Origin of the sequence: Streptomyces sp. NPDC058457, from assembly GCF_042720695.1 — a bacterium.
In the GTDB taxonomy this organism is placed as follows: Bacteria; Actinomycetota; Actinomycetes; order Streptomycetales; family Streptomycetaceae; genus Streptomyces.
In genome coordinates this window covers 5,130-61,472 of the sequence record NZ_JBHXLU010000053.1, presented here as the reverse complement: position 1 = coordinate 61,472, position 56,343 = coordinate 5,130, and the positions used below count along the sequence as shown (strand labels likewise).

50 protein-coding genes and 1 pseudogene are annotated in these 56,343 nt (G+C 70.8%); 23 read left to right on the top strand and 28 right to left on the bottom strand.

Annotated elements, in window-relative coordinates; translation table 11 throughout:
- Positions 1-4: 4 nt before the first annotated feature.
- The 3 genes from ACFWPS_RS33300 to ACFWPS_RS33290 form a co-directional block, all read right to left on the bottom strand.
- Positions 5-1,321 carry an MFS transporter gene (locus tag ACFWPS_RS33300; RefSeq protein WP_383711891.1) on the bottom strand — a complete coding sequence of 439 codons (1,317 nt, stop codon included), beginning with the start codon at positions 1,319-1,321 and terminating at the stop codon, positions 5-7.
- Entirely contained in the window at positions 1,318-1,545 is a 228-nt protein-coding gene (locus ACFWPS_RS33295) for a hypothetical protein (protein ID WP_383711888.1), read from the bottom strand. Before ACFWPS_RS33295 ends, ACFWPS_RS33300 begins: the two co-directional genes overlap by 4 nt.
- 495 nt (positions 1,546-2,040) lie before the next feature.
- Entirely contained in the window at positions 2,041-3,669 is a 1,629-nt protein-coding gene (locus tag ACFWPS_RS33290) for a protein kinase (protein ID WP_383711886.1), read from the bottom strand.
- A 157-nt stretch (positions 3,670-3,826) separates the two neighbouring features.
- Here ACFWPS_RS33290 and ACFWPS_RS33285 point away from each other — a divergent pair, with 157 nt between their 5' ends.
- Positions 3,827-4,621 (top strand): FHA domain-containing protein, encoded by a 795-nt coding sequence (locus ACFWPS_RS33285; RefSeq protein ID WP_383711882.1) that lies wholly within the window; start codon positions 3,827-3,829, stop codon positions 4,619-4,621.
- 55 nt (positions 4,622-4,676) lie between these two features.
- On the opposite strand, the gene ACFWPS_RS33280 is transcribed toward ACFWPS_RS33285, so the two are convergent.
- The 3 genes from ACFWPS_RS33280 to ACFWPS_RS33270 form a co-directional block, all read right to left on the bottom strand.
- Complete coding sequence (locus ACFWPS_RS33280) at positions 4,677-4,934, bottom strand: hypothetical protein (RefSeq protein ID WP_383711879.1); 258 nt, start codon at positions 4,932-4,934, stop codon at positions 4,677-4,679.
- 35 nt (positions 4,935-4,969) lie between these two features.
- Positions 4,970-7,393: a hypothetical protein gene (locus ACFWPS_RS33275; RefSeq protein WP_383711877.1), complete on the bottom strand. Its 2,424-nt coding sequence runs from the start codon at positions 7,391-7,393 to the stop codon at positions 4,970-4,972.
- Positions 7,394-7,473: 80 nt separating this feature from the next.
- Complete coding sequence (locus ACFWPS_RS33270; RefSeq protein WP_383711874.1) at positions 7,474-8,208, bottom strand: Crp/Fnr family transcriptional regulator; 735 nt, start codon at positions 8,206-8,208, stop codon at positions 7,474-7,476.
- Positions 8,209-8,381: 173 nt separating this feature from the next.
- Between ACFWPS_RS33270 and ACFWPS_RS33265 the strand changes: the two genes are divergently transcribed.
- Genes ACFWPS_RS33265 through ACFWPS_RS33240 form a run of 6 tightly spaced genes read left to right on the top strand, consistent with a single transcriptional unit; the run spans position 8,382 to position 13,021 of the window.
- Positions 8,382-9,146: a hypothetical protein gene (locus tag ACFWPS_RS33265; protein WP_383711871.1), complete on the top strand. Its 765-nt coding sequence runs from the start codon at positions 8,382-8,384 to the stop codon at positions 9,144-9,146.
- 9 nt (positions 9,147-9,155) lie between these two features.
- Positions 9,156-9,602: a hypothetical protein gene (locus ACFWPS_RS33260; RefSeq protein WP_383711868.1), complete on the top strand. Its 447-nt coding sequence runs from the start codon at positions 9,156-9,158 to the stop codon at positions 9,600-9,602.
- Complete coding sequence (locus tag ACFWPS_RS33255) at positions 9,599-10,816, top strand: protein phosphatase 2C domain-containing protein (RefSeq protein WP_383711867.1); 1,218 nt, start codon at positions 9,599-9,601, stop codon at positions 10,814-10,816. Before ACFWPS_RS33260 ends, ACFWPS_RS33255 begins: the two co-directional genes overlap by 4 nt.
- On the top strand, positions 10,813-11,982 hold the full coding sequence (locus ACFWPS_RS33250; protein WP_383711864.1) for a hypothetical protein: 1,170 nt from the start codon (positions 10,813-10,815) through the stop codon (positions 11,980-11,982). The genes ACFWPS_RS33255 and ACFWPS_RS33250 overlap by 4 nt, the downstream gene beginning before the upstream one ends.
- Before the next feature lie 14 nt (positions 11,983-11,996).
- Entirely contained in the window at positions 11,997-12,647 is a 651-nt protein-coding gene (locus tag ACFWPS_RS33245) for a VWA domain-containing protein (protein ID WP_383711862.1), read from the top strand.
- Positions 12,647-13,021, top strand: coding sequence for a hypothetical protein (locus tag ACFWPS_RS33240; protein ID WP_383711860.1), 375 nt, complete (start codon positions 12,647-12,649; stop codon positions 13,019-13,021). Before ACFWPS_RS33245 ends, ACFWPS_RS33240 begins: the two co-directional genes overlap by 1 nt.
- 53 nt (positions 13,022-13,074) lie before the next feature.
- Here the strand turns inward: ACFWPS_RS33240 and ACFWPS_RS33235 are convergent, their stop codons facing one another.
- Positions 13,075-14,001, bottom strand: a complete 927-nt coding sequence (locus ACFWPS_RS33235; protein WP_383711857.1) for a PfkB family carbohydrate kinase — start codon at positions 13,999-14,001, stop codon at positions 13,075-13,077.
- 142 nt (positions 14,002-14,143) lie between these two features.
- On the opposite strand from ACFWPS_RS33235, the gene ACFWPS_RS33230 reads away from it, so the two are divergent.
- A complete protein-coding gene (locus tag ACFWPS_RS33230; RefSeq protein WP_383711854.1) occupies positions 14,144-15,187 on the top strand; it encodes a phosphatidylinositol-specific phospholipase C domain-containing protein in 1,044 nt (347 codons plus the stop codon).
- Positions 15,188-15,286: 99 nt separating this feature from the next.
- The gene (locus ACFWPS_RS33225) at positions 15,287-15,847 is read left to right on the top strand and encodes a glycoside hydrolase family 25 protein (RefSeq protein ID WP_383711851.1); all 561 of its coding nucleotides are present in this window, start codon (positions 15,287-15,289) and stop codon (positions 15,845-15,847) included.
- A 105-nt stretch (positions 15,848-15,952) separates the two neighbouring features.
- Here ACFWPS_RS33225 and ACFWPS_RS33220 read toward each other — a convergent pair whose 3' ends face one another.
- A complete protein-coding gene (locus tag ACFWPS_RS33220) occupies positions 15,953-16,651 on the bottom strand; it encodes an NADPH-dependent F420 reductase (RefSeq protein ID WP_383711849.1) in 699 nt (232 codons plus the stop codon).
- A 95-nt stretch (positions 16,652-16,746) separates the two neighbouring features.
- Positions 16,747-17,748 carry a zinc-dependent alcohol dehydrogenase family protein gene (locus ACFWPS_RS33215; RefSeq protein WP_383711846.1) on the bottom strand — a complete coding sequence of 334 codons (1,002 nt, stop codon included), beginning with the start codon at positions 17,746-17,748 and terminating at the stop codon, positions 16,747-16,749.
- A 90-nt stretch (positions 17,749-17,838) separates the two neighbouring features.
- Here ACFWPS_RS33215 and ACFWPS_RS33210 point away from each other — a divergent pair, with 90 nt between their 5' ends.
- A complete protein-coding gene (locus ACFWPS_RS33210) occupies positions 17,839-18,813 on the top strand; it encodes an AraC family transcriptional regulator (protein WP_383711843.1) in 975 nt (324 codons plus the stop codon).
- Positions 18,814-18,826: 13 nt separating this feature from the next.
- Positions 18,827-19,069, top strand: a pseudogene (locus ACFWPS_RS33205) (2-isopropylmalate synthase); the annotation flags it as partial.
- Positions 19,070-19,362: 293 nt separating this feature from the next.
- Here ACFWPS_RS33205 and ACFWPS_RS33200 read toward each other — a convergent pair.
- Together ACFWPS_RS33200 and ACFWPS_RS33195 are read right to left on the bottom strand one after the other, a co-directional pair.
- The gene (locus tag ACFWPS_RS33200; RefSeq protein ID WP_383711840.1) at positions 19,363-19,575 is read right to left on the bottom strand and encodes an EF-hand domain-containing protein; all 213 of its coding nucleotides are present in this window, start codon (positions 19,573-19,575) and stop codon (positions 19,363-19,365) included.
- Between the two features lie 47 nt (positions 19,576-19,622).
- On the bottom strand, positions 19,623-20,537 hold the full coding sequence (locus tag ACFWPS_RS33195; RefSeq protein ID WP_383711838.1) for a MerR family transcriptional regulator: 915 nt from the start codon (positions 20,535-20,537) through the stop codon (positions 19,623-19,625).
- A 68-nt stretch (positions 20,538-20,605) separates the two neighbouring features.
- On the opposite strand from ACFWPS_RS33195, the gene ACFWPS_RS33190 reads away from it, so the two are divergent.
- Complete coding sequence (locus ACFWPS_RS33190) at positions 20,606-21,238, top strand: GNAT family N-acetyltransferase (RefSeq protein ID WP_383711835.1); 633 nt, start codon at positions 20,606-20,608, stop codon at positions 21,236-21,238.
- Positions 21,239-21,241: 3 nt separating this feature from the next.
- Here ACFWPS_RS33190 and ACFWPS_RS33185 read toward each other — a convergent pair whose 3' ends face one another.
- From ACFWPS_RS33185 to ACFWPS_RS33155, 7 genes are all read right to left on the bottom strand, one after another.
- Entirely contained in the window at positions 21,242-21,850 is a 609-nt protein-coding gene (locus tag ACFWPS_RS33185; RefSeq protein WP_383711832.1) for an ADP-ribosyltransferase, read from the bottom strand.
- Positions 21,851-21,927: 77 nt separating this feature from the next.
- Entirely contained in the window at positions 21,928-23,118 is a 1,191-nt protein-coding gene (locus ACFWPS_RS33180; protein WP_383711829.1) for a hypothetical protein, read from the bottom strand.
- Positions 23,118-23,882: a polysaccharide deacetylase family protein gene (locus tag ACFWPS_RS33175; RefSeq protein ID WP_383711826.1), complete on the bottom strand. Its 765-nt coding sequence runs from the start codon at positions 23,880-23,882 to the stop codon at positions 23,118-23,120. Before ACFWPS_RS33175 ends, ACFWPS_RS33180 begins: the two co-directional genes overlap by 1 nt.
- A gap of 149 nt (positions 23,883-24,031) precedes the next feature.
- Positions 24,032-24,535: an ATP-binding protein gene (locus ACFWPS_RS33170; protein WP_217547724.1), complete on the bottom strand. Its 504-nt coding sequence runs from the start codon at positions 24,533-24,535 to the stop codon at positions 24,032-24,034.
- Between the two features lie 289 nt (positions 24,536-24,824).
- Positions 24,825-25,592, bottom strand: coding sequence for an enoyl-CoA hydratase/isomerase family protein (locus ACFWPS_RS33165; RefSeq protein ID WP_383711824.1), 768 nt, complete (start codon positions 25,590-25,592; stop codon positions 24,825-24,827).
- A 114-nt stretch (positions 25,593-25,706) separates the two neighbouring features.
- Positions 25,707-26,891 carry an Ig-like domain-containing protein gene (locus ACFWPS_RS33160; RefSeq protein WP_383711821.1) on the bottom strand — a complete coding sequence of 395 codons (1,185 nt, stop codon included), beginning with the start codon at positions 26,889-26,891 and terminating at the stop codon, positions 25,707-25,709.
- 211 nt (positions 26,892-27,102) lie between these two features.
- Positions 27,103-28,338 (bottom strand): Ig-like domain-containing protein, encoded by a 1,236-nt coding sequence (locus ACFWPS_RS33155; protein ID WP_383711819.1) that lies wholly within the window; start codon positions 28,336-28,338, stop codon positions 27,103-27,105.
- 245 nt (positions 28,339-28,583) lie between these two features.
- On the opposite strand from ACFWPS_RS33155, the gene glgX reads away from it, so the two are divergent.
- On the top strand, positions 28,584-30,833 hold the full coding sequence (gene glgX / locus ACFWPS_RS33150) for a glycogen debranching protein GlgX (protein WP_383711817.1): 2,250 nt from the start codon (positions 28,584-28,586) through the stop codon (positions 30,831-30,833).
- A 114-nt stretch (positions 30,834-30,947) separates the two neighbouring features.
- The gene (gene fxsT, locus ACFWPS_RS33145; protein ID WP_383711814.1) at positions 30,948-32,978 is read left to right on the top strand and encodes an FxSxx-COOH system tetratricopeptide repeat protein; all 2,031 of its coding nucleotides are present in this window, start codon (positions 30,948-30,950) and stop codon (positions 32,976-32,978) included.
- Between the two features lie 204 nt (positions 32,979-33,182).
- Here the strand turns inward: fxsT and ACFWPS_RS33140 are convergent, their stop codons facing one another.
- Positions 33,183-33,467, bottom strand: coding sequence for a hypothetical protein (locus tag ACFWPS_RS33140; RefSeq protein ID WP_383711812.1), 285 nt, complete (start codon positions 33,465-33,467; stop codon positions 33,183-33,185).
- A gap of 778 nt (positions 33,468-34,245) precedes the next feature.
- Between ACFWPS_RS33140 and ACFWPS_RS33135 the strand changes: the two genes are divergently transcribed.
- Both ACFWPS_RS33135 and ACFWPS_RS33130 read left to right on the top strand, forming a co-directional pair.
- The gene (locus tag ACFWPS_RS33135; protein WP_383711809.1) at positions 34,246-34,977 is read left to right on the top strand and encodes an XRE family transcriptional regulator; all 732 of its coding nucleotides are present in this window, start codon (positions 34,246-34,248) and stop codon (positions 34,975-34,977) included.
- A 598-nt stretch (positions 34,978-35,575) separates the two neighbouring features.
- Positions 35,576-35,818, top strand: coding sequence for a hypothetical protein (locus ACFWPS_RS33130; RefSeq protein WP_383711806.1), 243 nt, complete (start codon positions 35,576-35,578; stop codon positions 35,816-35,818).
- A 44-nt stretch (positions 35,819-35,862) separates the two neighbouring features.
- On the opposite strand, the gene ACFWPS_RS33125 is transcribed toward ACFWPS_RS33130, so the two are convergent.
- Together ACFWPS_RS33125 and ACFWPS_RS33120 are read right to left on the bottom strand one after the other, a co-directional pair.
- On the bottom strand, positions 35,863-36,234 hold the full coding sequence (locus ACFWPS_RS33125; RefSeq protein ID WP_383711804.1) for a hypothetical protein: 372 nt from the start codon (positions 36,232-36,234) through the stop codon (positions 35,863-35,865).
- A complete protein-coding gene (locus ACFWPS_RS33120; protein WP_383711801.1) occupies positions 36,231-36,494 on the bottom strand; it encodes a hypothetical protein in 264 nt (87 codons plus the stop codon). The genes ACFWPS_RS33125 and ACFWPS_RS33120 overlap by 4 nt, the downstream gene beginning before the upstream one ends.
- 379 nt (positions 36,495-36,873) lie before the next feature.
- On the opposite strand from ACFWPS_RS33120, the gene ACFWPS_RS33115 reads away from it, so the two are divergent.
- Genes ACFWPS_RS33115 through ACFWPS_RS33100 form a run of 4 tightly spaced genes read left to right on the top strand, consistent with a single transcriptional unit; the run spans position 36,874 to position 44,311 of the window.
- Positions 36,874-38,766, top strand: coding sequence for an ABC transporter ATP-binding protein (locus ACFWPS_RS33115; RefSeq protein WP_383711799.1), 1,893 nt, complete (start codon positions 36,874-36,876; stop codon positions 38,764-38,766).
- The gene (locus ACFWPS_RS33110; RefSeq protein ID WP_383711796.1) at positions 38,763-40,631 is read left to right on the top strand and encodes an ABC transporter ATP-binding protein; all 1,869 of its coding nucleotides are present in this window, start codon (positions 38,763-38,765) and stop codon (positions 40,629-40,631) included. The genes ACFWPS_RS33115 and ACFWPS_RS33110 overlap by 4 nt, the downstream gene beginning before the upstream one ends.
- Positions 40,632-40,661: 30 nt before the next feature.
- Entirely contained in the window at positions 40,662-42,554 is a 1,893-nt protein-coding gene (locus ACFWPS_RS33105) for an ABC transporter transmembrane domain-containing protein (RefSeq protein ID WP_383711793.1), read from the top strand.
- Complete coding sequence (locus tag ACFWPS_RS33100) at positions 42,551-44,311, top strand: ABC transporter ATP-binding protein (RefSeq protein ID WP_383711791.1); 1,761 nt, start codon at positions 42,551-42,553, stop codon at positions 44,309-44,311. The genes ACFWPS_RS33105 and ACFWPS_RS33100 overlap by 4 nt, the downstream gene beginning before the upstream one ends.
- 46 nt (positions 44,312-44,357) lie before the next feature.
- Here the strand turns inward: ACFWPS_RS33100 and ACFWPS_RS33095 are convergent, their stop codons facing one another.
- Both ACFWPS_RS33095 and ACFWPS_RS33090 read right to left on the bottom strand, forming a co-directional pair.
- Complete coding sequence (locus ACFWPS_RS33095; RefSeq protein ID WP_089098676.1) at positions 44,358-44,693, bottom strand: P-II family nitrogen regulator; 336 nt, start codon at positions 44,691-44,693, stop codon at positions 44,358-44,360.
- A 55-nt stretch (positions 44,694-44,748) separates the two neighbouring features.
- Positions 44,749-46,188 (bottom strand): ammonium transporter, encoded by a 1,440-nt coding sequence (locus ACFWPS_RS33090; protein ID WP_383711789.1) that lies wholly within the window; start codon positions 46,186-46,188, stop codon positions 44,749-44,751.
- Positions 46,189-46,645: 457 nt separating this feature from the next.
- On the opposite strand from ACFWPS_RS33090, the gene ACFWPS_RS33085 reads away from it, so the two are divergent.
- The 3 genes from ACFWPS_RS33085 to ACFWPS_RS33075 all read left to right on the top strand — a co-directional run bounded on the left by ACFWPS_RS33085 (position 46,646) and on the right by ACFWPS_RS33075 (position 51,174).
- Positions 46,646-48,691 (top strand): M4 family metallopeptidase, encoded by a 2,046-nt coding sequence (locus ACFWPS_RS33085; RefSeq protein WP_383711786.1) that lies wholly within the window; start codon positions 46,646-46,648, stop codon positions 48,689-48,691.
- A gap of 249 nt (positions 48,692-48,940) precedes the next feature.
- Complete coding sequence (locus ACFWPS_RS33080; RefSeq protein ID WP_383711783.1) at positions 48,941-50,587, top strand: M4 family metallopeptidase; 1,647 nt, start codon at positions 48,941-48,943, stop codon at positions 50,585-50,587.
- 71 nt (positions 50,588-50,658) lie between these two features.
- The gene (locus tag ACFWPS_RS33075; RefSeq protein WP_383711781.1) at positions 50,659-51,174 is read left to right on the top strand and encodes a DUF1990 domain-containing protein; all 516 of its coding nucleotides are present in this window, start codon (positions 50,659-50,661) and stop codon (positions 51,172-51,174) included.
- Positions 51,175-51,177: 3 nt separating this feature from the next.
- Here ACFWPS_RS33075 and ACFWPS_RS33070 read toward each other — a convergent pair whose 3' ends face one another.
- The 5 genes from ACFWPS_RS33070 to ACFWPS_RS33050 all read right to left on the bottom strand — a co-directional run bounded on the left by ACFWPS_RS33070 (position 51,178) and on the right by ACFWPS_RS33050 (position 56,195).
- The gene (locus ACFWPS_RS33070; protein WP_383711778.1) at positions 51,178-51,525 is read right to left on the bottom strand and encodes a DUF6086 family protein; all 348 of its coding nucleotides are present in this window, start codon (positions 51,523-51,525) and stop codon (positions 51,178-51,180) included.
- Between the two features lie 35 nt (positions 51,526-51,560).
- On the bottom strand, positions 51,561-52,052 hold the full coding sequence (locus ACFWPS_RS33065) for a SitI3 family protein (protein WP_383711775.1): 492 nt from the start codon (positions 52,050-52,052) through the stop codon (positions 51,561-51,563).
- A gap of 19 nt (positions 52,053-52,071) precedes the next feature.
- A complete protein-coding gene (locus ACFWPS_RS33060) occupies positions 52,072-52,920 on the bottom strand; it encodes a hypothetical protein (protein ID WP_383711772.1) in 849 nt (282 codons plus the stop codon).
- Positions 52,921-53,153: 233 nt separating this feature from the next.
- Positions 53,154-53,417 (bottom strand): hypothetical protein, encoded by a 264-nt coding sequence (locus tag ACFWPS_RS33055; RefSeq protein ID WP_383711769.1) that lies wholly within the window; start codon positions 53,415-53,417, stop codon positions 53,154-53,156.
- A 153-nt stretch (positions 53,418-53,570) separates the two neighbouring features.
- The gene (locus ACFWPS_RS33050; protein WP_383711766.1) at positions 53,571-56,195 is read right to left on the bottom strand and encodes a glycosyltransferase family 1 protein; all 2,625 of its coding nucleotides are present in this window, start codon (positions 56,193-56,195) and stop codon (positions 53,571-53,573) included.
- Positions 56,196-56,343: the final 148 nt, after the last annotated feature.

Below are 56,343 nucleotides of genomic sequence, written 5' to 3'. Positions count from 1 at the left end.
CCGGTCACTGGTGAGGCAGGGCCGCAGCCTCGCCGTCGGTGTTCGGCAGGAGTCCGGAGTCTGTTGCCTGCTGACGGGACGTCGGCAGGTCCCGGGACCTGCGGATCGGGGAGAAGAACAGGATCAGGGCGGCGAGTGGGATCCCCGCTGTGGTGATCGCCATGGCGGCGCGGACACCCAGCACGGTTCCGAGCGTGCCGCCGAGCAGCCCTCCGAGGGGAATCGTCCCGTAGCTGAGGAACGCCGTGCTCGCGGTGAGACGGCCGAGGAGCTCCGGAGGGCAATAGCGTTGCTGGAAGCCGGCCTTGATGACGTTGCCGGCCACGGCACCCGCAGCGACGCAGAAGCCGCCGGTCACGAAGAGCAGAATGCCGGCTCCGCCGACGGTCAACGGCATGAGCAGAGCCATCGCGGGAACTCCCAGTTCGAACACCAACGTGGCGCGGGCCGTGCCGATCCGGTCGGCGACCCGGCGGGCGGCAAAGGCCCCGGCCACGCCTCCCGCACTGGTGCCCGCGATGAGTGTCCCGACCAGCCCGGGGGTCAGACCGACGCTGCGGACCAGGAAGACCACCTGAATCGACTGGTATCCCATCAGGGCCAGGTTGGAAGCACCCCCGAAGAGTGTGAAGGCGCGGAACCAGGGATCGCCCGCAACCAGCCGCAGACCCTCGCGGACTTCGCTGACCAGTGCTTCGGGGCGGCGTTCGGCCCTGGTGACGCGCGGTTCACGGTGCCGGATGGCACTCAGGCACAGGAGTGAGACGAGGAAGGTCGCCGCGTTGGCGAACAGCCCGTTCACAGCTCCTGCCGCTTGCGCGATCAAACCGCCGGAGCCGAGCCCGGCAATCTGCGCGGCGGACGCGCTGCCGTGCAGTTTGGCGTTGCCCTCGGGCTGGTCGTCGGGGTCCAGGATGCTGGGCAGATAAGCGCTGTAGGCGGTCTGGAAGAACACGGCCGCCGTGCCCGCCAGCAGTGCGACCGCCAGCAGCAGCCCCATGCTCAGCCAGCCCCGCCATGCGATGACCGGGACACAGGCGAAAAGCACGAGGGAGACAGCAGCAGCGGTCAGCATGATCGGTCTGCGCCGCAGCCGGTCCACCCAGACACCGACTGGCAGACCGATGAGCAGCCAAGGAGCCCAGGTGGCGGAGGTCAGCAGGCCGACCTCGAACGTGCTGGCATTCAGGGTGGAGACGGCGATCAGCGGCATCGCCACCCCGGTGACGGCCGCGCCGTACTTGCCTGTGGTCTCACCGCACCACAGCAGTCGGAAATCGCGGTGGCGACGCAGGAGACCGCCGGGGGCATCCTGGCTCATGCGATCACCTGCTCCTTACGGGGAAAGGACTGGAGTTGCACGACGACAGGGAGCGCGCCCGGGCCGGGCTCGGCGTCCGGGGCAGGAGTGTGGCGAGCGACTACGGCCATCAGTTCCGCGTTGAGCGCCTTCAACTGGTCCGGTGTCAGCCGCAGGTCACACCAGTCCGAGACGGTGCCGGCGTTCCGCCATGTGTCGTCCCAGTCCTCGCCGACGTACGTCATGACACGGCTGAAGTACTGCTGGACCAGTTCATGCAGGTAGACCGCGAACGCGCCTCGGGTGTCAGGATCGTCACGGAAGCCGGCGGTGTTCAGTCCGACAGCGTAGGTTACAGCGCATCCTCTGCAGAGACTTCTCTGCAATATCGCGGCAGCGTGATGCGGTGCCTGCCGGCGGTGAGACCGTGCTCCGCGCGGCGAACCCCCTCCTACCGAAGGGAGCGGAAAACCGGCGGACGTCGTCAGCAAGGGGACCGGGCGCTTCCAGCGAAGCGGGCCGGGCGGGAGCGAGTGCGGTTCCAGGCCGCCGAGATGTTCGCGGTCGGCTCGGGGCCGCCGCAGGTCGCACGGGGGGGCGGGGGTCGACGAAGTCGGCCTGTGTCTGGCACAGCGGTGGACGCTCGCCCGGACGCGTTTCGTCGCCGGTGCGGTTGAAGGCATGAGGAGACGGCCCGGGGCGGTCCGGCGGTGAACACTTCGAGTGCTGAGGGGAGGGGCTCACTGCTTGACGGGGGTGTCGCCGTTCATGCCGAAACGGGCGGAGCACTGCTCGTCGGATCGGTCGCTCGCGTTCCAGACGCAGATCCACATCGTGTGGCCGACGTCCGAGACGAAACTCGTCTTGGCGGCGCCCCAGGAGGCTTGGAACGTGTACGCGATGCCGTCGTTGCGGTAGAGCTCGGCGCCGCAGCTCTGGTTCAGGGAGGTGTTGAGCACGCCCGCGAGCTCGCCGGAGCCGTTGTCGTCCAGCCAGGCGGAGCAGGCGGCGTCGTTGCCGACCCAGGAGGTGTCCGCCTCGGAGCCCTTGACCTGTGCCGGGTCGTCGCTGCCGTTGACACCGCTGATCGACGACGAGGTGAGATGTTCGGCGGGTGCGGAGGACGCGGCGGTCGCGACGGTGCCGGAGGGCGAACTCGTGCCGGACGCGCTCGGTGGGACGGCGGTGTCCGTGCCGGCCGGGACGTCCGGGGTCGGGCGCGCGGACCTGGCGGTGGGCGAGGCCGAACGGCTCGGGCTCGCGGAGGACTTGTGTGCCGTCCCGGCCGCGGACTCGACGGTGGCCGACGCGCTGCCGGACGGCTGCGCAACGCCCTTCCGCGGGGAATCGGACGGGGTGAGTACGAACGCTGCGACGGCGCCGATGATGATCACTGCGGCGGTCGAGAGCAGGAGCAGGCGTTTTCGTGAGTGGGTGGGTGACGCGGCGGACGGGGGCACGGTCCCGGGCTCCGGATCCGCAGCCGGGTCCGGCGGCGGGACGGTGTCCAGCTTGCCGACCGGCGTCGCGGCGAAGGCACGTCGCGAGGCGATGCGGGACATGACCTCGGAAGGCCAGGAGGGAGGCGGAACGGGCGGGTGCGCGCGGGCCGCCTCCGCCACCTCGCCGGCGGTGGGGCGGGCTCCGGGGCCGGTCGCGAGGCAGGACTCGACGACGACGGCGAGGCCGGCGTCCACGGCGCGCAGGGGCTCGACGTCGGGGACGACGCCGGGCGTGCGGCCCGAGGCCGCGAAGAGCAGGAGTGCCCCGAGCGAGTAGACGTCCGCGGGCGCGGCCACGTCCTCGTCCCCGGCCTGCTGTTCCGGTGCCGAGAATCCCTGCGTTCCGTAGCTGCCACCGCTCTTGGTGAGCCTCGCCTGGTCCGCGGCGCGCGCGATGCCGAAGTCGATGAGTTTCACACCGTCACGCACCAGCATGATGTTGCCGGGCTTGACGTCGCGGTGCGCGATCCCGCACGCGTGCACGGCCGACAGCTGGGCGGCTGCCTCGGCCAGCAGCAGCCACAGCGCCTCGGTGGGCAGCGGGCCGCGTAGCCGGACCGCCTCGTCCACGGTGAGTCCGGGTACGTACTCGGTGGCGAACCAGGGGCGTTCCGCCGTACCGTCGCTCGCCAGCACCCGCGGCCCGACCCCGGCCGGCACCCGGTAGAGGATGCCGACCTCGCGTTCGAAGCGCTCGCTGGAGACCAACCGTGACCGGACGCGTTTGACGGCGGCGTAGCCCTTGTCGGACACCCCGAGGTAGACCTCGCCCATGCCGCCGATGCCGAGCAGGCCGATGATGTTGAAGCTGCCGATCTCCTGCGGATCGTCCGGGCCGAGCGGTTCCGCGATCGTGCTATTCACCATCAGCAGTTCCCCGGCCGCTCGCGCTCACGGCGGGCAGGCTATCCAACAAGTCAGGGCCCTGCAATGCGAGTTGACAGCGGCCGTGCCCTATGTGCGGGAGGACCGGTCCTCGGGGTGCGCTCATACACTGACGCGATCCGAGCCGGAGGTATGCGATATGGCGTACGGAAATTTCCCACCCCAGATGCTGCCGCCGGGCAGCCCCTCCGACAGAGTGCCCTCGGCACCGCCGGGGACGATCTTCGTACTGGGCCCGGAGGGCGGGTACGCGGTGCCGCCGCGCCGGTACACGCTGCTGTTCGGGCGCGACCGCGAGGACGTGCATGTGCCGGTCGGTGTCGACGACCCGACCGTCAGCCGTCGGCACGGCGTGTTCACCTGCACGGGCACGGACGGCGACTGGTGGCTGCTCAACACCGGCAACCTGCCGGTCGAGCTGCCCGACGGCGTGCTGATGCTCACCGGCCACAAGCGGCTCATCGAGTCCGGGTACACCCCGCTGGTGATCAACTCGTCGAAGCGGCGTTCCCACCTGGTGGAGGTCCGCGTCGTGGACGAGGACGACCGGCACCCCCGCTCCACCAGCGGTGCGGAGACCGTGGATCCCGAGACGGTCTACGAACTCTCCCCGCAGGAGCGGCTGGTGCTCACCGCGCTCGCCCGGCGCTACCTGGAGGGCCACGACGCCTTCCCGCTCCCGCTGGCCTGGGAGGACACGGCCCGGCTGGTCAACGCTTCCCCCTACGCGACCAAGTCCTGGACCTACAAGTCGGTCGCCAACGCGGTCGAGGACGTGCGCGAACGGCTGCACCGCCGGGGCGTGCGCGGACTGCTGCGCGACGAGGTCGGCGAGCCGGTCGGCTCGACACTCAGCGTCAACCTGATCAGGGAACTGCTGAAGACGGCGACGCTGAGTGCTCAGGACCTGGAGTTGCTGGCCGCCAAGGACTGAGCGGACCGCAGGGTGCGTGCCCCGGCCGGTCGTCGGCCGGGGCACGCGGCGTTTCTCAGCGTTCTGCTTCCGCCTTACGCTCGGCTGCGGCGTTGTACGTGACGTGCATGGTGCCGTCCTGGACCGCGAAGACGGCTGCCTGGTCCTCCGCCGAGCTCTGCTGCCGCGGCTGCCTCTCCGTCTGCGTCTGCGTCTGCGTCTGCGTCTGCTCGGGCTGAAGCGTCGTGTTCGTCACGTGGTTGTCGTCACCGACGATGAAGGTGCCGGAGACGTCCCCGGTGTGGATGTCTCCGTGGGTGGATTCCGTGGGCATGGCCTGCCTTTCTTGGTCGGTCTCGGAGAGGAAGGTCATTCGCCGCAGTCGGTCTGCAGGCTGTCTGACGCCGAGTTCATCGCCAAGGCCTGACTCGACGGATCGACCTCGGAGTTGCTCGGATCGTTCTCGTACGACTGATACAGGCTCTCGAGCTGCTGAGTGGCGGTCAGCATGTCGCCGAGGTCTGATGCCACGTTGCCGTCCTGGGCTTGCGAGATGGCCCCCCGCAACGTGGACTCGACGGAATTCAGGTCGCTGATGACGGTGCCGACCTCGGAGAGCAACGTGCTGTCGTCGGGAACGGTGGACGTCTGACCCGAGTTGTAGGCGCCCATGTCCGTGTTGTACGAGTCGACCGCGTCGGACGCGATGGCGGCGTCGGTGCTGTACTGCTGGAGCTCCGACGACAGGTCGGGGATCACGGTCGCGCACACGGGATCGACGGTGGGCGAGGTGTCGCCGTAGGTGTCGCCGTAGGTGTCGCCGTAGGTGTCGTCGCTCGGGTCGGGCGTGCTGACGGAACTCGACGCGGCGGCCGGAGACGAATCCGGTTGATCGTCCGCGTAGACCATGGCCCCCACGCCCAGTACGGCCGCGAGGCCGATCGTGCAGGCGAGGGCGAGTGCCGATATTCCGCCCTTGCCGGCCGCCGCACCGGCGGCGGTGAGTGCCGTGTGGCCTGTGCTCGTCGCGGTCGCGGGGGCGCTCACGGCGTGCGTCGAGTGGGCAACGGAAGGGTGCGCCTGCGAGAGGTCGACCCGCTGGGGTATCGGTGCGGCCGGGTGTGCGGTGGTCACATGGGCGGTGACCTGCGACTGGGCGGAGGAATGGGACAGGTCGACCACCGGCCTCGTCCCGTGGACGGGCAAGGCCGTGTGCGCGGGCGCCGAGGTGGCGGACGTGGCGGCGGTCGGGTGTGTGAAGGCCTGCGTGTGGACCGCGCCGTGCGTCGGGGTGACCGGGTGGACCGGCGGTGTGGTGATCGGCGGGGCGGTGGCCGACGCCGCGTTGACGGCCTGGTGGGCCGCCGAATGCGCGTGCAGAGCGGTGAGTTCCCGCCAGAGCACCCCCGCCTCGAGCGCCAGGGCCGTCGTCTGCGCGGCCCGCCCGAGCGCTTTGCGGCGGTTGCGGGCCTCGCGCAGGAAGAAGTCCTCACCCTGCTTGTCTCCCGCCCTCTTCGCCGCCGCCCAGCCGACTCCGAGCAGGCTGCCCCACGCGTCGAACTGCCGGGACAGCGCCAGCTTCGGCGAGGCCGCACGGGCCAGCGCCGTGCCGAGCTGGGCGTGTCCGTTATGCTCCGCTCGCAACACCGCGACGTCCAGGGCCTGGAAGTGTGCCGCGACGTCGTCCGGGGTGGTGTCCCTCGCCTCGACCCACGCGGTGAGCGTCCGGCAGAGCCGATCGGCGGGAAACACCGTCCTCCGCGTGTTCAGCACGCACTCGGCGACGTCCGGCGGACAGCGGTAGCCGGTCTCCGAGGCGAGCAGCAGGCCGTGTCGCACCAGACCGCCGGCGAGCGCGTCGGTGTCCGACCGGCCGAGCAGATCATCGAGATGCCGGGCGGCCAACTCGGCACCGGACAGCGAGCCGAGCAGGTGCAGCAGGTCGCGCTCCTGCGGCCGGAGCCTGTTCAGCAGCGCGGGAAGCAGTTCGGGGAGATCGGCGATCCCCGGCAGGCCCTTGCCGGTCGCGGCCGACAGGGCGATGCGCCGCAGCCGGAGCGGGTTGCCGGCCACCGCGTCGCACAGCGCGCCCACGATCGGCGTCTCGTCGGGCCGCAGCGCGCGGGAGAGCAGCGCCTCCACCAGTTCCGCCGCCGCCGGGGCCGTCAGCCCTTCGAGGCGGATCGCGTGCACACCGTCGACCGCGGACCGCTGCTGCGAGGTGAAGACGAACGTGGACTGCTCGGCCATGTCGAAGAGCCGGCGCAGGTCCTTCTCGTCGAGTCCCGCGTCGTCCAGGTAGATCCGCAGTCGCAGGGTCTTCAGGTGCTCCTTCAGCACCTCCAGCGACGGCTTGTAGTTCGGTGCGTCGAAGCTGATGTCGAATATCGCCTGCGCGATGTCGTCGGCCGTACGTCCGCCGGCTTCGATGTAGGCCGCGCCTTCGGGCCCGTGCTCCGTCGTGCCCGCGAGGAGGCGCAGCAACGCACTCTTGCCGACCCCGGGCGCACCCCAGACCTGCACCAACTGACGTGTCTCGATCGCCTGTCGCAGTACGTGCACGTCCCGCGCACGTCCGATCAGCGGCTCGGCGGCGGACCGTGGCAGCTGGGAGATCCGCCGGCGCTTGACCGGATCCGGCAGCGGCCCCGGGTGCACGGTGACGGTCGCACCGTACTCGGCGGTGATCCTCACGTTGCTCACGGTGTTCTGGCTGCCTACGATCATCGTTCCGGACACGTCGCCGGCCCGGATCCCCTCGGCGGCGTCCGGAGCACCGCTGTTCTCTGGCATCTGCTTCCCCGTCCTCTTCCACGCTCGGGTCCCGGCACTGGGCCATGCTGACGCCGACCCGTCGTGCGAACCCGGCGCTATTACGTGTTCGGCGAGATCGCCGGCGATCCGGCGGGCCCGGCCGCGACGGCGATCCGGGCGAGGTGCTCCAAGTCGGTGATCGTGATCCTGCGGTAGCCGGTCACGACCGCGCCCGACTCCCGCAGTGCCCGCAGGGCCTTGTGGACCGACGACTCGGCCGCACCGACCAGGGTGGCCATCTCCGGCTGTGACAGCGGGAGTTGGGCTTCGTTCCGGCCGGGACGCCCGTAGGTCACGGCCAGGTGGTGCAGGATCCTGGCCAGCCGCCCGAGCACGTCGCAACCGGTGAAGTCGACGATCCGGCCGGTCGCCGTGCGCAGCTTGGCCACCACGCTCGCGCTGAGTGCGAGTCCTATGGCGGGGTGCTGTTTCGTGCACTCCAGCAGTTCGGAGCGCAGGATGTAGCGGGCCAGCACCCTGCCGCAGGCGGTCACGGTGCCGATGCGCGGATGCCCGTCGATCCCGGCGAGTTCCCCGACCAGGTCCCCGGCCATCCGCACGGCCAGCAGCGCCTCGCGGCCGTCCTGCGCGTGCGCGGTGACCTTCACCGTGCCGCCGAGCAGGAGCAGCGCGAAGTCCGAGGTGTCGGCCTCGCGGATGGTGATCTGACCGGCCGGGTAGACCACGCGGTGGCCGAGTCCCAGCAGGATCGCGCGGTCGGCCTCGTCGACCTGGCCGAGCAGCCCGGCCGCCGGCCAGTAGGCCACGGCGCCGCGAACCCGTGTGTTGTTCATCCGCCACACCTCTCTCCTCGTCCGGCCGAAACCGCACAAGCCGTATTAGTAGCCGTTCTACCCGAGGACCCCTCCTCTACGGTCTCGTCAATCATCTTGTCGACACCGGATAACCGGGACGTCGGCAAATCGATCTTCGAATTGCCGGACCTCGTCGTGATCGCGGAGGAATTGTGAATCCGAGGTATGAATACCGAGCCCTGCTGGCCTGCGACATCGCGGGCTCCGCGGGCCGCGGCCAGCAGCGGCTGCAGGAGATCCGCAGCGTTCTGCGTTCCGCGCTGTCCGGTGCCCTGGACAGCGCGGAACTGGACGCGCGGGACTTCGTGTACATCGACACCGGCGACGGCTGCCAGCTCGTCGCCCCGGCCTCGTTGCCCAAGGCCAGGCTGCTGTTCCCGCTGCTCCCGGAGCTGGGTTCACGGATCCGCGAGCACAACCGGCACGCCGGCGCGGACATCCGGCTGCGGGTGCGGGCCGCGGTGCACGCGGGGGAGGTCGGGTTCGATCCGGACGGCACGGTCTCCGGCGCCCCCTTCGAGGCGCTGGCCCGGCTGCTCGACTCGGCCCCGCTGCGGAACGCGATCCTGACCGGTACCAGCGGCACCCCGGTGGCCGCGATCCTTTCGCAGCACTTCTACGAGGAGACGGTCGGGCACGGCTACCAGGGGCTCGAAGCCGACGCCTTCACCGCGGCCGACGTCCGGGTCAAGGAGTACGCCGCGCGGGCCTGGCTCTGGTATCCCGGCAGCCCCGTCGGGCCACGCGTCGATTCCGGCCGGGATTCCGGCTCCGGCGAGCTTCCCGCGGAACCCGGGACGCGGCCGGCGGAACCCGGGCCGCGGACCGCGGAGCAACTCGTCCGGACCACGGGAAACAGCACGGCCTTCGCCGTCCACCGGGGCGACCAGTTCATCCGCCACAACGACCGAGGTTGACACCCGCCGATGAACGAGGAACTCACCGAGCTGGCCGCGAGCGGCGCCACCGCTCTGGTCTCCGCAATGGGCACGGATCTCTGGCTGGAGGCGAAGAGGCTGATGAGCGGTGTCCTCGCACAGGCTCGCAGCGGTCGCCGCAACGAGCTGTCCGCCGCACTGAACCGGCAGTCGACCGCCACGAGGGGAGCGGTCGACGCCGGGTCAGTGGACTACTGGACCGAGGCCCTGTCCCAGCTGCTCGACCGGAACCCGGATCTCGCCCAGGACGTCATGGCCCTGGCTTCGCTGCGAATCCCAGAAAGGCCGGACATCGTGATCCAGGTCAATTCCGCCACCGATTCTGGTGAAGTATTCGCGGTACAGCACGGTAATCAGCACTTTGCCTCCCGACCGAATTCCGGCGACTCCGATTCCCATGATTCCGATTCCCGCGATTCCGGGGAACGGCCGTGAGCCGGGGCGACGGCCGGCGGGACGACCTCATGGACGGACGGGTGCGGGCGGTGCTGCTCGTGGCCGTCGTCATCGGGGCCTTCATCGAGGTCGGCACGGAGCATCGGCGGTACGGCCTGCTCGTGGACGTGTTCGCCCTCGCGGCAGTGGGTGTCGTCGGAGCGGCGGCCGTGCTGGGGTCCGAGTCCGCCGCGACGCTCGCCCGGCAGCGGGATCGGCTCGAACAGGAACCCCAGCCGCGTACGACGGTTCCGGTCTGCCGCTACGTCACCGGCCCGGCGGCACCGCAGCACCAGGCCCCGCAGCACCAGGCCCCGAGGCCCCAGCCGTTCCTCCGCGAGCGGCCGACCGATCTGAGCGTTCCGCGCTTCGGCGACGGCGCCCGTGCCCAGGACTACCCCTGGCTGCTGCCGGAGCGCACGGCACAGAACGGGATCGCCGCCGACGAGGCCACGGTCGGTGCCTTCACCGTCCGCGCGGCCTCCGTCATCGGGCCCGGCCACCGCTGCGCCCGGCCCGCCGAGCCGCGGCAGGACTCCTACCGGATCGGGCGGAGCAGGGACAGCCGGTACGCGATCGTGGCCGTGGCCGACGGCCTGTCCAGCGCGGCCTGGTCCGACGCCGGGGCCACCACCGCCTCCAGTCAGGCCGTCACCCTGCTGCGCGAGCAGATCGAGACGGTGGGCTTCGGCGGGCTCGATGCGAAGGAGCTGTACGGGCGGATCGCCGAATCGGTCGCCGCGCACGCGGCCGGACGCGGCGTCGGCACCGCGCACGTGGCCACCGTACTGATCACCGCGGTGCTCGCCGAGCCGGACGCGAACGGCGTCGCGGAGGCCTGGGTCGGGTGGCTCGGCGACAGTTCGGCCTGGACACTCGATCCGCGCGTCCCGCTCTGGCGGATCTCCGCCGGCGATGCCAAGGACCGCACGGCCGCGGTGGTCTCGAACGAGGTCGCCGGGCGGCTGCCGGACACGCCGCAACTGGCCAGGGACCACTACCTCACGCTGGCTCCCGGCGCGGCCCTCGCCCTGGTCACGGACGGGATCGGCGACGCGTGGGCGGACACGGCGGGCAACGTCAACGAGTACTTCGCGAACGCCTGGCGCTCGCCGGTCCCGGCCACGCGGTTCATCGCCGACGTCGGCTTCGACGCACCGCAGTGCCTCGACGACCGCACCGCCGTGGTGACGTGGAACGGTGGCCGGGCATGACAGAACCCCGCCTCATCGACGGCACCGACGACAAAGCCGACGACGGCGACGGCCCGGCGGCCGATCCGCGGGGCTGGGTGCTGCCACGGGCCGTGAGCGTCAGCGATCTCGGGCCCCTGGCCGAGCCGATCTCCGAACACAACGGCCAGGCCGTCGCCGTGCGGCCGCTGACGAACCATCCGGGCTGGCTGGCCAAGCTCTACCGGCCCGACCAGCACCCGGAGGACGCCCAGCGGCTCGACCTGCTGATCTCGGCTCCGGGCACCCTGCCGGAGGCGGATCGTGCGGTCCTGTACGCCGGAACCTGCTGGCCCGCGGCCCGGATCCACGAGCCCGGCAACCCGGCTGTCGGCTGCGTGATCCCGATGGCACCCGAGCAGTACCGTTCCGAACTGCGGCGCGGCGCGTTCGGCGAGCGCCGCTTCGTGGAGATCGACTGGCTGGCGAAGTCCGACGAGTCGAACCGGGGCGTCGGACTGCCGCCCCCCGGCCCTGCGGGCAGGCTGGCCGCCTGTCGCCGGCTGACGGAGCTGGCCGCGATCCTGGAGAGCCTGGGCCTGGTCTACTCGGACTGGTCGTTCTCCAACGCCTTCTGGAGCCCGGATCAGCGTTCCGTCTACCTCATCGACGTCGACGGCTGTCAGCCGAAGAAGATGCCTGACATCCACCAGCCGAACTGGGCCGACCCGTTGACGCCGCCGGGCACCGACGCGGACGAGTACACCGACCGCTACCGGCTCGGACTGCTCGTCGCGAAATGCATGACGGGTCAACGTGACGCGCGCGCCTTCCACGCCGTCGCCGCGTCCCCCTGGGAGAACCAGCCCGCCGTCTCCGAAGTACTGCTCGACATGCTGCTCACGACCGACCGCGAGCGACGGCCCTCGGCCGCCCAGCTGAACCAGGCGCTGAACGGCGGGCCCTATCTCAGGACCGTGCCGCGTCCGACGCGCACCACGCTGCCCGCGCTGCCCGCGCTGCCGCCCGCCGGCACCGGCACCGGCACCGGCACGGCCGTGAGCAAACCCCAGCCGAAGCCTGCCGAGGCAGTACAGAAGCCCGCGTCGCCCGGCGTGAAGAAGCCCGATTCCACCTCGCACGACGGGTGGGTCGTCGTGCTCGTCATAGCGGTGATCCTGCTCTTCGTCATCGCCGCCAACCACTAGCTCCGAGGTGCAAAATGTCACTCTGCCTACCCACCTACGTGGTGATCGACGCGTCCTCGTCGATGAAGAAACAAGAGGCACTGCTCAACGCGACCCTCTCCCGTCTGCACTACAACCTGGCGACGAATCCCCGCGTCTCGGAGTTCGCCCGGGTCTGCGTGATCGCCTTCTCCACCGACGTGCACGTGGTGATCCCGATGTCGGACATGGAGCAGGTGCCGGCCATGCCCGAGGTGATCTGCGGCGGCGGTACGTCGTACGGCAAGACCTTCGACCGGGTGCGGGAGTGCATCGAACAGGACGTCGACAACCTGAGGATGCAGAACTTCAGCGTGCTGCGGCCGACGGTCTTCTTCCTGACCGACGGCGGTCCGACCGACGCGAACTGGCAGAACCCGTTCCGCGCCCTGGTGGACAGGGACTGGCCGCGCCACCCGCACGTGATCGCCTACGGCTTCGGCGGAGCGAGGCGCGACGTGCTGGAACAGGTGGCGACCAAGGCGCTGTTCATCGCCGACGGTACGGACACCGAGTCGGCGCTGAGCGCGGCGATCACCGGCCTGCTCAACACCCTGATCGCCTCGTCGAAGACCGGTCAGATGCAGATCGCCACGGACGTCAAGGGCTTCGAGTACGTCCAGGTCGCCCAGGAGTACGTGGACTGATGACGGACGTCGACTCGCGTTCCACGGCGTCCCGGGCACTGCGCGCCTCCGTCGGACTGACCGCGCTCGCCGTGGTGCTGCTCGTGTGCGGCGCCGCGGTCGAGGCGACGGGCAATCTCCGCGACTCCTCGGCGGACGGCAACAGCGGCGGCTCGCACCCGGCGACGACCGCGCCCCCGACCCACGCCCGCTCCCGCACCCCCGAGATCCCGCCGCCCCACCGTTCGCCCCCGGCCTCACCCACCTACCTGCCCACACCCACACCCACGCCCACGCCCACGCCCACGCCCACGCCCACAGCAAGTGCTGACGGTCACCGTCCGCAGGTCGAGTTCCGCGTCGTAGTGCATGACGACGTCGGTGAGACGGGGTGAGTGTCCGGCCGTGGCCCGTTCCTGCCGGCGGGGGATGTGGGGCATGCCGCCGGTCAGTCCGCGGCCAGCCACGCGCGCGTGCCGAAGGAGGCGCACGCGCGGGAGGCCACCGCCGCGGCCCGGGCCAGGGCGTCCGCGAAGGCCGGCCCGTCGATGCGGTCGTGTCCGCTCAGGTAACGGGCGAGGGCTCCGTGCAGGACGTCTCCCGCGCCCAGCGTGTCCACCACGCGGGTCTCGGGAACGCCGACGAGGCCACCGCCACCGGGCCCCGCCCACAGGATCGGCGCCCCGCCACCGGTGACCGCCACCCAGGTCACCCCGTGGTCCCGGAGGAACTCCAGGGTCTCGGCGGGCGTGGCGGTACCGGGCGGGCGGAAGTCCGCCGAGCACACGGCGACGTCGGTCGACGCCAGCAGCTTCTCCGTGCCGTCCTTCCAGCTGCCCGCGTCGAGGACGGTGCGGCGGCCGGCCGAGCGGGCGGCGTGCGCGACGTCGACGGCCAGGTCCATGTGATGCCCGTCGAACTCGGCGATGTCGCACGACACCACCAGCTCCTCCAGACCGGCCGGGGCCCGCAGCCGGTGCCCGGCCGCGTTGGTGGAGGCGACCGCACGCTCTCCGGTCGACGCGGTCACCAGGACCGAGGACACCGCGGGCGGGTCCGCGCGCCCGGCGGCAAGGTCGGTGACGCGCACGCCGAGCGCGTCGAGGTCCGCCCGGACGCCCAGTGCCAGCGGATGCGAGCCGAGGCCCGTGAGCAGCCGGGGCAGGCCGCCCAGACGGCCGAAGGCCACGGCCGCACCGGTGGCCGGACCGCCCGCGGCGGCCACCTGGTCACGGGCCGTCAGCTTCTCGTCCGGCCCCGGTACATGGTCCACCAGCTGGATGACGTCCAGGGTGCACAGCCCCACGAACAGGCCCACTGGCCGCCGCCCCGCCACCGGACCCGTCCCCACCAGCGCCTCCTCCGGCCTCGGCATGCGCCCAGCGTACGTGCGGCCTACTGAGTCCCGAGAGTCCTGAGCCGGTTCCGGAGGAGGATGTTCCCCCAGGGGCTACCGATCAGTAACCGATTGCTTCTACGCTGCCGCCAACTCACCATCAACCCAAGGGAGTTGGGTCATGCGCGTACTGAGACGGCTGGCGGCGGTCGTGGGTGCCGGGGCCCTGTTCGTGATGGCGGGCTCCGCCGCGCACGCGGACACCGGCCTGAACGCGGCGAAGTTCTCCGAGACCACCAGCATCGGCACGCACAACGCGTACGACAAGGCCAAGTACACCTACTGGGCGCAGGCCCTGGACTCCGGGGCCTCGCTGCTGGAGCTGGACGTCTACGTCGACAGCATCAGCAAGCGGTGGCGGGTCAGCCACAGCAACCCGTGGGGCGACAACAACAACTGCGAATACGCCAACACCCCCAGCCAGTTGTACAGCCAGGCCACCAGCCAGGATCTCGGGAGCTGCCTGGACAACATGGCGGCCTGGGAGCAACTGCACCCGGACCACGCGCCCATCGTCGTCAAGGTCGAGATGAAGGTCGGGTTCAACCAGACCATCGGCCTCGGGCCCACCGCGTTCGACACGCTGGTGTCGCAGAAGCTGGGCAGCAGCGTCTACAAGCCGGCCGACCTGCTCGGCTCCTCGTACTCGACGCTCGACGCCGCCGCCAAGGCCAACGCCTGGCCCACCCGTGACCAGCTGAAGGGCAAGTTCATCTTCGAACTGATCCCGGGCACGGTGGAGGAGGCCAACCCGTTCGACCACTACTGGACGGACCAGGAGTACGGGGACCACCTGCGGGACCTGTACGCGGCCGGGAACATCTCCCAGGCCGAGGCCTTCCCCGCCGTCCTGGGCGCCGCGAACGGGGATCCCCGGACCAGCAGGTACGACGCCTCGATCCAGCCCTGGTTCGTGTTCTTCGACGGGGACGCGGCGACGTACGTGAACAACGGCTACGACACGTCGTTCTACGCCGCGAACCACTACATCCTGATCATGACGGACGCCTACAACGTCTCACCGGCGATCTCCTCGACCGCTCCGACCGACGCCGAGGTAGCGGCCCGGCTGGCGCTGCTGGCCGCCGACCATGCCAGCATCATCACCTCCGACTGGTCGACGAAGTCGGCGGCCGTGCTCAGCGAGGTGGCTGCCCGAAGCTGACAATTCACGCGCCCACGCGGATCCCTCTCGGCGCGGCGGGGAATACGACATACGCAGTTGCAACTCGTGTCACCCCACTGGCACCCAGGGAGTTCCCCCATGCTGCACGGAATCGACGTGAGCGCGTACCAGTCCTCCGGCTACGACACGGACGGCCTCTCCTTCGTCTTCATCAAGGCGACGGAGGGGCGTTCGTACGTCAACCCCAAACTCGCCGCCCAGGCCAAGACCGGACGCGACGCCGGACTGGTCGTCGGCTTCTACCACTTCCTCTGGCCCGGCAACCTCACCGCCCAGGCCGAGTACTTCGTCGAACACGCCCCCGAGAAGGCGGGCGAGATCCTCGCCGTCGACTGGGAGACCACCGGCGACGGCACCCACGCGAGCAACGCCGAGAAGGACTCCTTCATCCGCAAGGTCAAGGAACTGCGGCCCAGCCACCGGGTCGTGCTCTACACCAACCGGAATTTCTGGCTGAACATCGACACCACCTCGTACGCCGGCGACGGCCTCTGGATCGCCGACTACGTCAGCGCCGGCCACCCCCGCATCCAGGCCGACTGGCTTTTCCACCAGTACACCAGCGACCCGCACGACAAGGACGTCGCCGACTTCGCCGACAAGGCCGCCCTCAAGGACTGGGCAGCGAAGGAGGATTGAGCCTCCTCCCCCGCCCCGGAGGCGCCGGGACGTCCCCCGGCGCCTCCGGCGGATCAGGGCGGCCCGACCGGCGGCTCGATCCACCGGCCCGATCCGGCGGAACCGTCAGCCGCGGAAGCCCTCCGGGCGCTCCGGGGACGCCTCCGCCAGGGCCTTGCGCACGCCCTCGGCGTCCGCCCGCAGGCCGTACACCGGGGTGCCCGGCTGCTGACGCCAGGAGTCGTCGATGCCGCCGTTGTCGACCGTGTCGAAGCCGAGTTCGTCGATCAGGGCGCGGACGACCCGCTTGGCCGCCTCGTCGTCGCCGGAGACCGGGACGGCCTGGCGGTCGGGGTCCCCGGCGGGGTGCCCGCGGTCCAGGATGTCCTGGGCGAAGGTGCCGTTGAAGGCCTTGATCACGGGGTGGCCGATCTGCCGTTCGGTCCAGCGGCTCTCCGTGATGCCCTCGTCCTCGATGCCGGCGATCCGGCCGTCCCGCTCCCGCGGGTAGTAGTTGCCGGTGTCGATCACGGCGGCGTTCTCCGCGGCGCCGTCCAGGAGGCCGGACGGCAGGCCCGGGACCGCCTTCACCGGGACCGTGACCACCACGACCTCGGCGCCCCGCGCCGCCTCCTCGGCGCGTACCGCCGTCGCTCCCGTCTCCTCGGCCAGTGCGGCGAGCGTCTCGGGGCCCCGCGAGTTCGCCACGGACACGTCGTGACCGAGGGCGGTCAGCCGCCGGGTGAGGTTGCCGCCGATGTTGCCCGCGCCGATGATGCCGATCTTCATGACACGCCTTTCGAGAGTCCATGCACTTGCATACACACGCTGCTGTGCGGCGACAACCTCGGGCGCGCGTGGCCTATTCCACGGCTGGGCCGAACGGGTGAGGCCCGGTGCCGGACCTCGGGTCCCGGCTCTCAGATCCGCACGACGATCTTGCCGATGTGCGTGTTGGACTCCATCAGGCGGTGCGCGTCCCGGATGCGGTCCAGGCCGTCCAGGACCTCACCGACGACCGGGCGGAAGCCGCCGTCGGCCAGGCCCGCGTTGAGGAAGGCGGTGGAGCGGCGCCGGCCCTCCGGGGTCGAGGTGAGGGCCTGGTTGGCGTAGGTGTGGATGGTGAAGGGCCAGTTCCAGGGGATCTCGGCGGGGCTGCTGCCCAGCCAGCCGTAGACCACCACCGAGCCGCCCGCGGCCAGGCTCTCCGCCAGCGGGCGGAAGTCCGGGCCGCCGATCGCGTCGAACATCACCTCGGCGCCGCTGCCCCCGGTGAGCCGCCTGACCTCCTTCGCCACGGCCTCCGTGGTCGACTCCCCGGTGACGATCACCTCCGCCGCGCCCAGCTCCAGCAGCCGCTTCCGCTTGGCCTCGGTGCGGGTGGTGGCGAGCGGGACCGCGCCGATGCGGCGGGCGACCTGGATCGCCGCGGTGCCGACACCGCTGGACGCCCCGGTGATCAGGACGCGGTCGCCGGGCCGCAGCCCCGCGGTCTCCAGCAGCCCGCCGTACGCCGTCGTGTACGTCAGCCAGGCCGCGGCGCCGGTGACCGCGTCCACGCCGTCGGGGCGCGGGACGACCGAGGCCGCGGGCAGGACCACGCGCTCCGCGTACACGCCCCGCGCGCTCATCTCAATGCCTGGGCCGGTGATCACCGGGTCGCCGACGGCCGGTTCGGTGACGCCCTCGCCGACTGCCTCGACGATCCCGGCGGCCTCGTAGCCGAGCCGGGATGCGGGCAGGGTCGGCTGGTAGTAGTAGGTGCCCGAGCGGAACAGGACTTCGGCCCGGTTGAGGCCCAGCGCCTCGACGCGTACGACGACCTGGCCGGGGCCGGGGCCGGGAAGCGGCACGTCCTCGATGGTCAGGACGTCGGGTCCGCCGATCTCGTGGAAGAGCACGGTGCGTGCGGTGTTCGACATGTGATCGACGCTAGGCGGCGTCCGCGAGACGATCCATGCCCCGCTGTCTCGCTTTCCTGTCCGAGCGTCTCGCCGGGCTACGGTGTGGACATGGACGTACTGAGCGACGCGGTCGCCGCGATGCGCACCGGGCGGCCGCACTCCTCCCGCCGGGACAAGCACGCGCCCTGGGGGATGCGGTTCGCGGCCTCGTCGGGCGCCGGGTTCCACGTGGTGCTGCGCGGGTCGGCGTGGCTGCTGCCGGCGGCCGGCGAGCCGGTGGCGCTGGGGCCCGGCGATGTGGTGTTCCTGGCCCACGGTCACGGGCACGCACTGGCCAGCGGACCGGACGTACCGCTGCAGGACGTGCGCCCGGGACCGGACGGCCGCTGGCCCGAACCGCCGCGTACCGCACGGGAGGCCGAGCCGGACACGGTGCTGCTCTGCGGCGCCTACCAGTTGGACCGCTCCCGCGCGCACCGGCTGCTCTCCGAGCTGCCCGAGGTGGTCCATCTGCCCGCCCGGGTGGGCGCCCAACGCTCGCTGCGGGCCGCGGTGGAGCTGCTCGGGATCGAACTGGAGGACCGGCAGCCGGGCGCGGACGCCATCGTCACCTCGCTGCTCGACACCCTGCTGCTCTACATCCTGCGCGCCTGGTGGCAGCGGGAGCGGGACGGCGAGCCGGGCCGGGGCTGGTCCGCCGCGCTGGTCGACCCCGCGGTCTCGGCGGCGCTGCGCGCCGTCCACGGCGACCCGGCCCACCCCTGGACGGTGGCCGAGCTCGCCGCCCGGGGAGGCCTGTCCCGGGCGGCCTTCGCACGCCGCTTCACCGCGCTCGTGGGCGAACCGCCCCTGGCCTACCTGACCTGGTGGCGGATGACCAGCGCCGGCCGGCTCCTGCGCGACAACACCCTCACCCTGCGCCAGATCGCCGAACACACCGGCTACACCTCGGAGTTCGCCTTCGCCAAGGCCTTCAAGCGGGAGTGCGGCACGGCACCGGGCCAGTACCGCAGAGCCACCGACCGCCCCGCGGCGGGTACTGCGGACCGAACCGCGAACGGAATCACCCGCCCCGCCGGCTGACCCGCGAACAGAACCACCCGCCCCGCCCGGCCCCGCCGGCGAGCTCGTCCACACCGCGTTCTCCGGCACCCACCAGGATGCGATCAGCAAGGGATTCGAGCAGCACGCGCGCCGGGCGCTGGAGTTGGGGGTGCCCGACGCCCAGGTCCCCTGGTCCGTCCCCTACCTGCCGGTCGACCCGGTGGACCTCGGCCGGCCCTACGAAGCCGTGTTCCGCGTCAACTCCCAGTCGAGGAAGGGCGGTTCGGCATACCTCTGCTCCCTGCGCACGGCCGACCGCACCGGCGACCACGAGGGCACCGGCACCGGCACCGGCCCGCTCACCGCGTTCGCCGACGCGCTGACCGGCTACGGACATGCGACGGAGCGCGGTGCTGCCCGCCGTGAACCGGGCCGCGGCGCGATGAGCGTCGTACCGTGCGCGGACGACGTGCACGTGATGCGGGAGGGCGAACCCTGATCGCCCGCGCCGAGACGGGGGCGTGAGCGCCGCCCCCCGGGCAAGAAAAAGGGGGCCCGCGGTCGGCGGGCCCCCTGCGCTCCCTGCGCCTACTTGTTCAGGTAGGCCCAGAACTCGTCGAACGACAGGACCTTGTCACCGTTGAGGTCCCGGGTCTTGATGATGGCCTCCGCGACCGTGTCGGTCACGTTCCAGTCGCCCCCCTGCGCCAGGGCGGTCTTGAACTCGGCCGCGGTGATGACGCCGTCACCGTCCGTATCGATCCGCTCGAACTGCTTGCGTGCTTCCTCGATGTCCGCCACCGGATCCGCCCCTTCGTACGCTTTACTGCCTGTTGACGGAGGTCAGATTAACCGGCCGCACGAACACGCAGTGCGGCGACCACCCAGGCGAACTCCGCACGGTGTGCGGCCGCGGGCCCCGTACCCTTCACTTCGCACAGCAACTGCCGGTACCGGGCGAGCCGGTCGTTGGACGCCGACTCCATCCGTTCGAGTACGGCGGTCAGGTCCCCGTCCCCCAGCACCTCCCGCACGATCGCCTCCGCCTCCGGCGACTCGGGGGCGATGCCCCGCTCGCGGGCCTCCGCGCCCAGCTGCACCAGCCGCATGGGAAACCACGTGGACCGCCCGAGGGCGGCGGAGCCCCCCTGGTCCGCCGCGTTGAACTCGACCACCCGCCGCATCTGCGCCCGGAACTCCGGGTCCTGGACCATCTCCGCCAGCTCCACCCAGGCGTCCACCTGCTCGGGGGTGGGCTCCTCCGGCAGGTCCACCGCGATGGAGCGCATCCGTTCCTCGATGGCCGGGTCCACGGCGTCGAGCCCGTGGAACAGCTCCGCCACGAACTCCTCCATGATCCGCTTCCGTTCGGCTGCCGACAGCCGCGCCAGCTTGTTCATGAGCGTCATCTCCTCCGCGGTCGAACCACGTCGCGCCACCGTCGACAGCACCGCACGGGTCACCTTCAGCGACCTGATCTGCGCGTCCAGCGCCGCCACGTGCGCGGCCGCCACCTCGGCCACGGTCTGCTCACCGGAGAGCACCGCCCGCACGTGCCCGAGGCCGAGCCCCAGCTCACGCAGGGTGCGGATCAGCTCCAGGCGGGCGAAGGACTCGGCGTCGTACAGCCGGTAGCCGCCCGGCGACCGGGTCACCGGGGTGAGCACGCCCTCGTCGGACCAGTAGCGGATGGTGCGCACGGTCAGCCCGGTGGCCTTCGCCAGCTCGCCGATGGTGAGAAGTCCGGTGCCGTCTTCGATCATGTCTGCGAGTGTGGGCCTTCCAGTGGGTGGAGACTCAAGGAGTCCTCAAGGAGTCGAGGAGTACGGCCGTGGAGACCTTGCGGGACATTCTGGACGCGGCGGCCCGGGGCGTCTTCCCGCCGCCCGACGGCCGTACGACGGTCGTGCCGCAGCCGTCCCCGCGGGACGCGGGCGTCCTCTCCTTCACCGCTCACTCGGTGGTCTTCGTCGACGAGGACCCGGAGTGGGTGTACGACACCCTGCGCGCGACCCCCAGCGACCCGCTGGCCGCGACGATGAACTCGCGCTTCCTCACCGCCCTGATGGACCGCACGGGCCGCGAGCAGGAGACGATCGACGCGCTGCTGGTGGCCGACCCGCTGCCCGGCCGCCCGGATCTCCCCCTGACCGAGCTCACCGGGCCCGACCACTCCCGGGTCGCCTACGCCCGGGCCCGCCGGGACGAGGTGCGCGCCTGGGCGGCGGACGGCGGGGTGCTGGTGCTGGGCCGCGGCGTCGCGGGACGCCTGGAGGTCTCCGTGGAGGTGGACGAGGGGGTACGGCAGCGGGGGCTGGGCCGGGCCCTGCTGGGTGCCGCCCGGCAGCTCGCCGCGGAGCCGCTGTGGGCGCAGATCGCGCCGGGGAACGCCCGCAGCATGCGGGCGTTCCAGGCGGCCGGCTATGTGCCGGTCGGCGCCGAGGCACTGCTGCTCAAGGCCTGAACCTCAGTGCCAGGGCAGGTAGTTCGGGTTGTCCTGGCAGTCGTCCATGATCTCGGTCTTGGTCTTCTTGTCGACCGGGCAGACCCCGATGACGTACTGGCGCAGGATCCCGCCGGGGAAGGCGACCTCGACCTGGTCGGCCCACTTGTGGGTGTCACCGATGGTCTTGTTGACGTCGACGCCGCCTGGCGCGTCGATGTAGTAGTTGTAGCCGGACTTGTACCAGGTCTTGTACAGGTCGTGGTCGTAGGTCGTGGAGACGTACGGCGACGGCTGGTTGACCAGGACGTACTGCTCCACGTCGTACTGCCCGTTCACCACGTCCTTGGGCAGGAAGCCCTCCGCGAAGATGACCGAGGGCGCCCGGCTGTCGCTGCGGTAGAGGGTGCCGCAGGTGGTGCGCCAGACGGGAGTCGGCGTGATGCGGTCGACGTCGACGCGGCGGTCGGCGGCGGCCTTGATCTTGTCCTCGAACTGGGGGCAGGCGGGCGCGGCGGCCTTCGCGGAGGCGGCCGGCGCCGCGGTCGACGGTACGGCGGCCGTGGTCGCGAGGACGGCGGCGAGGGACAGGACGGCGGCAGCGGCACGCCGCCGCAGGCGAATGGTGATCATGGGCAGCACGATGTCGGTTCGGTGACGGCGGGCCGGGGACCGTCACTCGATCGGCGGCGTGTCCGGCCGGCCCGCGGTCAGCGGAAGATGCCCGTGTGCCCCAGCGAGTAGCGGCCCGGCTGCGGGTAGACGGCGAGGCCGTGCGGGCCGCTGCCGACGCGGATGCGGGCCAGTTCGGTACCGGTGCCGGTGTCGATGGCGTACACCTCGGAGTTGTACCGGCCGGACAGCCACAGCACCTTGCCGTCCGCCGACACCCCGCCCATGTCGGGGCTGCCGCCGCCCGGCAGCCGCCACTTCGCCGTCAGCCGGTTCCGGGCGAAGTCGAAGACGGAGATGGTGCCCTCGCCCCGGTTGGAGATGTACATCACCCGCGAGTCCCGGCTGACGTACAGCCCGTGGGCGCCCTTGCCGGTGTACAGGAAGTCCGGCTTGGCGAAGGTGTCGCCGTTCAGGATCCACAGCCCGTCGGCCATCATGTCAGCGATGTAGAACCGCTTGCCGTCCGGCGAGACCTTGACGTCCTGCGGCATGGCGCCGTGGAACGGCAGTTTCTCGTGGCGGAGCACCTCCATCTTCTCCGTGTCCACCTTGAGCAGTTCGCCGCTGAACTCGCAGGAGACGATGAAGTACCGGCCGTCGAGAGAGAAGTCGGCGTGGTTGACGCCGTAGCAGCCGACCGGGACGGCCTTGACGGTCTTCATGGTGTGCGCGTCCCGGAAGACCAGCTGGCGGTCGTTGGACGCCATCACGATGGCGTACCTGCCGTTGGGCGTGAAGTACAGGTTGTACGGGTCGTGCACGGCGACCGGCTTGCCGGCCCGGCCGGTCCTCGGGTCGATGGGGGTGAGGCTGTTGCCCAGGTCGTTGTTGACCCACAGGGTCTTCAGGTCCCAGGACGGCACGACGTGCTGCGGCTGCCGGCCGACCCGGATGGTCCCGATCACCTTGTACGTCTTCGGGTCGATGACGGACACCGTGTCGGAGTTGGTGTTCGGGACGTAGACCAGGGACGGGAAGCCCTTGACCACCGGTGAGAGGTTGCCGGGGCGGTCGGCGGCGTACACGTCCTTCGGATCGAGGACCGGGGGCATGCCCGGCAGCCCGACGGCGACCGGCTCCGCCTTCTTCGCCGGCGGCTGTACGGCCGCGGTGGTGGCGGCCGGTGTCGCGGGGCTCTCGGATCCGCCGCTGCACGCGGGCAGCAGCGCCAGGGCGGCGAGGGCGGCACCGGCGGACAGCAGACGGGCGGCGTTCGTGGTTCGCATCAGCTGAGCAGCTCCGTGGTGGTGACCGCGCGCAGTCCACGGCGGTGGAGTTCTTGGAGGACGGCGGGGAGGGCGGCGACCGTGTCCGGATACCCGAAGTGCATGCTCACCACCGAGCCGCCCGTGACCTCCGCGAGCACCTTGCGGGTGATGGCCGGCGCGCCGGGCCGGGTGTAGTCGAGCGAGTCGACGTCGTACGACAGCACGTGCGGGTAGCCGGCCTCGGCCGCGAGCCGGGCGACGAGCGGCGAGGCGGTCGGCGCCCGGGAGGGGCGGAACCAGCTCCCGATCGATCCGGTGAGCCGCCTGAGGCGGTCCGCGCAGTCGGTGATCTCCTTGCGGGCGTCCGCCTCCGCCATGGCGTTGACGGAGATGTGCCGCTGGGTGTGGTTGCCCAGGTCATGGCCGCCGTCCAGGATGCGGCGGGCCATGGCGGGATACGCGTCGAGCCAGCTGCCGACGGCCAGGACCGTGAGGTGGGCGCCGTGCTGCTCGGCGGTGGCGAGGAGCCGGGTGGCGAGGGCGGGGTCGCCCTGGCCGTGGAAGGTGAGGGCGACGGAGGCGGTGGCGCGGGGGCCGTGGGTGACCTGGAAGGGCAGTCGCTTGGGTGAGGCCGACGGTGACGGTGACGTGGGGGTGGTGGCGGGGGGTGCTGCGGTGGCCGTACCGGTGGTGCCGCAACCGGTGGTGAGCGCGCCACCGGCGGTGAAGGCGGCGCCTGCGCGGAGGAGGTCGCGTCGGTGGGTGGGGGTCACCTGCACCATTTAAGGCGGGGCGAGTAAGAAAGTTGGCTATTGACCCGATAAGGGTTGTGTTTGCAAGCCGCGGGCCGGTGGGGGTTGATCGCGCCCACGCGGCGGCAGCCGCAAATCGATACAGCCCCGCGCCCCAAAGGGGCGCGTTTCACCGACCCCTATCGATCAGCGACCCGCATCTCGAACCACGTCGTCTTGCCCCGGGGCAGTAGATCCACGCCCCACCGGTCCGACAGCTTGTCCACCAGGAACAGCCCGCGGCCGCTGATGTCCGTCTCCTGAACCGGCATCAGACAGGGCAGCCCGCGCGACGGATCGCGCACCTCCACCCGGATCCACCCGGGGCGGCGGCGCATCCGCAGCCCGAACACCCGGGCGCCCGTGTGCCGTACGGCATTGCCCACCAGCTCCGAGACGAGTAAAACCGCGTCCTCCGTCATCTTGGGGCTGAGCCGCCACTGACGGAGAACGACGACCTGGGCGAGCCGGCGGGCGGTGGCCGCGGACTCGGGGCGGGACGGCAGCGGAACCTCCGCGTCCGTGGGATTGCCGAACAGTTCGATCGCCTTGAGTGCCCGCTCGTCCTCGACCGCAGGCGACCAGCGCGCCGCGGCCGCACGGCTGTGTCCCCGCGGCTGTTCGATGCCCTCCAGCCCCGCCATGCCCCCATCATGGCCGCCCAGAGCGCCCTCCGGGGCCGTTCCCGAGGAATACGCCCCCGGGAAGCTTCCGCCCGATCCCGGGCGAACGGCATATGCCGAAGGCAATCCGGAAGCCTCAACAGCCTGTCCGACCTGCGAAGACGTCCCATCTCCGGGCAATCGCCAGACCCCCTCGACAAGGCGGACTTAGGGTTGCCTTAAGGCTCCCATAATCCGCCCCATCGGGGGACCCGGAATCAGACATCGCGTCAATTGCAAGTGGTTCGGGACATTCACAGCAGGGCGAAGATCACAGGAACTTGGCCTTGCCAGGGCCCTCTTCCACGAAACTCCGCATCCCGCGCTCCCGGTCCTCGGTGGCGAACAGCCCGGCGAACCAGTTCCGTTCGACGGCGAGCCCCGTCTCCAGGTCGGTCTCGACGCCGGTGTCGATCGCCTCCTTGGCGGCCCGCAGCGCGATCGCCGGCCCCTGCGCCAGCTTCGCCGCCCAGGCGTGCGCCTCGGTGTAGACGTCGGCGGCGGGCACGACGCGGTCTACGAGGCCGATGGCGAGCGCCTCGTCCGCCTTGACCATACGGCCCGTGAAGATCAGGTCCTTGGCCCTGGACGGACCGACCAGACGGGGCAGCCGCTGGGTGCCGCCGGCCCCCGGGATGAGCCCGAGCAGGATCTCGGGCTGCCCGAGCTTGGCGTTGTCGGCGGCGATGCGGTAGTCGGCACAGAGGGCGAGCTCGCAACCGCCGCCGAGCGCATAGCCGGTGACGGCGGCGACGACCGGCTTGGGGATCCGGGCGACGGCGGTGAAGGAGTCCTGGAGGTCACGGGAGCGCAGAACCATGGCGGCGTGGTCCATGTTCTGCATTTCCTTGATGTCGGCTCCCGCCGCGAAGACCTTCTCGCCGCCGTAGATGACGACGGCACGAACGTCTTCGCGACGGGTGGCCTCTCCCGCCAGCTCCTTGATCCGGTCCTGGGTGGCGACGTCGAGCGCGTTCATCGGCGGACGGTCCAGGCGCAGAGTGCCCACGCCTTCGGAGACTTCGAGGGTCACAGTCATGCCCAGCAGGTTAACGCCGGTTCATCAGCGCCCCGTAAGGGGCGCGGGGCTGTATCGATTTGCGGCTGCCGCCGCGTGGGCGCGAACAACCCCCACCGGCCCGCAGCCGACGAACTACTTGGTCCATTCCTTCCAAGACATGTTCCACCCGTTGAGCCCATTGTCAGGCGAGACCGTCTGGTCATTGGAGTGCTTCACCGTCACCACGTCCCCGACGATCGAGTGATCGAAGAACCAGGCAGCAGGCAACGCACGGTCACCCCCGCCCCGGATGTCCCGAAGGCCGACGCACCCGTGGCTCGCGTTGTAGTTGCCGAACGCGTCGCCGCCCCAGTAGTTGCCGTGGATGAACGTCCCCGACGTGGTCAGCCGCATCGCGTCCGGCACGTCCTTGATGTCGTACTCGCCGCCGTAGCCGACCGTCTCGCCGTTCATGCGCGTCACGCGCAGCTTCTCGCTGATGACCATCTGGCCGTTCCACGTGTCGTAGCCCGGCTTGCCGGTCGTGACCGCGAGGGTCTTCACGACCTTGCCGTCCTGCATGACCTTCATCGTGTGCTTCTTGGCGTCGACGATCGACACCTGGTTGCGGCCGATGGTGAACTTCACGGTCTTGGCCTGCTCGCCGTACACCCCGTCACGGCCCTCGACGCCGTTGAGGTTGAGGGAGACGGAGACCTTCGTGCCGGACTTCCAGTAGTTCTCGGGGCGGAAGTCGAGGCGGTCGTTGCCGAACCAGTGACCCTCGACGTCGACCGCCGGCTCGGTCTTGATCGTGATCGCCTTCTCCACCGCGTCCGGGTCGGTGATGCCCCGGGTGAAGTGGACGGAGAACGGCATGCCGACGCCGACCGTGGAGCCGTCCTCCGGCGTGAAGTAGCCGATGAACGTGTTCTTCGGGGTCAGCGTCGTGAAGCTGGAGTCCTCTGCCGACTCACGGCCGCCGGTGTCCTTCGCGACCGCGTGCACCGTGTACTTCGTGGAGTTGGCGAGGTGCGTCGAGGGCGTCCAGCTGGCGCCGCCCGCCGCGATCGCCCCGGCTATCTCCTTGCCCTTGGCGTCCTTGACCTCGACGTCGGTCAGCTTGCCCTTGGCCGCGGTGACCTTCAGCGCACCGCTGGTGTCCACGCCGGTCGCACCGGACTTGGGGCTGATGCTGACGGTGGCCACGGACTGCTTGCTGGCCTGGGTGGTGGAGTCCTTGGCCTTGGCGTTGCCCTCGTCCGCCCCCTTGCCGGAGGAGGAGCCGCCGCCGCAGGCGGTGACGGCCATGAGCAGGACACCGGCGACGACCGCCATCCCCTGCCTCCGCCGCGTCCCCCGAACCGACGCCCCCGATATCGGCCGCTCGTTCAAAGTGGTTCTCCCCTCCCAGGGCCTGGTCAGGCCCACCCCGGCGCGTCAGGCGCGCGCTCTGGCGCATATTAACCGCAGGGTTTTGAGGTTGGTGTTGGGCGAATGTCACCGTTGCGTCGCAACTTCTCGCCCCCACCGACCTGCCCTCACCTGGCTACTTGACCGCGCCGCCCGCCTTCCACTCCTTCCACCCCATGTTCCACCCTCCGAGGCCGTTGTCAGGAGAGACCGTTTTGTCCTTGCTGTTGACGACTTCGACCACGTCCCCGATGAGGCTGCGGTCGTAGAACCAGCCCGCGGGCGTGTCCGAGCTGCCGCCCTTCACGTCACGCAGACCCACGCAGCCGTGGCTGACGTTGACGTGGCCGGGGGCGTCCGGCGCCCAGTAGTTGCCGTGCAGGAAGGTGCCGGAGTCGGTGAGTTTGAGGGCGTGCGGGACGTCGGGGATGTCGTACTCGCCGCCGAAGCCGACCGTGCGGCTGTTCATGCGGGTCACGTCGTGCATCTCCATCACCACCATCTTCCCGTTGTAAGTGGTGTGCTCGGGTGCCCCCGCGGTGATCGGCACGGTGGCGAGCAGTGCGCCGTCCCGGCGGACCTGCATGGTGTGGGCGGCCGCGTCCACGAGGGAGACCTGGCTGCGGCCGACGGTGAAGGTGAACGTCTTGTACTGGAGGCCGTAGACACCGCGGGCGCCCTCGACGTCGCGGAGTCCGAGGCCGACGGTGACGACCGTGCCGGGTTGCCAGTAGTGCTCGGGGCGGAAGTCGAGGCGGTTCTTGCCGAACCAGTGCGGGCGGATGTCGACCGCGGGCTTGGCGGTGACCTGGACGGCACGTTCGACGGCGGCGCGGTCCTCGATCTCGCGGCTGAAGGCGAGGGAGACGATCATGCCGGTACCGACGGTGGCCCGGTTCTCCGGGGTGACGTACCCGATGAAGCGTTCGTCGGGGACCAGTGTCGTGAAGGTGGTGTGCCGGGCCGAGCGGTGGCCCTCACCGTCCAGGGCCACGGCGTCGACGGTGTACTTGGCGGCGAGCGCGAGTTTCGGGTCGTCGGGCCGCCAGGTCCTGCCGTCCGCGGCGATGTGCCCGGGGACCGGGGAGTCCTGGGCGTCCTGGGACCTGACGACGCTGACGGACTCCAGGTGGCCGTCGGGCACCCGTACCGTCAGTCGGCCACCTGGCCGTACGGCCTTGGTGCCGTCGTCCGGGGTGATGCGGATGACGTCCTCGGGGGCCCGGGGTTTGCCGCCGAGGACTTGGTCGATGCCTAGCCCGTCCGTGGTGTCCGAGGAGCAGCCGGCGGCCCCCGCCAGCAGCCCCGTCCATGTCAGTACCGCGGCCAACGCGGCCCCCGCGCGCCGTGCGCGCCCTTGTGCATGCCTCACGTGCGGCTCAACGAGCGGGCATGCCCCTGGGAAACGTGAGTGCGACGCCGGCACTGGGCAGAACAGAGGGAAGGACGACGAGCTGGGGAGCCGCCGTGCCCGCGGGAGAGCCGTCGCGGGCACGTCCGTAGCGAGCCGCCGACCGTGCCCGGGACCGGGAGTCCGGGCGCCGTCGGCTGCTCGGACGCGGGTGCGTGTGCCCCCGTTGGTCGGCGAGCCGCGGGACACGAATAAGGGGCCGACAGGTGACGAGCGCAGCCGAGCAGCAGGGGGCACGGGCGCGGGCCCCGAGGGCGGACGGCCCCGCGGTGGACGCCCCCGCGGTGAACGGGACGCCGCTTCCCGTCCCGTCGGCGTGGCCGGGGGCGTCGACACCGCTCGGCGCCCGGTTCCGGGTGGGCCCTGACGGGGTGGCGGGCACCAACTTCGCGCTGTGGGCGGCCGGGGCGGAGGCGGTCCGGCTGTGCCTCTTCGACGAGCAGGGGCGGGAGACCCGTATCCCGCTGACCGAACTCACGCACGAGATCTGGCACGGGTTCGTCCCCGGTGTGCTGCCGGGACAACGCTACGGCTACCGGGTCGACGGCCGCTGGGACCCGTGGACCGGCGCCCGCTGGAACCCGGCGAAGCTGCTCCTGGACCCGTACGCGCGGGCGGTGGACGGCGAGTTCGCGCTGCCGCCCGAGGTGTACGGGCATGTCCGGGACTGGCCGGACCAGCAGGTCGCCGACACCGTGCGCGACGACCGCGACTCGGCGCCGTACGTCCCCAAGGGCGTGGTCGTCCACGATGACGACGACTGGTCCGACGACCACCGCCCGAAGACGCCGTGGGCGGACTCCGTCATCTACGAGCTGCACGTGCGCGGCTTCACCAGACTGCACCCCGGGATACCGGAGGAACTCCGCGGCACCTACGCCGGACTGGCCCACCCGGCCGCTCTGGACCACCTGGTCAACCTGGGCGTGACGGCCGTGGAACTCCTCCCCGTCCACCAGTTCGCCCACGAGGACCACCTGCTCAGGCGCGGCCTGAAGAACTACTGGGGCTACAACTCCATCGGCTACTTCGCCCCGCACGCGGCCTACGCCGCCTCCGGGACGACGGGACAGCAGGTCGGCGAGTTCAAGCGGATGGTACGGGCGCTGCACGCGGCCGGGATCGAGGTCATCCTCGACGTCGTCTACAACCACACCGCGGAGGCGGGCGAGCTGGGCCCGACGCTCTCCCTGAAGGGCATCGACAACCGGGGCTACTACCGCCTCCAGGACCACGACGCCCGACGCTTCGCCGACTACACCGGCTGCGGCAACACCCTGCACGTGGTCCGCCCGCACGTCCTGCGCCTCATCACCGACTCACTCCGCTACTGGGTCACGGAAATGGGCGTGGACGGATTCCGCTTCGACCTCGCGGCCGCGCTGGCCCGCTCGATGCACGACGTCGACATGCTCTCCCCCTTCCTGGCCGTCATCGCCCAGGACCCGGTACTGCGCCGGGTGAAGCTGATCGCCGAGCCCTGGGACGTCGGCTCCGGCGGCTACCAGGTCGGCGCCTTCCCACCCCTGTGGACCGAGTGGAACGACCGCTACCGCGACGCCGTCCGCGACTTCTGGCGCGGCGCCCTGCCTGACGTGCGCGACCTCGGCTACCGCCTCTCCGGCTCCAGCGACCTCTATGCCTGGGGTGGCCGCCGCCCCTACGCCTCCGTCAACTTCATCACCGCGCACGACGGTTACACCCTGCGCGACCTGGTGTCGTACGAGCACAAGCACAACGAGGCCAACGGCGAGGACAACCGGGACGGCGCCGGCGACAACCGCTCCTGGAACTGCGGGGCGGAGGGCGAGACGGACGACGAGGGCGTACGGGCCCTGCGCCGACGCCAGTTGCGGAACCTCCTCACCACCCTTCTCCTCTCGACGGGCGTCCCGATGCTGGTCGCAGGCGACGAACTCGGCCGCACCCAGCGCGGCAACAACAACGCCTACTGCCAGGACAACGAGATCAGCTGGCTGGACTGGAGCCTGCTGGACGACCCCGCCTGGCAGCCGCTCCTCGACCTCACCTCCCGTCTCGTCCGGCTCCGCCACCGCCATCCGGTGCTGCGCCGCCGCGCCTTCTTCTCCGGGCGCGCGCACTCGGCGGACGGCCTGCGCGACCTGGCCTGGTTCACGGCGCACGGCGAGGAGATGACCGAGCGCGACTGGTACGCCCCCGCCGCCACCCTCGGCATGTACCTCTCCGGCCGGGACATCCCCGGCCGCGACGAGCGCGGCGCCCCGGTCCTGGACGACAGTTTCCTGACCGTCCTGCACGCCGGCGACCGCCCGGCGGAGTTCCTGCTGCCGGGGCCGCCATGGGCGGAGCGCTACGAGGTACTGGTGGACACCTCGCTGGAGGAGCAGGGCGCGGAGCCGGGGGTGGTGCACGAGGGGGGGACGGTGATCACGGTGCGGGGTCGGGCAGTGCTCTTCCTGAGAGTGGTTGGCTGAGAGCACCCTGGGAGAGAATCGCCGCCGGGGTTCTCCCCTACCCCGGCTAGGCTCTGGGACGAGGTCGAGCCGACCGCCGACCGGCGCGGTCGCCGCCGGACCGAAGAGGGAGCCATGTGGCGAAGGCTGGCGAGTGCGGTGGCCGGTCTGCTCGTGCTGTTCGTCGGCAGTCTTGCCTTCAACGCGGCATCCGGGCAGAACCATTGGCCAGGGCCGCTGGACTTCGTGCGGGTCCACCCGTGGGTGGTGCTGCTCCTCCTGATCCCCCTGGCACTGGTCGGGCTGGGGCAGTCCCCGCGGCCCGGCCGCAGGCGGGATCCTCTCCCGCCCACGGCGTACCGGCTGCCGCCGCGCAACTCCGACTTCACCGGCCGTGACGCCACGCTGCAGGAGGTGCGGCAGCGCCTCACCTCGGCGAACGACGTGGCGCTGCTGGTCGTGCACGGGCTGGGAGGCGTCGGGAAGACCCAGCTCGCGGTGGAGTACGCCTACCGATACCTGTCGAAGTACCGGTTCGTCGCATTCCTGGACGCTGAAGCACCCGACCTTGTCGCGCCGCAGTTCGTGTCACTGGCCGGGGAGTTGGGGCTGGCGGAGGTGAACTCCGAGCAGGCGATCCCACGGGTGTACGGCAATCTGGTGGACCGCAGGCCCTGGTTGATCATCTTCGACAACGCGGAGAAACCGGGCACGCTCGCACACGCGCTGCCGTCGAGTGGTCTGGCGGGCAACGGCCACGTCATCGTCACGACCAGAGTGAGCGGCTGGTCGAGCAGCGCCGGTGTTGTCGACCTGGAGGTGTTCACCAGGCAGGAGTCGATGAAGCTGCTGGCACAACGGGTGCCGGGCATGACGGAGGCCGTGGCGGACCGGATCGCCGAACAACTGGGCGACCTGCCACTGGCGTTGGAGCAGGCGGCCGGATACATGGGCTACCACCAGACGACACCCGAAAGGTACCTGGACCTGCTGGCGTCGCACCTGGAGGACATGATCGGGCTGGGCGTGCCGAGCGACCGCCCCGCGATGGTGGTCGCGACGCTGTGGCGGCTCGGTGTGGAAAGGCTGGAGGCGCAACATCCCCAGGCGGTACGTCTGTTGGAACTCTGTGCCCTGCTGGCGCCGGACCCGGTCCCGCTGTACCTCTTCACCGGCAGCCCGGAAACGCTGGACGGCACACCAGCCGACGCGTTGGCGTGGGACACGACGGTCGGCGCCCTGGCCGGCCTGGGCCTCGCGCGGCGCGGAGATGCATCCCTGGTGGTGCACCGGCTGGTGCAGGCCGCCGTCCGGGCCGCGATGCCGACCGAGGCGCACATCGAAGCCCGGGTCCGGCTGTGTCGTGCGCTGCTCGCGGCCATACCCGACGACCTCCACAGTGCCCCGGACGCCCGGCCACGGTGGCAACGGCTGCTCCCGCACGTCATCGCCGTGGCCAAGGGCGATCCACCGGCCGAGTGCGCCGCCGATACGGCGGTACTGCTGAGGCTGGCATCGGAGTTCCTCGTCCAGATCGGGGACTACTCGGTGGCGCTGTCCCTGTGTGAACGTGCCCTGGCGCTCGACGAGTCGCTCGGGGACCGGGACAACGAGATCGGCCTCGATCTGATCACCCTGGCGCAGATCCACCGGGAGCTCGGCGCGCCGGAGACATCACGCCGACTGGCGGAACGCGCGCTGAACGTACACGAGTCCTGTCTGCCGGCGGACAGTCCCGTCATCGCGACGGACCTGGCCACGCTCGCCCGGACGCTGTGCATCCTCGGTGAACAGGAGGCGGCGCGGCCACTGGCCGAGCGGGCGCTGCGGATCGACGAGGCGGCGTACGGGCCAGACGACCCGTACGTGAGCTTCGACCTGATCGCGCTGGCGAACGTCCACGTCGACCTCGACGATCACGCCGGTGCCGCGCCGCTCATCTCGCGCGCGCTGCGGATCCGCGAGGCGAAGTACGCGCCGGACCACCTGTACATCGGGTACGTCCTGCTGTTCCAGGCCCGGGTCCTGCACGCGTTGAACGACTCGACCGCCGTGGACCTGGCGCGCCGGGGTGCACAGATCCTGCACACCCGACTGGGCAGGACCCACCCCAAGACCGAGGACGCGTTCGCTTTGGTCAGCAGCCTGCAAGGCGGGAGGCGCTAGCCCAGAATCCCCACGGACAGATTGCACTCCAGCCTCGTCCGGTACGGCTGCAGCGGCGCACAGCACGCGGCCCCCGGCTGTGCGACTTGCCACACAGCCGGGGGCCTTCCCCCGTCCCGTCGGAGAGGCGGGGCAGGAGTCTGGCAGTGCCGCCCATACGCCTCTTACAGCGCACCGGAGCGGCGGCCATCGGGAGGGGTGCAGTTAGCGCGCGTTGGGCGTAGCCCGGGCGGTTGCCTGCCCGGCATACGGGTTGCCGTTGCCAGGTGTGACTCGCCAGAAGGTCTCCGTCATGGCCTTGAACTGACGATGCGCCGGATTCTGGCCCGTATGCTTCAGCGCCCAGATCTCAACCGGCAAACGCTCGTCGTCGGTTGGCTGCGCCTGCGCCCCGCAGGTGAGGCACTCAGCCGAGTAGATGCCCGACGGAGCACCCTCTGCGGTCTCGGCCCCGAGGGTCCATTCGGCGGCGGTGATGATCGCGCGCATCACAGTTCCCCCCTGCTGCGCCGATTGGCTTCAGTCACGAGCGCATGCATCCTGTTGCGACTGCCGGGTGCGGTGCAGCGCGGGCACGTGCAGGGCGGGTAACCGCTGGAGAGATCCGGCACGTCCGACGGTTTCACGGTGCGCTTGCCGCGCACCTGCGTACGAGCGCCTGTCACCGGGTTGACCCTGTAGACCTCGATCGTCATCACTGGGCGCGCTCCCAAGGGCCTACCTCTGCGCCTGCGGGGCTGTTCCTGGGCGCCTCACACAGCGCGTCGACATAGGGCCGGACAAGGGGTCCCGCACACTCCCACGCCGCCTCCGCCTCCCAGTCGCGCGGCACGAACCACTCGGCGCGTCCGTACCGCTGAGACGGATCCGGCGTCCATGCGTGCCGTTCCGCCTGCTGCCTGCGAGCGATGGTCAGCCGTGTCCTCCAGACCCAGACGTCCGGTGCGGAACGCCTGCGGGGCGCCTGGTTCGCTGCGGGGGCCATGTAGGCGGCAGTGTGCTTGCCGGGCGTACGGCGCCCGAACAAGACGGCTCTCATCCGTTCGAGTGCCTGTGATAGGTAGGACACTGTCAGCGCTCCTCTGAAGCGTTGGCCACGCCCCGGGACCGTTCGCGCGGTCGCCGGGGTCTCTTGTGTGCTCAATCGTCCTGACCTCGGGTGGCCGTATCGCCGGACATGGAAGGACAGTTGGGCCAGTTGGGCGGTAGCGTGGAAAACGCCCAAACGTCCAGAGGAGGGGACTTGAATCAATCCCTACGGTCAGCTATGCACGACGCCGGACTGTCCCCGCGACAGCTTGCGGTCCGTGTGGGAGTCGCAAGCAAGACCATTGAGCGTTGGGTCGCGGATGAGAACCTGATTCCGCATGCTCGAAACAGAGCAGACGCCGCCGAAGCGCTGAAAGTAGATGAAGAAATGCTCTGGCCCCAGGCAGTGAAGAACCGCCTAAAAACAGGCGGAGACCTGGAAATCGTGCGAACTTACCCCTACCGCTCCGCCTGCCCATCAACGGTCTGGCGCGAGCTTGTAGCCAGCACGAAAGAAGACCTGTTCTTCGCCGGACACACGAACTACTTCCTATTCATCGACCAGCCCAACTTTGTTGCCACACTGCGCAAAAAGCTCGAAAGCGGATGTCGGGTCCGCTTCCTTCTGGGCGACCCCGAAGGTGAAACCACGCGCCAGCGTGAAGCTATCGAAGATGTTGCCCTGTCTGTCTCCACGCGCATCCGCATCACGCTGGAGAACCTACGCAAGTTGGGCGGAGCGGAAAATCTGGAAACACGTTTCAGCATCGCGGAAGATGCAGCGAATCACGTGAGCCTGTCCGTGTTCCGGTTCGATTCGCAGGCTCTCGTAACACCTCACCTCGCTAGGCTTGTGGGCCACGACTCCCCTCTGCTGCATCTGCGTCGACGCGACCATGACGGGCTATTCGAGCGGTTTACTGAGCACGCCGAAGAGCTCTGGTCGCGCGCAACACCCGTAGGTTTTTGACGGCGTACCTCATTGCAGGAACGGCCCCGGCATCTGGCCCGCAAAGCACGAGGGGACACAAGCGATTTCTCTGCGAAAAGAACGGAGACGGAATTGGCGCTAGCCCAGAATCCCCCGCTGATACCCCGACTCGGCCGCCACTTCCGCGCCCACTCCCGCCCCCGACTCCGAACCGGACCGTCCGCTCGCTCAACCCGCCCCCGACTACGGCGGGTTCTGGATCGGCTCCCGCGACATCAGCCCGACCTACGTTCCGGCCGCGTCCTTCGACGGGAACGCGCCGTCACCGGCCGTCGGCGAACTGGCGTATGACAGCGGAAGCGATCGCTACGGCGTCGTGATGGAACGTACGGCCGGGCAGGTGCACCTCCGCCCCAAGGGTGGCGGCCTGGAGTGGTCGGCGCGGCCGGAGGATGTCGAACCGGCCCGCGCGGGCGGGGCGTTGGGCCCGCGCGGGCGAGGCGTTGGGCCCGCGCGTGGCCAGGGCCAATGCCCGTAGCCGTGGGGAGATCCTGTGAGCCCGCGAAGTCCGTCGAACCCGTCACCGAAAGCGAACGCGACCAGGAACCCGAACCCGAATGCGGCCGCGAACCCGCCCGTGGGCGCGGACGCGTTCGCCACCGCCACCGGCCTGCCCGGCATCCCCGTGGGCTCCCTGGTCCGGGACACGGCGACCGGTCGCCAGGGCACCCTGAGGGACGTGTTCCCGTACGAGTCTCTTGACGCACGGCCGGTCCCGGGTGTCCCCGCCCGGCCGCCCCGGCTGCTCGCCTTCATCCGCCCGGTGGGCGGCGGCCGTGAGTGGACCGCCGACCCGGGAGACGTCGTGGCGCTGCGGTGAGGGCCGAAGGGGGCCCAGGCCCGCCGGGATCACCCGAGCCGGTCTCACGGCTTGCCGATGTCCACCGCCCATACGCCCGTGCCGTCGTACGCCTCCGGGGTCGCGGTCAGTACCTGGCCTTCGCCCTGGCCGGCCGCCGAAGCGTAGACCGCGTGCGCGTGGCGCCAGTCGACGCCCGCGACGGTCGCCTGTTCCACGGCGGCTGCACCCGCGAAGTCGAGGGGCAGGAACTCCAGTCCGGGAAGCGCCCCCGTGTGCGCCGCCGCACCAGGAAGCTCCATGCTCGCCGCGAACAGACACAACGCGGGGACGTGTGCGCGCTGAAGCGGGTCGTCGACCTCGACCACGGCCAGTCCGGACAGCAGACGATGCCCCCTGCACAGAGCGATGACAGCAGTGTGATCCAGGATGATCACCGGCGCTGCCCCAGGCGACCCGCGGCGATCTCCGCTCGCCAGGCCTGAGCCTCGCGCACGTCCTCATCGGTCAGATCCGGCCGCAGGTTCGCGCGGACGTACGCGATCGCTCGCGCCGTCCGCTCGGCGCGTTCGCCTTCGGTGGGAGTTGCCGCGACAACGCGTTCCACGTATGCGCGGGTACTCATTCCGCGCTCTTCGGCCAGCGTGCGAAGGCGATCCCTTATGCCTTCGTCGATCTTGATCGTGGTGTCAGCCATAGCGGAAGAATACCAATGAATACCGCGGGTTTGTCGGCCCGGCGGACGTCGTACCGCCGCCGACTGGCCGACACTCACCCTGTCCGGCGGAGAGCGCCCGAATTCGCCGTTGGCCTGGGACTAGAGTGACTCGCGCACATGGTGGTGCGGTGCCCATCACACGCGCAGTCGCCGAGAAGGTTGGCATGCTCCGAGGGTCCCGTCCGCCCCGGTTCCGCCGCATCGGCCGCCCCGCTCGAACCGCCGTCAACCGATCGGCTGATGCCGCGAATCCACCTGTACGGCCCCTCGAACGCCCAGGTCGTAGGACCAGCGGCCGATTCCGGTCCGGCCAAAACTCGGTGGGCGTTGTCAGTGGCGATCCGTAGGCTCGCCACTGATGCCTCCGACACGTGCAACCACCAAGGACCGGTCCGCCGTCCGCACCCTGCTGCGCCTGTGGCCGTACGTACGGCCGGTGCGGTTGCGGCTGTCCGTCGCCGCGTTCGTCGCGGTCGTCGCCTCCTGTACGGGGCTCGTGATCCCGCTCGTCCTCAAGTGGATGGTGGACGGCCCGGTGGCCGACCGCGACCCGGCCGGGGTGTGGCTCGGCGCGCTGTACCTGCTGCTGCTCGGCATCGCGGAAGCACTGCTCTTCGGTCTGCGCCGCTGGCTGGTCGCCCGGCCCCTGTCCCGGGTGGAGGCGGGGATGCGGGCGGACCTGTACGGCCATCTCCAGCGCCTGCCGGTCGCCTTCCACGACCGCTGGGCCTCCGGGCAGCTGCTCTCCCGGGCCACCACCGACCTGATGCTGCTCCGCATGTTCCTCGCCTTCCCGTTGACCTTCCTGCTGGTGAACGGGGTGACGATCCTCGTCGGCGTGCTGATCATGCTGGGGCAGGACTGGACGCTGGGCCTGGTCATCCTCGGGCCCACGATCCCGGTGATCTGGACGTGCGTGATCTTCGAGAACCGGTACGCGGTGGTGGCGCGGCTCGCCCAGGACCAGGTCGGCGACCTGACGACGGTGGTCGAGGAGAGCGTGCTCGGCATCCGCATCATCAAGGGTTTCGGCCGCCACCGCAGCCAGGCGCACGCGTTCCGCGAACTGGTGCGGACCCTGCGGGGCACGGAGCTGCGCAAGGCGCGGATGCTGGCGATGATCTGGGGCGTCATCGTCACGCTGCCGGAGGTGGCGATCGGGGCGGCGCTGCTGTGGGGTTCGATCCAGGTCGCGGAGGGCGAGCTGAGCGCGGGGACGCTGGTGGCGTTCCTGTCCACGGCGCTGGCGCTGAGGTGGCCGGTGGAGTCGATCGGCTTTCTGCTGGCCATGAGCCAGGAGGCGGCGACGGCGACGGAGCGCTTCTTCGAGGTGCGGGACGCGTTGCGGGAGGACGCCGGTTCGTTGTCGGGTGCGGGTGCGGGTGCGTGGGGGCCGAGCGCGCAGTTCCCCGCGCCCCTACGGGGCGCTGTTCGCCCTGTAAGGGGCGCGGGGAACGGCGCGACCAGCCACGACGGCGCCGCACCCGACAGCGGACCGGCCCCCGAACCCGACGGCATCCGCTTCGAGAACGTTCAGTTCCGTTACCCCGACGCCGCCCCCGACTCCACCCCGACACTCGAACTCGTCGACCTCCACATCCGCCCCGGCGAGTCCATGGCCCTCGTCGGCGCCACCGGCAGCGGCAAGACCACGCTCACCGCTCTCATCCCTCGCCTGCACGAGGCCACTTCCGGGCGGATCACCCTCGACGGCCGGGACATCACCGCCATGCCCCGCGAGGAGCTCCGCTCGCTCGTCGCCGTCGCCTTCGAGGAACCCACCCTGTTCTCCGCCTCCGTCGGCGAGAACGTGCTCATGGGAGCCGAGGAAGGCGCCGGCGAGCCCGAGCTGGCGCGTGCCCTCGCCGTCGCACAGGCCGATTTCGCGCACGCCCTCCCCCAGGGCACCGGCACCCAGGTCGGCGAGCAGGGCCTCAGCCTCTCCGGTGGCCAGCGGCAGCGCCTCGCGCTCGCGCGGGCGGTCGTCGGCCGGCCCCGCTTCCTCGTGCTCGACGATCCGCTCTCCGCGCTGGACGTGCACACGGAGGCCGCCGTGGAGGCCGCCCTGCGCGACGTGCTCGCCGACACCACCGCGCTGATCGTCGCCCACCGCCCCTCCACCGTGCTGCTCGCCGACCGGGTCGCCCTGCTCTCCGGCGGCCGGGTCACCGCCGTCGGCACCCACCACGAACTGCTGCGCACGAACGCCGAGTACGCCCACCTGATGTCCGGGGAGGATCACCGCCGATGACCGCAGCCACCTCCCTCCCCGCCCCCGACGAGGACGACGAACTCCCCAGGCCCGAGCCCACCGGCGACGCGGGCGGCGATCCGTTCGACCGGGACGTCCTGCCCACCCCGCCCGGCGCCACGGCCACCCTGCTGCGCTCGCTCCTCGCCCCCATGAAGGCGCGGGTCGCCGTCACCACGCTCCTCCTGCTGCTCCAGCAGGCGGCGGTCCAGGCGGGCCCGCTGCTGGTGGCGTACGCCATCGACACGGCCGTCCCGGCGTTCCGCCGCCACGACCACGGCCCGCTGTTCGCGGTCGCGGCCGGCTACGGCCTGAGCGCCGTGCTCTCCGGCGGCCTCCAGTACGCGTTCGTCGAGGCCTCCGCCCGCGTGAACCAGGACGTCCTCCTCGATCTGCGCGGCCGCATCTTCCGCCACGCGCAGGCGCTGAGCGTCGACTTCCACGAGCGCTACACGTCGGGCCGGCTCATCTCCCGCTCCACCACGGACGTCGAGTCGCTGCGCGAGCTGCTGGCCGAGGGCCTCCAGGAGCTGGTCACGGTCATCCTCTCCTTCCTCTACATCTCGGCGATGCTGCTCTGGCTGGACCTGGGCCTCGGCGCGGTCGCAGTGGTGAGCTTCGTCCCGCTGTACCTGCTCGTGCGGCTGTACCAGCGGCGCGCGGTGCGGGTGTACAAGGCGCGGTCCACGGCGATCGCGTCGGTGATCGTGAAGTTCGTGGAGACGATGAACGGCATCCGCCCGGTGCGCGCGTTCCGCCGGGAGGCCGCCAACGACGCCGAGTTCGCCGTGCTGAACCACCGCCACGAGCGGACCAACGGCGACGCGCTCCTCGAAATGGCGCGGTACGTGGTCGGCTCCCGGCTGGTCGCGAACACCTCGGTCGCGGTGATCGTGCTGTGGGGCGCCTACCGGGTGGCGTCCGGCGCGCTGGAGCTGGGCGTCCTGGCCGCGGCCGTCCTCTACCTGCGGCGGCTGTACGACCCGATCGACCGCCTCGGCATGTTCCTCAACTCCTACCAGTCGGCCGCGGCCTCCCTGGAGAAGATCGCGGGCCTGCTGGCCCAGACCCCGTCCGTCCCGGAGCCCTCGGTCCCGAAGGAGCTGCCCCCGTCGGCGGCCGAACTGCCGGGCCGCGAGGTCGTCTTCGACGGTGTCCGCTTCGCCTACCGCACCGGCGGCGAGGTGCTGCCCGTCTTCGACCTCACCCTGCCGGCCGGGCAGACGGTCGCGGTCGTCGGCTCCACCGGCGCCGGCAAGTCGACGCTCGCCAAGCTGCTGGCTCGCTTCTACGACCCGTCCGACGGCCGGGTCCTCCTGGACGGCGTGGACCTGCGCGAGCTGACCGTGCGCGAACTCCGCCGCGGGGTGGTGATGGTCACCCAGGAGTCGTTCCTGTTCTCCGGCACGGTCGCCGAGAACATCGCCATCGGCCGCCCGGACGCCACCCGCGAGGAGATCGAGCAGGCCGCCAAGGCGATCGGCGCCCACGAGTTCATCGCCGCGCTGCCCGACGGGTACGACACGGACGTCCGCAAGCGCGGCGGGCGCATCTCGGCCGGGCAGCGCCAGCTGGTCGCGTTCGCCCGCGCCCTGCTCGCCGACCCGGCGGTGCTGATCCTCGACGAGGCGACCAGTTCGCTGGACATCCCCGGGGAACGGGCCGTGCAGCGCGCGATGTCGACGGTCCTGAAGGGCCGTACGGCGGTGGTGATCGCGCACCGGCTGTCCACCGTGGAGATCGCCGACCGGGTGCTGGTGATGGAGCACGGCCGCATCGTCGAGGACGGCCGGCCGGCCGAACTCATCGCGGGTACCGGCCGGTTCGCGGATCTGCACCGCGCCTGGCGGGACAGTCTGGCCTAGCCGAGAGGCTGAGAGAACGGGGGTCGCAGGGTGATCGACGCGTACGAGGATCCGGGCACGCCCGACACCCGCGGCGGGTGGTCCTACCTGTGGTGGCTGGTGGCCTGCCAGCCGGGCCGCTCGCTCGCCGGGGCGCTGCTGGCCAGTGTCTGGCTGACGCTGATGGCCGGGACGCCGTACATGATGGCCCGGGCCGTGGACGACGGCCTGGTGCCGGGCCGGATGGCGGTGCTGGCCGGCTGGACGGCGGCGATCTTCGTCCTCGGGGCGGTCAACGCCTGGATCAGCATCATGCGGCACCGCACGATGACCCGGGTGCGGATGGACGCCTACTTCCGCACGATCAAGGTGCTCGTCGGTCAGACGGTACGGCTCGGCGCCGAGCTGCCGCGCCGGGCCGACGCCGGCGAGGTCGTCACGATCGGCGTCGGCGACGTGCACACCATCGCCCAGGCGCTGACCGTCGTAGGCCCCGGGGTGGGCGCGGTCGTCGTGTACGCGGTGGTGGCCGGTCTGCTGCTGACGATCTCGCCCCTGCTGACCGGCGTGGTGCTGCTCGGGGTGCCGGTGGTGGCGCTGCTCGCGGGGCCGCTGGCCCGGCGGCTGCAGGGCAGGGAGACCGAGTACCGGGAACGTCAGAGCGTGCTCACGGCCCGCATCGGCGACCTCGCGGGCGGCCTCCGCGTCCTCAACGGCCTCGGCGGCAAGGGCCTGTTCGCGGACGCCTTCCGCCGCGACTCCCAGCACCTGCGCGCCCAGGGCTACCGGGTGGGCGCGGTGGCCAGCTGGGTCCAGGCGCTGGGCATGGGCCTTCCGACGGTGTTCCTCGCGGTGGTCACCTGGATCGCGGCCCGGATGGCCGCCCACGGCGACATCACCGTGGGCCAGCTGGTGTCGGTGTACGGCTATGTCGCCGTCCTGATCGGCCCGGTGGCCTTCTTCCTCGACATGGGCTACCAGCTGAGCCGGGGCGTGGTGGCCGCCCGCAGGGTCGTCCGCCTCCTGCGCCACGAGCCGCGCCCGGACGAGGGCACGCAGCAGCCCCCCGCCGACCCGGCCGTCCTGCACGACCCGGAGTCGGGAGTACGGGTCCGGCCCGGCCGCCTGACGGCCCTGGTGAGCGCCGCCCCGACGGAGGCGGGAGCGGTCGTGGACCGCCTGGGCCGGTACACCCGCTCGGACGTGACGTGGGGAGGGGTACGACTGGACGCAGTACCCCTCCCGGAGGTACGCACCCGCATCCTGGTGGCCGACAACGATGCCGATCTGTTCGCAGGCACCCTGCGCAATGCAACAGGCGCAGGCGAAACGCGCCCCTTCAGGGGCGCGGGGCTGCATCAGATCTGCGGCTGCCGCCGCGCGGGCGCGACCAGCCCCCACACACCCGCCGAATCTTCTCAGGACGCCGGCCACGACGCGCCCCAAAGGGGCGCGGGGAACTGCGCGACCAGCCACGACGGCGCTGCACCCGCCACCCCACATCGCGAGGCACCCTCTGACGCGCACATCACCCAAGCCCTCCACGCCGCCGCGGCCAGCGACATCGTCCAGGCCCTCCCCGACGGCCTCGACTCCCCGATCGACGCCCAGGCCCGCAACCTCTCCGGCGGCCAACGCCAACGCATCCGCCTGGCCCGCGCCCTCCTCGCCGCCCCCGAGGTCCTCCTCGCCGTGGAACCCACCTCCGCCCTCGACGCCCACACCGAGGCCCTCGTAGCGGAGCGCCTCCGCTCCGCACGCGACGGCCGCACCACCCTCCTCACCACCACCTCCCCGCTGATGCTGGCCCACGTCGACGAGGTGATCTTCCTGGTCGACGGCAAGGTCGCCGCGACCGGCACCCACGAGGGACTGCTGGAGTACGCACCCGGCTACCGCGCCCTCGTGGCCCGGGACACGGAAGAGGAGGAGGTCGTCAGGTGACGGCGAGTCAACTCCCGGTCGCCGGCCGCGCCGACGTACGCCGGGCCACCCTCCGCCTGGTGAAGGCGGACCGCGGCCCCTTCGCCGCCGCCCTGCTGCTGAACGCGGCGGCAGCCGGCGCCGGCCTCGCCGGCCCCTGGCTGGTCGGCCGGATCGTGGACGAGGTACGGGCCGGCCGCGGGGTCGGCGCCGTGGACCACCTCGCCCGGTGGATCCTGCTCTGCTCCCTCGCCCAGCTGCTGCTCGCCCGCTCCGCCCGCTACCTCGGCCACCGCTTCGGCGAGCGGACGCTGGCCCGGGTCCGCGAGGAGTTCGTGGACCGGGCGCTGGCGCTGCCCGCGTCGGTCGTGGAGCGGGCCGGCACCGGCGACCTGACCGCGCGCGGCACGGGCGACGTGAGCACCGTCGGCACCACCCTGCGGGACGCCGGGCCCGAACTGCTGGTCAGCACGGTCCAGGCGCTGTTCGTGATGGGCGCGGTGTTCGTCCTCGACCCGGCGCTGGCCGCGTTCGGGGTGCTCGGGATGACCCCGATCTGGTTCGCGCTGCGCTGGTATCTGCGCCGGGCCCGGGACGCTTATCTCGCCGAGGGCGCCGCCACCTCGGGGGTCGCGGAGATCGTCACGGCGACGGTGACGGGCGCCCGCACGGTGGAGGCGTTCCGGCTCCAGGAGCAGCGGATCGCGGCGAGCCGGGACGCGCTGGAGACCAATCGGAAGGCCCGGTTCTACACGCTGTGGCTGCGGACCGTGTTCTTCCCGGCGGTCGAGGTGTCGTACACGGTGCCGGTGGCGGGGGTGCTGCTGGTCGGCGGGCTGCTGCATGCGGGCGTCGGGGTGGTGGTGTCGGCGGCGCTGTACCTGCGGCAGTTCACGGAGCCGCTGGACCAGATCCTGATGCGGGTGGAGCAGCTCCAGTCCAGCGGTGCCTCGTTCGCCCGGGTGGAGGGGCTGGCACAGGCTCCGCGGGCGGCGGCGGACGGCGGGGCACCCGCTCCGGCGGACGACCGGATCGACGTGCGTGAGGTGCGGTACGCCTACGAGCGCGGCGGTGAGGTGCTGCGCGGGGTGGACCTCACGGTGCGGCCCGGGGAGCGGCTCGCGGTGGTCGGGCCGTCCGGTGCCGGGAAGACGACGCTGAGCCGGCTGCTGGCGGGCGTCGACGCGCCCGGGTCGGGCACGGTGACCGTGGGCGGGGTGCCGATCGCGGGGCTGGAACCGGAGCGGCTGCGCCGCCAGGTCGTCCTGGTCACGCAGGAGCACCATGTCTTCCTCGGCACGGTCCGGGACAATCTGCTGATCGCCGAACCGGCCGCGGCCGACGCCGACCTGTGGGCGGCGCTCACCGCCGTCGGCGCCGACGACTGGGTGCGCGGCCTGCCCGACGGCCTCGACACCCGGCTCGGCACGGGCGGCACGGGCGGCACGGCCACCGACGGCTCCCGGGCCCAGCAACTCGCGCTGGCCCGGGTGGTGCTGGCCGACCCGCACACGCTGATCCTGGACGAGGCGACCGCGCTGCTGGACCCGGCGACCGCCCGGCACACCGAGCGCGCCCTGGCGGCCGTACTCGAAGGCCGTACGGTCATCGCCATCGCCCACCGGCTGCACACCGCCCATGACGCCGACCGGGTGGCGGTGATGGAGGACGGCCTCCTCACCGAACTCGGCACACACGAGGAGCTGGTGGCGGCGGACGGCGCCTACGCGGCCCTGTGGGCGACCTGGCACGGGGAACGGGGGGCGCCCCCTTCCTGAGTCCGGGGCCCCCGTGCCGCTCCCCGCCGCGCCGGGCGTCCCCTCCTCACAGGGCGTCCGGTCCCCGCTCCCGCGTCCTGATGCGGACCACCTCCTCCACCGGCGTCACCCACACCGTCCCGCCTCCCGTGCCGCGGCCGCCCGCGGCACGGATGACGCGGACCAGGTCGGCGGCGTCGAAGTCGAGGGTGAGGATGTCGAGGCGGAGCTGCGGGCTCAGGTCCACGCGGTACTCGGTGCCCCGGTAGATCTCCACCCGGACCCGGCGGGGCGTGTAGGCCTGGACCTCCGTCACGGTCACGCCCCGCACCCCGAAGGACTGGAGCGCCTTCATCACGTCGGGGACGCGGTGCGGGGGGAGGACCGCGGTGATGAGTTTCACCGAGACCCCTTCGCCTGGCGGCTGCTACGGCTTCCGGTCCTCAACTCCCGCTGCCTCAGCCGGTGTCCGGCTCGCGCTCCTTCTCCGGTGCTGGTGCCGGTACGGCTGCGCCCGCCGCGGCCGCCACCCCGACCGGTTCCGCCGCGGCCGCCGTCGCGGTCTCCGCCGGGTAGGCCTCCTCGTCGTGGACGGCGAGGTCGCCGCTCTCCAGGACGGAGTCCGGTGCCCGGAGTTTCACGAACAGGCCGATGGCCCTGAGGATCAGGAAGGTCATCACGGCGTCGTAGAGGATGACCGTGCCGGCCGCGCCCGCCTGCTTCCACAGCTGGTCGAGGTTGCCGTAGAGCCAGCCGCTGGTGGACCAGGCGGTGGAGCCGTCCTTGTTGAGGTACACGGCCATCGCCGGGTCGGCGAAGATGCCGACGAGCATGCCGCCGGCCAGGCCCGCGATGCCGTGGGTGTAGACGACGCCGAGCGCGTCGTCGACCTTCGAGAACGGTTTGATCTTCGGGAGATAGGTCCAGGCGAGCCAGACGATCGACGACGAGATGATGCCGATGTAGATCGCGCCGATGCCGGTGACGAACCCGGCCGCCGGGGTGATGGCCACCAGACCGACGATCATGCCGTTGACCGCGCCGAGGAAGGTCGGTTTGCGCTGCGGTCCGACGAGCATGTCCCACAGGACCCAGACCAGCAGGGCGACGGCCGTGCAGAGGTTGGTGTTGAGGACGGCGGCGGCCGCGTTGTGGCCGCCGAAGTACATGTCGCCGCCGTTGAAGCCGTTCCAGCCGAGCCAGAGGATGCCGGCGCCGACGGCGACCATGGGCAGGTTGTTGGGGACGCCGTGGGCCCGGTCCTTGGCGAGGCGGGGGCCGATCACGGCGGCGGCCACGAAGCCGGAGGTGCCGGCGGCGAGGTGGATGACGTAGCCGCCGGAGTAGTCGAGGGCGCCCTTGGCCGCCCACCAGCCGCCGCCCCACAGCAGGAAGGCGTTGACGGTGTAGACGAGGGTTGACCAGAGCGGGACGAAGAGCAGCCAGGCGCGGATGTTCATGCGGCCGATGACGCTGCCCATGAAGAGCAGGGGGGTGATCGCCGCGAAAGCGAAGTGGAAGTAGGCGAGCGTGGACTGCGGGAAGTGGAAGCTCGGCATCAGGTCGTTGCCGTTGACGAGCGGGATGTAGGCCTGCTGCTGTTCGCTCGCCGAGCCGACGATGGTGCCGGGGCGGCCGACGAACGCACCGAGGATCCCGGGCCAGTGCGCGTTCAGGGGTTCCCCGAAGCCCATCTTGAACTCCCACAGCACCCAGCCGACCAGCACCAGCGAGAAGCCGGTGAAGGCCATGAACATGGTGTTCACGACCCACTTGCGCTGGACCAGGCCGCCGTAAAGAATCGCGATGCCGGGAATGCTCATGAGCCCGACCAGGGTCGCGGCGACGAGCTGCCAGGCGTTGTCCCCGGCGTCCAGCCAACTCGGATACGGAATCACTGCACCGTCAACTCCCCTCCTGGGAGCGGCGGTCCGGCAGACCGCCGAATTGCACGGCAGGATCCGCCCGCTGGTGTTGCTCCGTGGTTCCGGGGGCATGTCGCGCCCGCAAACTTCCCCTCACATACCGTGCTTTTCCCTCGAACTTACGAGGGCTTTACGTCACCCCTCACTCGGACCGCACCGGCCAACGGTCCGCATACCGGACCTGAACATCCGGTCAACGAACGATTTCCGGCCAAGTTCCTGACGCGGTCCTGACAGGTGGCGTTTTCTGCTGCCACTCTTCCCACGGCCGACTCACAGCAACCCCACAGCTCCACCCCGCCGCTGCTGTCGGGTCGGGCACTGCACACGCACATGGTTCCGAGCTTCGCCCAGTTCTGCCCGGCCGGCCCACCCGCCGTCCGGATCTCCCCTGGCCGTGTGACCCGCGGCCACGCAGAAGGAGTCAGTGTTGAGAAGCAGTTCCTCTCGCAGACGCACCCCCCACAGCACGTACCGCCGTACCGCAGCAGTGGCCCTCGCGGGCGTCACCGCCCTGATCGCCGCGGCCGTCCAGTCGGGCGCCGCCAGCGCCGCCCCGGCCGCCCCGCAGCTCGGCAGGGTCAACCCGGCCCACGCGGCCGTCAAGCTCTCCCCCTCGCAGCGCGCGGAACTGCTCCGCGACGCGAGCGGCGAACGGGCCGCCACCGCAAAGGCGATAGGCCTCGGCACCAAGGAGAAGCTGGTCGTCAAGGACGTCGTGAAGGACGCCGACGGCACCCTGCACACCCGCTACGAGCGCACCTACGCCGGTCTGCCGGTCCTCGGCGGCGACCTGGTCGTCGACACCGCCAGGTCGGGCGCCACCGAGCGGGTCATCAAGGCGAACAACGCCGCGCTCAAGGTCGCCGACCTCACCCCGGCCAGGAGCGCGGCGAGCGCCGAGAAGACGGCCCTCGCCGCCGCCAGGACGCTGGGCTCCACCAAGTCCGCGGCGGACGGCGCCCGCAAGGTGGTCTGGGCCGGCTCGGGCACCCCCGTCCTCGCCTACGAGACGATCGTCGGCGGCTTCCAGGACGACGGCACCCCCAACCAGCTGCACGTCATCACCGACGCTGCCACCGGCAAGAAGCTCTTCGAGTACCAGGGCATCGAGAACGTCACCGGCACCGGTAACACCCAGTACAGCGGGACGGTGTCGCTGTCGACGACCCAGTCGGGTTCGACGTACAACCTGACCGACGGCGACCGTGGCGGCCACAAGACGTACAACCTGAACCACGGCACCTCGGGCACCGGCACGCTGTTCTCGCAGTCGAGCAACACCTGGGGCAACAGCACCACGTCGAACGCCGCCACCGCGGGCGCCGACGCGCACTACGGGGCCGCCGAGACCTGGGACTTCTACAAGAACACCTTCGGCCGCAGCGGCATCAAGAACAACGGCGTCGGCGCCTACTCCCGCGTCCACTACGGCAACTCGTACGTCAACGCGTTCTGGGACGACGGCTGCTTCTGCATGACCTACGGCGACGGCTCCGGCAACGCGGACCCGCTGACCGCCCTCGACGTGGCCGGCCACGAGATGAGCCACGGCGTCACCGCCAACACCGCCGGCCTCAACTACAGCGGCGAGTCCGGCGGCCTCAACGAGGCCACCTCCGACATCTTCGGCACCGGCGTGGAGTTCTACGCGGCCAACTCGACCGACGTCGGTGACTACCTCATCGGCGAGAAGATCAACATCAACGGCGACGGCACCCCGCTGCGCTACATGGACAAGCCGAGCAAGGACGGCGGTTCCGCGGACAGTTGGTACTCCGGCGTCGGCAACCTCGACGTGCACTACTCGTCCGGCGTGGCGAACCACTTCTTCTACCTGCTGAGCGAGGGCAGCGGCGCCAAGGTCATCAACGGCGTCAGCTACAACTCGCCCACCTCGGACGGCCTTCCGGTCACCGGCATCGGCCGCGACAAGGCCCTCCAGATCTGGTACCGGGCGCTCACCACCAAGTTCACCTCGACCACCAACTACGCGGCCGCCCGCACCGGCACCCTCGCGGCGGCGGGTGAGCTGTACGGCACCACCAGCACCGAGTACAAGGCGGTGCAGGACGCCTGGGCGGCCGTGGCGGTCGGCGCGCGCTCCGGCGGCGGTGGCGGTACGGGCACCTCGTACGAGAGCACCACGGCCGTGTCGATTCCGGACAACGGGCCGGCGGTCACCTCGTCGATCACGGTCTCCGGCCGGACCGGCAACGCGCCGAGCAACTTGCAGGTAACGCCGAATATCAGCCACACGTGGCGCGGCGACCTGGTGATCGACCTCGTCGGTCCGTCCGGGACTTCGTACCGCCTGAAGAACTTCAGCTCGTCCGACTCGGCGGACAACGTGACGGACACCTACACGGTGAACGCCTCGTCGGAATCGGCCAATGGCACCTGGAAGTTGAAGGTCCAGGACCAGGCCGCGCAGGACGTCGGCACGATCAACGGGTGGAAGCTGACCTTCCCGTAACCGCAGGTAACTCAGACGGGCACCGGGCGCCGTCCGGGGGGATCCTCCCCTCGGGCGGCGCCCGTTTTACATGCCCGCAACGTTCACCCAACACATGCTTTTCGGCCAACATCACTTCAAGGTCATGACATGTACGCGACCTTGATGTCACTCTTCCTTCACCCGTCGCACAGCACAGCAACTTCACACCCCACAGCCGGGCCGGTAACCCCACTCCGCCCGGACTCCCCACATCATGAAGGAGCTTGAGTGAGCCCCCTCTACGCGCGTCACAAGCGCACCACGCTCGCCATCGCCACCGCTGTCGCCGCCGGCGCCCTCCTCACCACCGGTATGACCGCGAACGCCTCGGCCGTCGACAAGAAGCCGCTGGCCGCCGCCCCCACGCTGCTCTCCAACTCCGCCCGCACCGCCCTGATCCAGAAGGCGGACGCGAACGTCGCCGAGACGGCCAAGCAGATAGGCCTCGGCACCAAGGAGAAGCTGGTCGTCAAGGACGTCGTGAAGGACGTCGACGGCACGGTCCACACGCGCTACGAGCGCACCTACGCGGGCCTGCCCGTCCTCGGCGGCGACATCGTCGTGCACACCTCGAAGGCCGGCAAGACCGAGGGCGTCACCAAGGCGACCAAGGCGACCATCAAGGTGGCTTCCCTCAAGCCGCAGATCACCGCCGCCAAGGCCGAGAAGACCGCGCTCACCGCGGCCAAGACCCTCGGCTCCACCAAGCAGGCCGCCGACGGCGCCCGCAAGGTGGTCTGGGCCGGCTCGGGCACCCCCGTCCTCGCCTACGAGACGGTCGTCGGCGGCTTCCAGGACGACGGCACCCCGAACAAGCTGCACGTCATCACCGACGCGGCCACCGGCAAGAAGCTCTTCGAGTACCAGGGCGTCGAGAACGCCACCGGTACCGGCAAGACGCTGTACTCCGGCACGGTCAGCCTCACCACCTCGCTGTCGGGCACGACGTACTCGCTGACCGACGCCTCCCGCGGCAGCCACAAGACGTACAACCTGAAGCACACCACCAGCTCCGGCACCGGCACCCTGTTCACCAACACCACCAACACCTGGGGCACCGGCACCGCCTCCAGCTCCACCACCGACGTGACCGCGGCCGCCGACGCCGCCTACGGCGCGCAGGAGACCTGGGACTTCTACAAGAGCACCTTCGGCCGCAGCGGCATCAAGAACGACGGTGTCGGCGCCTACTCCCGCGTCCACTACGGCAGCTCGTACGTCAACGCCTTCTGGGACGACGACTGCTTCTGCATGACCTACGGCGACGGCTCCAGCAACACCCACCCGCTGACCTCGCTGGACGTGGCCGGCCACGAGATGAGCCACGGCGTCACCGCCAACACCGCGGGCCTCAACTACAGCGGCGAGTCCGGCGGCCTCAACGAGGCCACCTCGGACATCTTCGGCACGGGTGTCGAGTTCTACGCCAACAACGCCTCCGACCCCGGTGACTACCTCATCGGCGAGAAGATCAACATCAACGGCGACGGCACCCCGCTGCGCTACATGGACCAGCCCAGCAAGGACGGCGGCTCCGCCAACTACTGGTCCTCCTCGGTCGGCAACCTCGACGTGCACTACTCGTCGGGCGTCGCGAACCACTTCTTCTACCTCCTCTCGGAGGGCAGCGGTTCGAAGACCATCAACGGCGTCAGCTACAACTCGCCGACGTACACCGGCTCCACGGTCACCGGCATCGGCCGGGACAAGGCGCTGCAGATCTGGTACAAGGCGCTGACGACGTACTTCACGTCGACCACGAACTACAAGTCGGCCCGCACCGGCACGCTGTCCGCGGCGGCCGCGCTGTACGGCTCCGGCTCCACCGAGTACAACGCGGTGGCGGCGGCCTGGACGGCGGTCAACGTCAGCTGACCCCACCCCCAGCAGCACAGGCGGGCCCCCGGGGAGAAGGCGTCCCGGGGGCCCGCCCTACGCTCTCTCCCATGTCCTTCACGTACGAGGCGGTCGGCGCCACTCGCGAGAGCCTCGCCGCCTGCCCGCCGGGCTTCCACCCCCTGCATGTGCGCACGCGCATAGGCGAGGGCCAGGAAGTCTTCCACCGGGCCGCCGAGGCGGTCCTCACCTGGGAACTCCACCGCGCCCTCGGCGTGGGCATCGACGCCACCGCCGACCGCGCGGCCCCCGGCGTCGACGTCACCGTCACCCTGGCCGGCCTCATCAAGGCCCCCTGCCGGATCGTCTGGACGGCCGAGGAGTCCCGCCGCGCCGGCTGGGCCTACGGCACCCTCACCGGCCACCCCGAATGCGGCGAGGAGGCCTTCGTCGTCGACCGCACCGGCGACGGCACGGTCTGGCTCACGGTCGCGGCCTTCAGCAGACCCGCCAAGTGGTACGCCCGCGCGGGCGGGGCGGCGACCCGAGGGCTGCAGCACGCGTACGCCCGCCGTTGCGGGGCGGTGCTGCGGAGACTGTGCGCGGATGCGGAGCCCGAGTTCTGACGGTCAGACAGCCATGGCCCGGGCATGCTGGTCCCGCAGTACCGCCCATGCCCGCTCCTGATCCGGACCGGGCATCGCGGGGGCCGGGTGCCCGGCGCGATCGATGAGAACCAACGCGGTCGCGATGAAGCCGAGGGACAGGGAGCGCAGGATTCCCTCACGGGTGCCGCTGAACCGGCCGACGGCCGCGGCGCAGAGTGCGCCGAAGGCCCGGAAGTCGACGAGGCAGACTCCGTCGACGGGGTCGGCGACACCTGAGGTGACGCCGAAGACCTGGGCGAAGACCTCGGCGGTTCCCACGAATGCCTGGGCGACCTCGGTATTCGGGCACCAGATGTCGCGGCCCGGCATATCGGTCGCCTGAAACCGGAATCGCCTGTACTGACTCACTCCGAGTCCATGCTGTGGGTTTCCCGCCGGTAGGGCTGCGTCATCAGGGCCAGCCGCTGCGGTGGCCAGATGTCGTCCCGTTCGTTGAGGCTGAGCTCGCCGTTCCGGCGAAGCAGCCAGATCACCTCGTACTGGAAGTGGAGGACGGCGTCGCCCTCGACGCGCTCCAACAGAGGTGACACCAGGCGGATCATGTCGTCCTCCTGGTCCGAGACCTCGACGCCTTTGGCCACGCGGAACCCGACACCGACAGTGGGCGTGAAGCCGAGCCCCTCGACGATGGGGTGCCACGGGTGTGGTGTCGCCTGCGGGAGGACACTGATGCTGGTTCCCAACCGGCTGAGTGCGAACGTCCCCCGTTCCGCCAGCCGCTCGGCAGTGGCCGACACATCGAACACGCCGTTCCCTCTGCCGATCTCCGAGAGCCGAGCAGCGACATCGACCGCGGATGCCGACGTCGCGATGTCGAGGTCGTAATCGATTGCCATGGAGAAGTTCCCCTGTTTTCTACGGATAAAGGTGCACGATATTTCCTTCGCGGTCGATCACCAACACCTCTTTGAGTCCGGCCTTGGGCCAGTCGTTGAACTGCTTCCGCAGTGCGCCCAGGTCGGCGTTGCTGTCTCCGAGGTTCAGAACGACGCGCTCCGTCTGTTCCTTGTCCACCTTTTTCTCGACCGCTGTCCAGATGGAGCGGGGACTGCTCGTGGTAGGGGCATAGTTGTCGAAAATCTGGCCTTCGACCCGGAAATCAGGCTTCGTCCCGTTCGCCATCCTTCCCGGAGACTGTTCGACGTCGTATCCCTGCTTGGCGAGCGTCTCGGCCGAGTGCACCTCTCGCCCCTTGGCCCGGATCGTCTCCGGGTTGTCGTTCTTGCTCAGGGATTCCGGCTTCCCCCGAGGCTGCGCATTGGGGTCCGGCTGCCCCGACGGCCTGGTCCGGTCCGCCTCCGCCGCCGGGTCCCAGTCACCGCCTCCGCCGCCCGAACCGTCGGACGTCATGTCGACCCGGTCGGGCCCCGTCGCGTCGTTGACGATGTTGGCCAGTCCGGCACCCGCCAGGGACACCCCCACGGCAATCTGGGCGGCGGCCGCGACATTGACCGGGATACCGAGGGCGGCACCGATGCCGGTGGCGTCCAGCAGCACGCCTCCGGCCTCCTCCCCGAGACCGCCCGCCACCAGAGCGAGTCCGCCGAGAACGGAGAGTGTGGAGCCGGCGTCGTGCAGCATCGCGTTGCCGAGGGAGGCGAGGTCGGAGACCAGGACCTCACCCGCGTCCTTGAGGAAGTCCCCCACGTCGGACGCGATGGAGTCGACCGCGTTGCCGAACTTGTCCCACCCCGAGTCGTGCATGCCGTCGTGGGTAATGGCACGGTGAATGACCTTGGCGGCCTGGTTCGCCGCGTCGTCGCGGACGTCCTTGGCACGCCGGAGGGCCGACTTGGCGTTCGACAGGTCGCCGGCCGCCCGGTCCCGCGCCTTGTTCAGCCGGACGCGCTGGGGATCGTCGTCAGCCGTGTCCTTCGGCAGGCCCTGGATGCTCCGGAGCGCCGACTCGTGATCGGCGTGAGCGGCCTGTGCGGCCTTCAGCGCCTTGTCGGCCAGTTGCTGTGCGTGTTCGAGGGTGCTGGCCCAGTCGGCGGTACTGCCGTCGACGATCCGCGGTCCTTGCGGTGGATCTTCCAGTTGTCGGCGAACTCGTCGAAGGCGCCGACTGTGCGCCGGTCCCCGAGCTCCGCCGCGGAGAAGTCCTCAGCCGGATTGGTGCGGCTGGTGAAGTTGTCGTAGATGCGCTGCAGCGCACGCGAGCACTCGCGTATGCGCTTGGTGTCCGCTTTCAGATCGCCCATCGAAGCTCCGCCCCCGTACGTCACTTCGTGTACATGCCCATCGACAACCGTAGTGACGGTACGCATGGGGCAGGTATGACAGCTGCCGTCGAAGAGCAATCCGATCGCCAAGGGCAGGCAAGGTCCGCCCTTGGCGCGTCGGGTCCCGCGTGGTCAGCGCATCAGCACCCCGGCCCCCGTGACCGCCCCCTCCGAAGGCGCCACCACCAGTCCCAGCTCCGCGCCGGATGCCAGCAGCCGGTGGGTGGGGAGGATACGGACCGTGTAGCCGTAGGGGCCCGTGCGGTCCAGGGAGAGGGGGCCCTCGTAGGTCCAGTGGCCTTCCAGGTCCGGGCCGGCGATCGGCTTCAGCGGGACGGTCGTACCGTCCGTGATGCGGTCCTCCGGGTCGACCCGGCCGGAGACGGCCTGGACCTCCACGTCGTCGGGGGCGAGGTCGCCGAGGCGGACGCGGACGCGCAGGGCGAGGGTGGTGCCCAGTTCGGCGGTGGCGGTGGCGGTGGTCGTCTCGACGTGGTCCACCGAGACTCCGTGCCAGGCCGCCCGCACCCTGCCCTTCCAGGTGGACAGTTCACGGGCCGTGTCCGAGGTCATGGACCGGTGGGCGTGGGCCGCCGGGGTGTAGAGGCGCTCCACGTACTCCCGGACCATGCGGCCCGCCAGCACCTTGGGCCCCAGCAGGGTCAGGGTCTGCCGGACCATCTCGATCCAGCGGTCCGGGAGACCGCTGCGGCCACGCTCGTAGAAGCGCGGGGTCACCCGCTGCTCCAGCAGGTCGTACAGCGCGGCGGCCTCGATGTCGTCCCGGCGGTCGGGATCGGTGCCGACGCCGTCCGCCGTCGGGATCGCCCAGCCGAAGTCCGGCTGGAACCACTCGTCCCACCAGCCGTCCAGCACCGAGAGGTTGAGGCCGCCGTTGAGCGCCGCCTTCATCCCGCTCGTCCCGCACGCCTCCAGCGGGCGCAGCGGGTTGTTCAGCCAGATGTCACAGCCGGGCAGGAGCTTCTGCGCCATCGCCATGCCGTAGTCGGGCAGGAAGACGACGCGGTGCCGGACGCGCGGGTCGTCGGTGAAGCGGACCAGTTCCTGGACCAGCCGCTTGCCGCCGTCGTCGGCCGGGTGCGCCTTCCCGGCCACCACGATCTGGATCGGCCGCTCGGGGTGGAGCAGCAGGTCCATCAGCCGGTCGCGGTCGCGCAGCATGAGCGTGAGGCGCTTGTACGAGGGGACACGCCTGGCGAATCCGATGGTCAGGACGTCGGGGTCGAGGGCGCCGTCGATCCAGCCCAGCTCGGCGGTACCGGCGCCGCGTTGCCGCCAGGACGCCCGCAGCCGCTCCCGCACCTCCAGCACCAGCTGCTCGCGCAGGCTGCGGCGCAGCTCCCAGATCTCCTGGTCGGCGACCTCCGCGACCGCGTCCCAGCGCTCCGGGCCGCCGACGGTCAGTGCCTCCTCGGTACGGCGGTCGCCGAGCCGCCGGGCGCCCAGCCGGACGACCTCCGGTGCCACCCAGGTCGGGGCGTGCACCCCGTTCGTCACGGAGGTGATCGGCACCTCGTCGGGGTCGAATCCCGGCCACAGGCCGGAGAACATCTCCCGGCTGACGTTCCCGTGCAGCAGCGAGACCCCGTTGGCGCGCTGGGCCAGCCGCAGCCCCATCACGGCCATGTTGAAGAGGTTGGGCTCGCCGCCGGGGTAGGTCTCCATGCCGAGCCGCAGGATGTGCTCCACGCCGATCCCGGGGAGCTCGGCGTCGGGACCGAAGTGGTGGGCGACCAGCTCGCGGTCGAAGCGGTCGATGCCGGCCGGGACGGGCGTGTGGGTGGTGAAGACCGTGCCGGCCCGGACCGCCTCCAGCGCGGAGTCGAAGTCCAGCCCGGCGGCCACCAGCTCGGCGATCCGCTCCAGGCCCAGGAAGCCGGCGTGGCCCTCGTTGGTGTGGAACACCTCCGGCACGGGGTGGCCGGTCAGCCGGCAGTACGTCCGTACGGCCCGCACACCCCCTATCCCGAGGAGCATCTCCTGGAGCAGCCGGTGCTCGCTGCCGCCGCCGTAGAGCCGGTCGGTGACCCCGCGTTCGCCGAAGTCGTTCTCCTCGACGTCCGAGTCCAGCATCAGCAACGGCACCCTGCCGACCTGGGCCAGCCAGATACGGGCGCGCAGCAGTCTGCCGCCGGGCAGCGCGAGGGAGACGTGCGCGGGGGTGCCGTCGGCCTCCTTCAGCAGGGCCACGGGGAGTTCGTTGGGGTCGAGGACGGGATAGTGCTCCTGCTGCCAGCCGTCCCGGGACAGGGACTGCCGGAAGTAGCCGTGCCGGTAGAGCAGGCCGACGCCGATCAGCGGCACGCCGAGGTCGCTGGCCGACTTGAGGTGGTCGCCGGCCAGGATGCCGAGGCCGCCGGAGTACTGGGGCAGGGCGGCCGTGATGCCGAACTCGGGTGAGAAGTAGGCGACGGCGGCCGGGAGTTCGGCCGACTGGGGGCGGGTCTGGTACCAGCGGTCACCGGTCACGTAGTCATTGAGATCATCGGCGACCGCGGTCAGCCGGCGCAGGAACCGGCGGTCCCCGGCCAGTTCGGCGAGCCGAGCCGGCGGCACACTGCCGAGCAGTCGCACCGGGTCGCCCTCCGAGGCGGCCCAGCGCTCGGGGTCGACGGCCTGGAAGAGGTCACGGGTCTCGGCGTGCCAGGACCAGCGCAGGTTACGGGCCAGGTCGCTGAGGGGGCGGAGGGGTTCGGGGAGAACGGGACGGACGGTGAACCGACGGATCGCCTTCACATTCCACCTCGTGCAGTTCGCAAGGGGAGCCGTACAACCCTGTGCGGCTCGGCGTCTGTCCGACAGTACCGGTGCGAGGGTGCCAGGGGGGGGGGGGGGGGCCCCCCCCCCCCCGCGGGGCGCAGCGGGGGCGGGGGGGGCGGCCGGC

What these genes read in the sequence shown, in the direction of transcription:
- ACFWPS_RS33300 (WP_383711891.1), bottom strand. Translation starts at nt 1,321, where the DNA reads ATGAGCCAGGATGCCCCCGGCGGTCTCCTGCGTCGCCACCGCGATTTC.
- ACFWPS_RS33295 (WP_383711888.1), bottom strand. Translation starts at nt 1,545, where the DNA reads ATGACGTACGTCGGCGAGGACTGGGACGACACATGGCGGAACGCCGGC.
- ACFWPS_RS33290 (WP_383711886.1), bottom strand. Translation starts at nt 3,669, where the DNA reads ATGGTGAATAGCACGATCGCGGAACCGCTCGGCCCGGACGATCCGCAG.
- ACFWPS_RS33285 (WP_383711882.1), top strand. Translation starts at nt 3,827, where the DNA reads ATGGCGTACGGAAATTTCCCACCCCAGATGCTGCCGCCGGGCAGCCCC.
- ACFWPS_RS33280 (WP_383711879.1), bottom strand. Translation starts at nt 4,934, where the DNA reads ATGCCCACGGAATCCACCCACGGAGACATCCACACCGGGGACGTCTCC.
- ACFWPS_RS33275 (WP_383711877.1), bottom strand. Translation starts at nt 7,393, where the DNA reads ATGCCAGAGAACAGCGGTGCTCCGGACGCCGCCGAGGGGATCCGGGCC.
- ACFWPS_RS33270 (WP_383711874.1), bottom strand. Translation starts at nt 8,208, where the DNA reads ATGAACAACACACGGGTTCGCGGCGCCGTGGCCTACTGGCCGGCGGCC.
- ACFWPS_RS33260 (WP_383711868.1), top strand. Translation starts at nt 9,156, where the DNA reads ATGAACGAGGAACTCACCGAGCTGGCCGCGAGCGGCGCCACCGCTCTG.
- ACFWPS_RS33250 (WP_383711864.1), top strand. Translation starts at nt 10,813, where the DNA reads ATGACAGAACCCCGCCTCATCGACGGCACCGACGACAAAGCCGACGAC.
- ACFWPS_RS33245 (WP_383711862.1), top strand. Translation starts at nt 11,997, where the DNA reads ATGTCACTCTGCCTACCCACCTACGTGGTGATCGACGCGTCCTCGTCG.
- ACFWPS_RS33240 (WP_383711860.1), top strand. Translation starts at nt 12,647, where the DNA reads ATGACGGACGTCGACTCGCGTTCCACGGCGTCCCGGGCACTGCGCGCC.
- ACFWPS_RS33235 (WP_383711857.1), bottom strand. Translation starts at nt 14,001, where the DNA reads ATGCCGAGGCCGGAGGAGGCGCTGGTGGGGACGGGTCCGGTGGCGGGG.
- ACFWPS_RS33230 (WP_383711854.1), top strand. Translation starts at nt 14,144, where the DNA reads ATGCGCGTACTGAGACGGCTGGCGGCGGTCGTGGGTGCCGGGGCCCTG.
- ACFWPS_RS33225 (WP_383711851.1), top strand. Translation starts at nt 15,287, where the DNA reads ATGCTGCACGGAATCGACGTGAGCGCGTACCAGTCCTCCGGCTACGAC.
- ACFWPS_RS33215 (WP_383711846.1), bottom strand. Translation starts at nt 17,748, where the DNA reads ATGTCGAACACCGCACGCACCGTGCTCTTCCACGAGATCGGCGGACCC.
- ACFWPS_RS33210 (WP_383711843.1), top strand. Translation starts at nt 17,839, where the DNA reads ATGGACGTACTGAGCGACGCGGTCGCCGCGATGCGCACCGGGCGGCCG.
- ACFWPS_RS33195 (WP_383711838.1), bottom strand. Translation starts at nt 20,537, where the DNA reads ATGATCGAAGACGGCACCGGACTTCTCACCATCGGCGAGCTGGCGAAG.
- ACFWPS_RS33185 (WP_383711832.1), bottom strand. Translation starts at nt 21,850, where the DNA reads ATGATCACCATTCGCCTGCGGCGGCGTGCCGCTGCCGCCGTCCTGTCC.
- ACFWPS_RS33180 (WP_383711829.1), bottom strand. Translation starts at nt 23,118, where the DNA reads ATGCGAACCACGAACGCCGCCCGTCTGCTGTCCGCCGGTGCCGCCCTC.
- ACFWPS_RS33175 (WP_383711826.1), bottom strand. Translation starts at nt 23,882, where the DNA reads ATGGTGCAGGTGACCCCCACCCACCGACGCGACCTCCTCCGCGCAGGC.
- ACFWPS_RS33170 (WP_217547724.1), bottom strand. Translation starts at nt 24,535, where the DNA reads ATGGCGGGGCTGGAGGGCATCGAACAGCCGCGGGGACACAGCCGTGCG.
- ACFWPS_RS33165 (WP_383711824.1), bottom strand. Translation starts at nt 25,592, where the DNA reads ATGACTGTGACCCTCGAAGTCTCCGAAGGCGTGGGCACTCTGCGCCTG.
- ACFWPS_RS33160 (WP_383711821.1), bottom strand. Translation starts at nt 26,891, where the DNA reads ATGGCGGTCGTCGCCGGTGTCCTGCTCATGGCCGTCACCGCCTGCGGC.
- fxsT (WP_383711814.1), top strand. Translation starts at nt 30,948, where the DNA reads ATGTGGCGAAGGCTGGCGAGTGCGGTGGCCGGTCTGCTCGTGCTGTTC.
- ACFWPS_RS33140 (WP_383711812.1), bottom strand. Translation starts at nt 33,467, where the DNA reads ATGCGCGCGATCATCACCGCCGCCGAATGGACCCTCGGGGCCGAGACC.
- ACFWPS_RS33135 (WP_383711809.1), top strand. Translation starts at nt 34,246, where the DNA reads ATGCACGACGCCGGACTGTCCCCGCGACAGCTTGCGGTCCGTGTGGGA.
- ACFWPS_RS33120 (WP_383711801.1), bottom strand. Translation starts at nt 36,494, where the DNA reads ATGGCTGACACCACGATCAAGATCGACGAAGGCATAAGGGATCGCCTT.
- ACFWPS_RS33115 (WP_383711799.1), top strand. Translation starts at nt 36,874, where the DNA reads ATGCCTCCGACACGTGCAACCACCAAGGACCGGTCCGCCGTCCGCACC.
- ACFWPS_RS33110 (WP_383711796.1), top strand. Translation starts at nt 38,763, where the DNA reads ATGACCGCAGCCACCTCCCTCCCCGCCCCCGACGAGGACGACGAACTC.
- ACFWPS_RS33075 (WP_383711781.1), top strand. Translation starts at nt 50,659, where the DNA reads ATGTCCTTCACGTACGAGGCGGTCGGCGCCACTCGCGAGAGCCTCGCC.
- ACFWPS_RS33070 (WP_383711778.1), bottom strand. Translation starts at nt 51,525, where the DNA reads ATGCCGGGCCGCGACATCTGGTGCCCGAATACCGAGGTCGCCCAGGCA.
- ACFWPS_RS33065 (WP_383711775.1), bottom strand. Translation starts at nt 52,052, where the DNA reads ATGGCAATCGATTACGACCTCGACATCGCGACGTCGGCATCCGCGGTC.
- ACFWPS_RS33060 (WP_383711772.1), bottom strand. Translation starts at nt 52,920, where the DNA reads ATGCACGACTCGGGGTGGGACAAGTTCGGCAACGCGGTCGACTCCATC.
- ACFWPS_RS33055 (WP_383711769.1), bottom strand. Translation starts at nt 53,417, where the DNA reads ATGGGCGATCTGAAAGCGGACACCAAGCGCATACGCGAGTGCTCGCGT.